The organism is Shewanella abyssi (assembly GCF_023284025.1).
Classification (GTDB): domain Bacteria; phylum Pseudomonadota; class Gammaproteobacteria; order Enterobacterales; family Shewanellaceae; genus Shewanella; species Shewanella abyssi.
On record NZ_JAKIKR010000037.1, the window covers coordinates 1 to 51,727 of the forward strand.

At 44.6% G+C, this 51,727-nt stretch carries 42 protein-coding genes and 2 pseudogenes; 32 read left to right on the forward strand and 12 right to left on the reverse strand.

All coding sequences use genetic code 11. The features are described 5' to 3' along the window. Window positions 1–109: 109 nt before the first annotated feature. A pseudogene (locus tag L2755_RS15185) lies at window positions 110–1,111 on the reverse strand (ISL3 family transposase); the annotation flags it as partial. 631 nt (window positions 1,112–1,742) lie between these two features. On the opposite strand from L2755_RS15185, the gene L2755_RS15190 reads away from it, so the two are divergent. Further along, the gene (locus L2755_RS15190; RefSeq protein ID WP_248981530.1) at window positions 1,743–2,618 is read left to right on the forward strand and encodes a DMT family transporter; all 876 of its coding nucleotides are present in this window, start codon (window positions 1,743–1,745) and stop codon (window positions 2,616–2,618) included. A 67-nt stretch (window positions 2,619–2,685) separates the two neighbouring features. Here the strand turns inward: L2755_RS15190 and L2755_RS15195 are convergent, their stop codons facing one another. The 5 genes from L2755_RS15195 to L2755_RS15215 form a co-directional block, all read right to left on the reverse strand. After that, window positions 2,686–3,393, reverse strand: coding sequence for a phosphatase PAP2 family protein (locus tag L2755_RS15195; RefSeq protein ID WP_248981531.1), 708 nt, complete (start codon window positions 3,391–3,393; stop codon window positions 2,686–2,688). 78 nt (window positions 3,394–3,471) lie between these two features. Next, window positions 3,472–3,576, reverse strand: a complete 105-nt coding sequence (locus tag L2755_RS15200) for a methionine/alanine import family NSS transporter small subunit (protein ID WP_248981532.1) — start codon at window positions 3,574–3,576, stop codon at window positions 3,472–3,474. After that, the gene (locus L2755_RS15205; RefSeq protein WP_248981533.1) at window positions 3,573–5,072 is read right to left on the reverse strand and encodes a sodium-dependent transporter; all 1,500 of its coding nucleotides are present in this window, start codon (window positions 5,070–5,072) and stop codon (window positions 3,573–3,575) included. Before L2755_RS15205 ends, L2755_RS15200 begins: the two co-directional genes overlap by 4 nt. Before the next feature lie 125 nt (window positions 5,073–5,197). Then, entirely contained in the window at window positions 5,198–6,256 is a 1,059-nt protein-coding gene (locus L2755_RS15210) for a ketopantoate reductase family protein (protein WP_248981534.1), read from the reverse strand. Window positions 6,257–6,302: 46 nt separating this feature from the next. Continuing rightward, window positions 6,303–6,677, reverse strand: a complete 375-nt coding sequence (locus tag L2755_RS15215; RefSeq protein WP_248981566.1) for a VanZ family protein — start codon at window positions 6,675–6,677, stop codon at window positions 6,303–6,305. A 157-nt stretch (window positions 6,678–6,834) separates the two neighbouring features. Between L2755_RS15215 and L2755_RS15220 the strand changes: the two genes are divergently transcribed. Further along, entirely contained in the window at window positions 6,835–7,320 is a 486-nt protein-coding gene (locus tag L2755_RS15220; protein WP_248981535.1) for a YajQ family cyclic di-GMP-binding protein, read from the forward strand. Window positions 7,321–7,394: 74 nt separating this feature from the next. On the opposite strand, the gene L2755_RS15225 is transcribed toward L2755_RS15220, so the two are convergent. From L2755_RS15225 to L2755_RS15240, 4 genes are all read right to left on the reverse strand, one after another. Continuing rightward, the gene (locus L2755_RS15225) at window positions 7,395–8,816 is read right to left on the reverse strand and encodes an AmpG family muropeptide MFS transporter (protein ID WP_248981536.1); all 1,422 of its coding nucleotides are present in this window, start codon (window positions 8,814–8,816) and stop codon (window positions 7,395–7,397) included. Between the two features lie 163 nt (window positions 8,817–8,979). Further along, entirely contained in the window at window positions 8,980–9,300 is a 321-nt protein-coding gene (locus tag L2755_RS15230; RefSeq protein ID WP_248981537.1) for a hypothetical protein, read from the reverse strand. A gap of 107 nt (window positions 9,301–9,407) precedes the next feature. Continuing rightward, window positions 9,408–10,004, reverse strand: coding sequence for a peptidylprolyl isomerase (locus L2755_RS15235; RefSeq protein WP_248981538.1), 597 nt, complete (start codon window positions 10,002–10,004; stop codon window positions 9,408–9,410). Window positions 10,005–10,022: 18 nt separating this feature from the next. Continuing rightward, window positions 10,023–10,589: a YajG family lipoprotein gene (locus L2755_RS15240; protein ID WP_248981539.1), complete on the reverse strand. Its 567-nt coding sequence runs from the start codon at window positions 10,587–10,589 to the stop codon at window positions 10,023–10,025. Between the two features lie 225 nt (window positions 10,590–10,814). On the opposite strand from L2755_RS15240, the gene L2755_RS15245 reads away from it, so the two are divergent. From L2755_RS15245 to L2755_RS15255, 3 genes are all read left to right on the forward strand, one after another. Continuing rightward, window positions 10,815–11,375, forward strand: coding sequence for an outer membrane beta-barrel protein (locus L2755_RS15245; RefSeq protein ID WP_248981540.1), 561 nt, complete (start codon window positions 10,815–10,817; stop codon window positions 11,373–11,375). A 235-nt stretch (window positions 11,376–11,610) separates the two neighbouring features. Beyond that, window positions 11,611–12,675: a DUF2804 domain-containing protein gene (locus tag L2755_RS15250; protein WP_248981541.1), complete on the forward strand. Its 1,065-nt coding sequence runs from the start codon at window positions 11,611–11,613 to the stop codon at window positions 12,673–12,675. A gap of 69 nt (window positions 12,676–12,744) precedes the next feature. Continuing rightward, window positions 12,745–13,677, forward strand: coding sequence for a sterol desaturase family protein (locus L2755_RS15255; protein WP_248981542.1), 933 nt, complete (start codon window positions 12,745–12,747; stop codon window positions 13,675–13,677). Window positions 13,678–13,789: 112 nt separating this feature from the next. On the opposite strand, the gene L2755_RS15260 is transcribed toward L2755_RS15255, so the two are convergent. Beyond that, window positions 13,790–15,043: a methyltransferase gene (locus L2755_RS15260; RefSeq protein WP_248981543.1), complete on the reverse strand. Its 1,254-nt coding sequence runs from the start codon at window positions 15,041–15,043 to the stop codon at window positions 13,790–13,792. 128 nt (window positions 15,044–15,171) lie between these two features. Between L2755_RS15260 and L2755_RS15265 the strand changes: the two genes are divergently transcribed. The 20 genes from L2755_RS15265 (at window position 15,172) to dinB (ending at window position 33,726) form a co-directional block, all read left to right on the forward strand. Further along, on the forward strand, window positions 15,172–15,825 hold the full coding sequence (locus tag L2755_RS15265; protein ID WP_248981544.1) for an alpha-ketoglutarate-dependent dioxygenase AlkB family protein: 654 nt from the start codon (window positions 15,172–15,174) through the stop codon (window positions 15,823–15,825). 174 nt (window positions 15,826–15,999) lie between these two features. Next, entirely contained in the window at window positions 16,000–16,503 is a 504-nt protein-coding gene (locus tag L2755_RS15270) for an ACT domain-containing protein (RefSeq protein ID WP_248981545.1), read from the forward strand. Between the two features lie 99 nt (window positions 16,504–16,602). Further along, window positions 16,603–16,902 (forward strand): BolA family protein, encoded by a 300-nt coding sequence (locus L2755_RS15275; protein WP_202286146.1) that lies wholly within the window; start codon window positions 16,603–16,605, stop codon window positions 16,900–16,902. Between the two features lie 160 nt (window positions 16,903–17,062). After that, window positions 17,063–17,566 carry a TRAP transporter small permease subunit gene (locus L2755_RS15280; RefSeq protein ID WP_248981546.1) on the forward strand — a complete coding sequence of 168 codons (504 nt, stop codon included), beginning with the start codon at window positions 17,063–17,065 and terminating at the stop codon, window positions 17,564–17,566. Beyond that, window positions 17,566–18,930, forward strand: coding sequence for a TRAP transporter large permease (locus tag L2755_RS15285; RefSeq protein ID WP_248981547.1), 1,365 nt, complete (start codon window positions 17,566–17,568; stop codon window positions 18,928–18,930). Before L2755_RS15280 ends, L2755_RS15285 begins: the two co-directional genes overlap by 1 nt. A gap of 129 nt (window positions 18,931–19,059) precedes the next feature. After that, window positions 19,060–20,106, forward strand: coding sequence for a TRAP transporter substrate-binding protein (locus L2755_RS15290; protein ID WP_428847803.1), 1,047 nt, complete (start codon window positions 19,060–19,062; stop codon window positions 20,104–20,106). 48 nt (window positions 20,107–20,154) lie between these two features. After that, a complete protein-coding gene (gene luxS / locus L2755_RS15295; RefSeq protein ID WP_248981549.1) occupies window positions 20,155–20,664 on the forward strand; it encodes an S-ribosylhomocysteine lyase in 510 nt (169 codons plus the stop codon). 651 nt (window positions 20,665–21,315) lie between these two features. Continuing rightward, the gene (locus tag L2755_RS15300) at window positions 21,316–22,650 is read left to right on the forward strand and encodes a Na(+)-translocating NADH-quinone reductase subunit A (RefSeq protein WP_248981567.1); all 1,335 of its coding nucleotides are present in this window, start codon (window positions 21,316–21,318) and stop codon (window positions 22,648–22,650) included. Then, the gene (locus tag L2755_RS15305; protein ID WP_248981550.1) at window positions 22,650–23,849 is read left to right on the forward strand and encodes an NADH:ubiquinone reductase (Na(+)-transporting) subunit B; all 1,200 of its coding nucleotides are present in this window, start codon (window positions 22,650–22,652) and stop codon (window positions 23,847–23,849) included. The genes L2755_RS15300 and L2755_RS15305 overlap by 1 nt, the downstream gene beginning before the upstream one ends. Next, complete coding sequence (locus tag L2755_RS15310) at window positions 23,842–24,648, forward strand: Na(+)-translocating NADH-quinone reductase subunit C (protein ID WP_248981551.1); 807 nt, start codon at window positions 23,842–23,844, stop codon at window positions 24,646–24,648. Before L2755_RS15305 ends, L2755_RS15310 begins: the two co-directional genes overlap by 8 nt. Continuing rightward, window positions 24,648–25,280: an NADH:ubiquinone reductase (Na(+)-transporting) subunit D gene (locus tag L2755_RS15315; protein ID WP_248981552.1), complete on the forward strand. Its 633-nt coding sequence runs from the start codon at window positions 24,648–24,650 to the stop codon at window positions 25,278–25,280. Before L2755_RS15310 ends, L2755_RS15315 begins: the two co-directional genes overlap by 1 nt. 5 nt (window positions 25,281–25,285) lie before the next feature. Then, complete coding sequence (gene nqrE / locus L2755_RS15320) at window positions 25,286–25,894, forward strand: NADH:ubiquinone reductase (Na(+)-transporting) subunit E (RefSeq protein ID WP_101089960.1); 609 nt, start codon at window positions 25,286–25,288, stop codon at window positions 25,892–25,894. Window positions 25,895–25,940: 46 nt separating this feature from the next. Beyond that, entirely contained in the window at window positions 25,941–27,188 is a 1,248-nt protein-coding gene (gene nqrF / locus L2755_RS15325) for an NADH:ubiquinone reductase (Na(+)-transporting) subunit F (RefSeq protein WP_248981553.1), read from the forward strand. Window positions 27,189–27,216: 28 nt separating this feature from the next. Then, on the forward strand, window positions 27,217–28,233 hold the full coding sequence (locus L2755_RS15330) for an FAD:protein FMN transferase (protein WP_248981554.1): 1,017 nt from the start codon (window positions 27,217–27,219) through the stop codon (window positions 28,231–28,233). 12 nt (window positions 28,234–28,245) lie between these two features. Next, window positions 28,246–28,467 carry a (Na+)-NQR maturation NqrM gene (nqrM, locus tag L2755_RS15335; RefSeq protein WP_248981555.1) on the forward strand — a complete coding sequence of 74 codons (222 nt, stop codon included), beginning with the start codon at window positions 28,246–28,248 and terminating at the stop codon, window positions 28,465–28,467. Window positions 28,468–28,801: 334 nt separating this feature from the next. Then, a complete protein-coding gene (gene bfr, locus L2755_RS15340; protein ID WP_202286135.1) occupies window positions 28,802–29,269 on the forward strand; it encodes a bacterioferritin in 468 nt (155 codons plus the stop codon). A 12-nt stretch (window positions 29,270–29,281) separates the two neighbouring features. After that, the gene (gene bfr / locus L2755_RS15345; RefSeq protein ID WP_202286134.1) at window positions 29,282–29,749 is read left to right on the forward strand and encodes a bacterioferritin; all 468 of its coding nucleotides are present in this window, start codon (window positions 29,282–29,284) and stop codon (window positions 29,747–29,749) included. A 271-nt stretch (window positions 29,750–30,020) separates the two neighbouring features. Next, the gene (locus L2755_RS15350) at window positions 30,021–30,224 is read left to right on the forward strand and encodes a hypothetical protein (RefSeq protein ID WP_248981556.1); all 204 of its coding nucleotides are present in this window, start codon (window positions 30,021–30,023) and stop codon (window positions 30,222–30,224) included. A gap of 248 nt (window positions 30,225–30,472) precedes the next feature. After that, the gene (locus L2755_RS15355) at window positions 30,473–32,473 is read left to right on the forward strand and encodes a methyl-accepting chemotaxis protein (RefSeq protein WP_248981557.1); all 2,001 of its coding nucleotides are present in this window, start codon (window positions 30,473–30,475) and stop codon (window positions 32,471–32,473) included. A gap of 173 nt (window positions 32,474–32,646) precedes the next feature. Continuing rightward, window positions 32,647–33,726: a DNA polymerase IV gene (gene dinB / locus L2755_RS15360; protein ID WP_248981558.1), complete on the forward strand. Its 1,080-nt coding sequence runs from the start codon at window positions 32,647–32,649 to the stop codon at window positions 33,724–33,726. A 167-nt stretch (window positions 33,727–33,893) separates the two neighbouring features. On the opposite strand, the gene L2755_RS15365 is transcribed toward dinB, so the two are convergent. Then, a complete protein-coding gene (locus L2755_RS15365) occupies window positions 33,894–35,354 on the reverse strand; it encodes an aminoacyl-histidine dipeptidase (protein ID WP_248981559.1) in 1,461 nt (486 codons plus the stop codon). Between the two features lie 227 nt (window positions 35,355–35,581). On the opposite strand from L2755_RS15365, the gene L2755_RS15370 reads away from it, so the two are divergent. From L2755_RS15370 to L2755_RS15400, 7 genes and pseudogenes are all read left to right on the forward strand, one after another. Continuing rightward, complete coding sequence (locus L2755_RS15370; RefSeq protein WP_248981560.1) at window positions 35,582–37,123, forward strand: M17 family metallopeptidase; 1,542 nt, start codon at window positions 35,582–35,584, stop codon at window positions 37,121–37,123. A gap of 2,524 nt (window positions 37,124–39,647) precedes the next feature. After that, complete coding sequence (locus tag L2755_RS15375; RefSeq protein ID WP_248981561.1) at window positions 39,648–41,618, forward strand: FAD-dependent L-amino acid oxidase; 1,971 nt, start codon at window positions 39,648–39,650, stop codon at window positions 41,616–41,618. A 63-nt stretch (window positions 41,619–41,681) separates the two neighbouring features. Further along, window positions 41,682–43,484, forward strand: coding sequence for an alpha-keto acid decarboxylase family protein (locus L2755_RS15380; protein WP_248981562.1), 1,803 nt, complete (start codon window positions 41,682–41,684; stop codon window positions 43,482–43,484). Between the two features lie 264 nt (window positions 43,485–43,748). Then, window positions 43,749–44,384, forward strand: coding sequence for a thiol:disulfide interchange protein DsbA/DsbL (locus L2755_RS15385; RefSeq protein WP_248981563.1), 636 nt, complete (start codon window positions 43,749–43,751; stop codon window positions 44,382–44,384). Between the two features lie 354 nt (window positions 44,385–44,738). Beyond that, window positions 44,739–48,149 (forward strand): hypothetical protein, encoded by a 3,411-nt coding sequence (locus L2755_RS15390; protein WP_248981564.1) that lies wholly within the window; start codon window positions 44,739–44,741, stop codon window positions 48,147–48,149. Window positions 48,150–48,539: 390 nt separating this feature from the next. Further along, window positions 48,540–50,855 carry a hypothetical protein gene (locus tag L2755_RS15395; protein ID WP_248981565.1) on the forward strand — a complete coding sequence of 772 codons (2,316 nt, stop codon included), beginning with the start codon at window positions 48,540–48,542 and terminating at the stop codon, window positions 50,853–50,855. A gap of 532 nt (window positions 50,856–51,387) precedes the next feature. Continuing rightward, window positions 51,388–51,727: pseudogene (locus L2755_RS15400) on the forward strand (transposase); the annotation flags it as partial.

The window sequence follows — 51,727 nt, forward strand, 5'->3', positions numbered from 1 at the left end:
CGATTACATCGAACACTGCTTAGAGCAGCTATCTTCACCTCACTGCGATCTCAGCAGGCTCTTACCCTGGCACGTCAATCTAAGCAAGGCGTAGTTCGTCGGACGCTCACGTTGATTTAGCAAGACTGCACCAACCTTCAAGTGCCTTAACCATCGACATGTAACACGGTTCATCCCAGATCGCTTGTAACTGCTCTTTCAGCATATAAACAATGCAGAGAGTCTTGTTACTCTCGAGCAAGTCATCAAGCCTATCAGACTGCCTGTCATCCAGTTTGTGAGCGTTTTTTAGTAAGAGAAATAACGTTCCTTTGAGCATTTTTTTCTCTTCATTAGAACCATTTCGAAAGGCTTTGGATCGTTCTTTCTTGATTAACAGGCAGTAGTTTTGCATCACATGAAATCGGTCGAAAACGATATCGGCGTTAGGCAACATTTTCCTTACTGCGGACTGATAAGGCTGACCCATATCCATTGAAACCGCTTTAATACCGTCTCTCGTAGTTGTTGATAGTTGCTCGAAGAACGAAATAAGGATCGCTGCTTTTCTACCGTGTTCGACCCAAATTAAATGACCAGAAACCAAATCGTATACAACGGTCATGTAGTCATGTCTTTTAGCTCTAGCTACCTCATCAACGCCAATATGGATTAAGTTGGTAAGCTTCTCGGGCTCTAGGCCTGGCAGGGTTGAATGGAGATATTCCTTATCAATGTTTTTTACCGTCTCCCAACGAATACCCAGATGTTGAGAGACTGCGTGAATGCTCATGTGCCGGCACAACCCACTGATGAACTGACAGAAACGAACTGTATATCGCGCTCCTTTTGCAACGTACTCAGTAGCCTCAATTAACCTTCTGCCGTTTTTGTCTCTGGTCTGAGCAAGTTCAACTTCGATGCTACAAGGACGCCCACTAACAGGTAGATCGTGTACCCGTCTTCTTATGTAGTGATCGACTGTACATAGCCTTTCAGTTCTTGGTTCTTTAACCTTAAACCGCCGGTCTCGGCGGCATTGCACAAGAACAGACTGAGACCCTTTCTCTATAGAAAAAGACTGTACACATTGACCTTTAAAGCTAAATAGGGCGGATGATAATGACGACAAGGTGTATTCACTTATTCATAAATAAAAAAGTGTTATAAATAATAGTGTTATTTGAATTTTTTGATATTAGTCGACTCACCTAAGCGGAGAAGAGCCCTTTTTCTCATCTGAGTCACTCGCGCTAGAGTAAATACTCTAGCGCATTTCTGTCCAAAAACGTGTCAGGCGCTACATTGAACTTGCTGGCAGAGCATGTGCTGTGGGGCGTGCAAGCTTCTAAATCACGGATGATTTAGCAGAGCCTACATGGACGTACTTGTGGCGGCTTGCTAAGACACAGGGCGCATGGTCTGCAATTTCAATATGGCCTGATAATTTCAGACTTAAAGGCACTGGATCCCGGCCCAGAAGCTTCACTCGGCAATTGCGCCCTGCATTGCTCTGCCTCCTGAATCTGACCTACACGGACGTAGGAAATGCCATTGTTGTTGGAACTATCAACGGCCATTCAGTCGCTCGTTTCTGTCCAAAGGCGAGCTACAAAATGCTCAAGCATTATGATCCTCCCACTGCTATATCATCACTACAAATATTCACTATTTGTGGTTAGCAGAGATAATTCTGCCATCTGAAGGCATAATATGCAGCTACTTAGCTTTGCTGTTCGACGACTTTAGGTGTGCAATACCCAATGGCATGGATTCTATTTACTTTTCTAGCGGCTGCCATGCAGGCATGGCGCAACGCATTTCAAAGCCAACTCAGTAAAGAGGTTAATACCGCAGCGGTGACCTTGGCGCGCTTTTTATGGGCGACGCCCATCGCACTCATCTATTTAGGCGGCTTATATTATTGGCAGCCAGTGGGGTTGCCTTTCATTACTCCGACATTTAGCCTCTATGTGCTCGCGGCAGCGGCAATGCAGATCCTTGCAACCGTGCTGATGGTTAAGCTGTTCAAACAGCGAAATTTCGCCGTTGGTGCGGGTCTGGCTAAGAGTGAAGCCTTGATGGCTGCTATTTTTGGGGTGGTATTTTTTGGCACTTATCTGTCATGGCTCGGTTGGTTGGGAGTCTTACTCGGTGGCGTCGCTGTTTTTATTATGAGCAGTGGTAAAAAGTTAACACAGATATCAGTTCCTACCGTCATGCTCGGGCTTGCTTGTGGTGGTGGATTTGCGCTGACTTCACTTTGGGTGCGCGCAGCCAGTCTTAGTTTAGACTTGCCCTTTCCACATCGAGCGGCGTGGGTTTTGTTGTTTGTTATTGCCATTCAGACATCGGTGTTAGTGATATATGCCTATGTGGCTGATAGAAGCACGATTGATAGCTTATTCAAACGGCCGAAGTTGACGCTATTAACCAGTACCAGCAGTTGCTTAGGCTCTATTGGTTGGTTTAGCGCTATGTCTTTGCAAACGGTGCCTTACGTTAAAACACTTGGGCAAATTGAGGTGTTCTTTACGCTACTCATTGCGGCATTTTGGCTAAAAGAAAAGGTTAAAATAAAGGATATGGCCGCACTAGTGATGATTGCCATCGCGGCCATTTTGGTGATGTGGGGCTAATGGTTCACCTCAAAGCGACAGATTCTCAAAGTCTTGCTTGAATTAGCGCTTGCTCCGTCTCATGCACTTATCCCTCTTTTAGCTGCTTGATTCGCGACAAAATATAGCGGCTTATGTAAACCGACACATGAGCCGTTAGCACTCCGAAAGTGCCCCCAGCCAGCAGATCGCCTAGAAAATGGTAGTTCTGTCCAATCTGGCCTGCAATCGCACCGAACATCGCTATTATCCAAATCACTTTGAATTGTGGAAAGCGCCACCAAAACACACTCACCAAGGCGAAAGTAAACAGCGCGTGCCCTGAGGGAAAGGAGTTGTAAGCGAGTCCTTGGGCAAATGGATGGAAGCCCTCTACGCTGTCGGTTATCCAAGAAGGGTTGCTACCCGTTGCTGTTTGGATCCAAGTTTCTGGCCAAGTACGACCAAAGATAAACTTAGCACTAACACGCACTAGGCTAGCCACTATTAAGGTGATCCCTAGGGTAAGTGTTAACGAGGCAAACCTTTGGCGGCCTTTTTGGGTGATGCAGCAAATTAATACCAGCGCGGATAATATTTCAAACAGTAGTGGCATTTGACTCAAGGGCTTAAAGATATAACTGGCGTGACTATGCTCATGCATCCAACTGGCAATACCTCTGTCGAGAAATAGCACGCTGAAAAGTGTCAGTGATATGGCGGCAAGGTACAGCCATATACTGGTGCGGATATTAATTGATGGCGCAAACTCTGGCGGGAGTAAACACGTGTTTATCGAAGTGGTAGGCTTACTCATCAATGGCTTAGCGACAGTTTTAATTGCTACAGAGTTTAAGGATTGAGGCTGCTAAGCACAAGTGATTTAGCGCTGCACTTATTGCTTCCGTGATGCTTTCATTGCAATAGCAATGCAGATCGCTGCGCCGCCCCAAGTGATGGTTAACGACAGTACCATCATTATAATAGCTCCAGTACTCATGGTTTACGCTCCTGTGGTAGATGTTGGTTTGAGACTAGGCCGATAAATATGGCACAGAAAAGCATTAGTGCAATAAGTCCCCAGCCGAGCAATAATTGATCTGCTACCGGATAGTCGCCATAGCCATTTTGAATGGTATTGATGAGGTTTTTGACCAAAATACCCGCCAACATAATCGGGCTCACGAAGCGTAAGCAGACGATGAGCCATTTGCCGACACTAAACTCGCTACAGCGGTTAACGTACTCTCTTACATCGGCCAGTTTAAATAGCCAGCCCATGATCAGTAGTTCAATCAAACAACTGCTCAGCAGTGCGACGTTATTGATGAAGTAGTCCACCAGATCCAGTAGCAGTAAGCCGCCATTAGTCGAGAAGGCGAGTGAGGTAATATAGCCTAGCCCGCACACCAGTAACGCCGCTTTTTTCCTTGAAATAGTGACTTTATCAATCACTGCAGATACTACCGCTTCAATAATCGATATGTGGGAGCTAATCCCTGCGACAACTAAAGCAAGAAAGAACAATGGCCCAAGAATATAGGGGATGGGTAACAAGTTGATTGCAGCTGGGATGGTGACAAAAGCCAACCCCACGCCCGATGAGACAACTTCGGTGATCGGTTTCGATTGTTCGGCCGCCATATAGCCCAATACTGCAAAAATCATGATCCCACCGAGAATGGAGAAGCCACAATTAATCAATACAGTCATAAAGGCATTGTTGTTGATATCTGATTTTTCGGGCAAATAACTGGAGTAGGCCAGCATGATGGCAAAGCCAACACTGAGGGTGAAAAATATCTGTCCGTAGGCCGCCGACCATACTTTAGCGTCGAAAATTTTACTAAAGTCGGGCCTAAACAGGTAGTTGAGCCCTTCTAAAGCGCCGGGTAGCATAATGATCCTGCCGATAAGCAGTAACACCATAATAAAGAGTAAAGGCATCATGATTTTACTGGCTCGCTCAATTCCAGCTTTAACACCAGAATAAACCGCAAGGGTGGTGATTGACCAAGCAATAGTCATTGGTATTGCAATGTGAAACTGCAGGTCGCCAAGTTTAGTGGGGGAGTTGTCGCCCAAGCCTAGGTATTCATCGAAGAAGAAACTATTGGTATCCGTGCCCCAGCTTTGAGTGACAGAAAAAACCAAATAGGACATCGCCCAACCAATAATCGCGACATAATAAACGGCAATTACCGCGGCGATAAAGACCTGAAACCATCCTAACCATTCGAGTCTAAAGCCGATACTTTGCCCTAGTTTGGTAAACACCTTGGGTGCTGCGCCGCGGTATTTATGCCCAAGGCCAAATTCCATAATCATAAAGGGAATGCCAGCCGAGAGCATGGCAAATAGATAAGGGATAAAAAACGCGCCACCGCCATTTTCGTAAGCCATATAGGGGAAACGCCAGATATTACCCAATCCGATAGCTGAGCCTACCGCCGCAAGAATGAAGCCAGTTCTAGAATTCCATTGTTCTCTTTGCATCGAACGCGCCTCTTCCATCCAATCACTTGATTGTAAATTGGCTGTGGTGGCTTAATTTTAGTCTGAATTCAGGATCTTGCTTGAAATAAACTTGCAGTGCGTAAGCCTGCTGTTAGCGGTAGAGACTAACGCTGATATTGCAGCTCTAAATGCTTAATGTGGTCGACAAGTTGCTGGTTGTGAGGAGTCGCAATTCCATGCCGTTTTGCCATTTGTACTACAAAACCATTAATAGCGTCTATTTCGGTGGTTCGTTGATGTTGCACATCTTGATGCATAGATGAATAGTTTGCGGCGGTGAGCGCGATGACTTGGTAGACCTTGTCTAATATTGCGGGTAACGCTAATGAAATATGTTCCGCTTTGGCAACGTTGACCAGTTCAATGACCACCGCGGTAATGATGTCACGGTATTGTTCATCTGCAAGTTGGCCATTGTGACAATGGTGGATTGCAGTCAGCGGATTAATCGCCACATTAATGGCCAGTTTTTGCCATAGCATGGTTAAGATATCCACACACCACTGGCTGTGCGGTATGGCTGATAACAGTATATTTTTAAGTGATTCTGGCAATACTCGCTGTTTAGAGGCCCGTTGCTGGCTAAAGGCCTTTTGCGGGTGAAATGCGTTTTTAGTATTAACAGTACTTTGGCTATTAAAAATGCTTTCGGTATTAAAAGTGCCTAGCTGAGTAATGCCTTTGCCAGTTTGTTTAGTATGCCATGCAGATTGCTTCAATGCGCCTTGAGAGGTAGTGCCAAGAGTCAGGCTTTGTCCTTTGAGCATGTTGGCAACGTCTAAGTGCGGCCCCATGCCATTGTGTAGCAGTAATATGTGGCAGTGACTGCTGAGCATTGGAATGAGTATTTTCAGCGCTGCAACAACTTGATAGGCTTTTACACAGACAATGAGCAGGTCGGTCTTTGGTAATTGCTGTCCATAGTCATCTTGGCCAACAAGCTCTGCTATATAAGTCGACTCGACATTGTTTAGATCGGTAAAGGTGAGCTTTTGCTGTTTAGAATGCTGAGCTCGGCTAATGATGTTCAGCGATACGCTACTGGCATTAACTGCTGAACTTAGCTGATGGTATATCAGCTGGCCTATAGCGCCAGCGCCAACAATAGATATCTGCTTTAATCTGGCGGAGCTTGTTGCAGTTGGATCCTTAGCTAAAGTCATAATCAGTAACTTCTGTTGTTTAATTATCAGCCGTGGGCAGCATTGCTTAACCAGCGCTGTTGTCGATGATCTTAGCGACCTTAAAGTATTTGCTATAGAGCCACTGAGTGATATAAAACAGTAAAATACCTATCATATCAGCAATAAAATCAGCGAAGGAGGCACTGCGATAAGAAAGCTGAGATTGGACTATTTCGATAAAAACGGCATAGAAGGCTAATACGCACGCAAGCAGATACCATCTTGGTTTGAACGCAAAGTACGTCAGATAGGACAGGACAAAAAAGCTGCCGATATGACCTATTTTATCAAAATGAGCAATGGTGTTGATGTTATAGTTAGGTTTAGAAAAAACCAAATAACTAACGACTATCAAGGTCATTGCTAACGCGAGCTTGAAAATATTTTGTCTGTTGATCACATCATGCACACTGAAGTTATTTGTCTTCATCATAAAAAAATAGGCCGACAAAGTCACCTATAACTATGCTTGGTATCAATTTAATCTTTATTACCTCTTCAAGTCAGCGCTTTTCGTGGGTAAAATACCGTCAAATCAAATTTTAAGGATCAAGCGCATGCCTTCAATGGATATCGTGTCTGAAGTAAATGAAGTCGAATTACGTAACGCCGTGGACAATTCTGTACGCGAACTAAAAACGCGCTTCGATTTTCGCGGTAAGGAAGCCAGCATAGAATATAAAGATCATGTGGTGACGTTATCGGCTGAAGATGATTTTCAATGCAACCAACTGGTGGATATTCTGCGGATGCAGATGAGCAAGCGTAATGTCGACCCTAAGTCGATGGATGTTGACGATAAAGCGGTACATAGTGGTAAAACCTTCTCCTTACGAGTGAAGTTTAAAGAGGGTATTGAAACACTTATCGCGAAGAAGCTGGTTAAACTGATAAAAGACAGCAAGCTTAAAGTGCAATCTTCTATTCAGGGCGACTCAGTGCGCATCACAGGTAAAAAACGTGATGATCTGCAAGCGGTAATGGCGCTAGCGCGCGAAGCTGATCTTGGGCAGCCTTTCCAGTTTAATAACTTCCGAGATTAATCGTTTCCGCGACTAACCATTTTAATGGCTAATCGCTAGCGTCGACAACCGATGATGTTAAAGAGAGCTCACAGTCAACTGTTGAGCTCTTTTTGTTGGGGACTGGTGTCAGCGGGGACGGTTCGACTATCGGGGACATACTTTTGCACCAAGACAATAAGCCCCAATACCGGAAAGCCAATCAAGCTGGCACCAACAAAGAAACTGACGTAGTCATATGCATCGATGTACGCGCCGGAGAAACCAGCGACAAACTTAGGGAATAGCAACATGATGGATGATAACAATGCGTATTGAGTCGCACTATAACCGGTGCTGGTTAGGCTCGATAGATAAGCGATAAAGGCCGCTGTTGCCACGCCACCACTGAAGTTATCGACTGAAATCGCCAGTGTTAAAAAAGGCACGTTGTAACCAAGAACGGCTTGATAGGCAAAAAGTAGGTTGGTCGTTGCAACTAAAAATGCACCAAGGAAAAGGGTTCTCATTGTGCCGTACTTAGCCACTAATAGCCCGCCAGCCCCAGCGCCCACAAGCGTCATGATTAAACCATAGACTTTACTTAATGTGGCTATTTCCGCTTTAGAAAACCCCATGTCGACGTAAAATACATTGGCCATCACGCCCATCACTATATCTGAAATTCGATAAGTCGATATCAACAATAGAATTAGCATGGCACTTTTACCATAGCGCTTAAAAAAGTCGAGAAAGGGTAAAACACTGGCGGTGTATAACCAAGACAGAGTGGCTGCTATGAGCTTTGGATAGCGCCTAGAAAACTGCTGCTTAAGCTCAGCTTCTTTCTCGTCGGCCTCTTTAGACTCAACTTTGGGCTCTGTGCTAAACAGCGTAGTGATGATGCCTACCGACATCAAGCCTGCCATGGCTAAATAGGCTGTTTGCCAAGACACTAGGCTGTAGGTGTCATTGTTGGGCTCTATCCAGGCGGCAATGGTTAACGCCCCTGCCGTCGCGATAATCATCGCGCTACGGTAACCGACTTGATAGGCGGCTGCCAATGCTGCTTGCATCTTCTCTGACGCTGATTCAATTCTAAATGCATCAATAACAATGTCTTGAGTTGCCGATGCAAAGGCGACCATTAAGGCGAAAAGTGCTAACTTTTGAATATCAACCAGAGGGTCACTCTGGCTCATGCCTACTATGGCAGCGACTAAAATAAGTTGGGCGAATATCATCCAGCCTCTGCGTCGACCAAGTAGCTTGGTCAATATCGGCAATGACATTCGATCGACTAGTGGTGACCATGCCCATTTGAAACCATAGACCAATGCTATCCAACTGAAGTAACCGATAGCCGTTCTATCAACACCAGCTTCTCTTAACCAAAAAGACAGCGTTGAGAACACCAGCATCAGGGGTAAACCCGCTGAAAAACCCAAAAATAATAGGCTCAGCACCCGTTTATGGCAGTAGATTGAGAGTGAGTCTTTGATGCGCTGAGAATAAGAGCTCTTGGAAACTGAAGGCATATGCTTGCTTAACAAGTAAAGATAGAAACAGCTTACGGGCGAGTGTGTTTTGGTTCAAGGGTTTAATGATGGGACAGTGAAGAAATGAATCAATCCACTAAAAAGCCCAAACCGAGAGGGTTTGGGCTTGGGTGGCACTTTTAGTTAAAGCATAAGATTGAAACTAAGGTCTGATACCTACACATCCTTGAGGGATCTGGCCACCAATACTGAGGTAGTCACAGCAGTCGTCGACTTGCTGCCTCAAGAACTGATTGCCTCTAATCGCCCAACAGGGCCACTTGTCGAAGGAATGCAGTAGGTGCCAAAACACACGTTCCATATCTGTTTGCGCATCACCCTGATGATCATACATCTGCCATTCTTCTAGGGTGTCCCATAGATATAGCTGGATCTCTTTGAAATCGAGTTGATTACTTAGAAACGCTTTTCCATAGAAAGCCAGCTGGGGCGCTTTATCATCAATGAACTCATTTGGGGTCATTGAACCGCCTCCTTTTACTTAAGCGATATAAGTATAGAACGACTTTTAGATTTTTCACTCTAAAATGCAAATTTATTTTATAAAATATTCAAAGCAACTAGGGAGTGCTATTTTCTAGGCAATAATCTGGCCTGTTTAAGGACGATGTCTTGGATTGGGAAATCGGGCCACTCAAGCTTGCGATTAAACTCAGTTGGGACCAAAGCCATTGCCGCTAATACTTCCATTCCCGAGGTGACCTCACCAAAAACGGCATAGCCCCAACGACGGGAGGAGGGATCGAGCTTGGCGTTATCGACCACGTTAAAGTAAAACTGGCTGGTGGCTGAGTGTGGCTCATTTTCACGTGCCATCGCAATAGTGCCTGTTAAGTTTGACAAGCCATTGCCAGATTCATTCACAATAGCTTGATCTGTAGGGCGTTCCTCTTTATCTAAATCAAGCCCGCCGCCTTGCACCACAAAATCGGCAATAACACGGTGAAAGAGCGTGTTGTCATAATGCCCTTTAACCACATAAGTTAGAAAATTATCAACTGTAAGCGGCGCGCGGGTTCTGTCGAGCTCAATCACTATTTTTCCCATACTGGTGTCGAACTCAACCTCGGGATATAGCGTGTTTGGTTGAATATCGACGGCGTGGGTGAATAACGAGGTCAATAACAATGCGCTTAGGGCAAGGCTCTTTAATATCCAAGATTTCATCATCTTCCTTAATGTTAATTATTGTTGTATGAACTGGTTAAGCTCTGGGTCATTAATAATGTCACTCGTTAGCTCTCCGAGTAGCTTGTTCATTTCAAGCTCCAAGGTGGCGAAATCTGCACTAAAAGGGCCTTTTAACACGCCTTTGGCTCGATAACGTTTCGTCAGCGATTGCTTGGTACTTTGGGCGATAACATTGATGATGATCTGGCTGTTAGCTTCAAAGCCAAAAGTGCCCTCATCTACATCAGTTAATAACTGCTCTATCTGGATCTGCAAGTGCTTCACTGAACTTGGGTCGATGCGATAACCCGCTTGAGAAAACCCCTCTCTGAAGACCTGATCCATTTGTACCCGCGGCGCTTCACTCGGGCTCACTAACCGTGCTGCATTATCGCCATCATTAAAGCGCACGATAAAATTGGCAGAACGGGTGTCGATAGTGTCAATTGCTATCGGTAGTTCAGCACTTGTCTGCAGGGTAATGCTAGGCACTTCGGGATTCAATGCAATATGTGTAGGGGCTTGGCTGGCACAGCCAACCACTGAAAATACAACGGCGAGGGTTAAAAGTAGAGGTTTCATTATCACTATTATTGTCAAAATTGAGATGGCTCCAGCATACCAGATAGTATTCTGAATTTCAGAGCTAGGATGAATCTGGAGTGTTTTAGCATTAATGACTGTTTTATTGTGGATTACGCTATAAAAAATATTGTAATATGTCGCGGTAATATAAATTAACTGAATGTTTATCAATGGGTAAGTAGATTAGTCTGCTTATGCTTAAAGTGTATTAAGGGAATCAATATGCGTATTTTAACTCTCATTGTCGCGGGTTTATTGAGTTGCAACACTATGGCTACGCAAGGTGACCATATCGTGGGTGGCACCGTCGGCTACGGTTTTAATGATCTTGATGGAATAGAGAACTATTCATCTGAAGGTGATAATTTTGTTTATGATATCTACTATCGCCATATGTGGCACGACAATTTTGGTGTAGAAGCGGGCTACTTCTCTGGTGATGCTGGGCTTGGGACGGTTTTGACGAGTATTTTTACCGGCATTAAAAATGTCGAGTATTCAGGATATAGACTGACTCTTCATGGCGAGTATATCTTATCTGACAGAAACCGTTTATACGCTAAGTTAGGCGCAAGTGCGAATGAGCTTAGTTATGAACGTGGCAGCATTTTTGGCAGTGATGAAATTAGTTTGTCGAATGAAAACAATGTCGATTTATACACGGCTGTAGGTTGGGAGGTTCGTTTTCATTCGGGTTTTGGTATGAATATAGAGTACCAATATATTCCTATTGATGAGTTAACGGCTCAGAACGTTAACTTTGGTATCAGTTACCAATTTTAGAAGCTTAGTTTGAATGCTAATAGCGTCTATAATTTAAGGCGCTATTGATGAATATTCACTCGATGCAGTTATCTCTCCCCTTCATGCATCCCCAGCATCCCCCTTATGCCAACCAATACCCTCGACCTTGAACGAATTTACAGCCTGATAACAAAAAGTCACTGAACAGCTTTTAACCTGAGTCAGTTCCAGTTAGAGTAAAAGGTCAAATGTACTCTAAACGGATCTACGAGTTATGTCAGCGAATCGTGTGCCATGGACGCCTAACGTACTTACCAGCTCTACCGCTCCTCAAAGTCTTATTGATGATAAGGGGTGTGCAGTCTATGGGCATTTCGATGGTCCCGTTGCTAATTTAGCCACTGATAAATTCCGTTATTTTAATGAAATGGATAAACCTGCCTCGAAGTGGGCTAAACATTTCGACTTCAAGCAATTTCAATTTGTGAGCATTGTGACGCCTCATTACGTAATTGGTGTTGCGCTGGCCGATATTCGTTATGTGGGGAGTGCGTTTTGCTATTTATACGACATTAAACAAAACCAGTTGCTAGAAACGAGTTGGCTCAAGCCTTTGGGAATGGGTTATCAGATGTCTGCATCACCGATGCATGGCAGTGCAAAAATTAACGGCGCTAAAGGTGCCGTTGAGTTTGATATCGAGCAAGGTGCGTGGCGGGTAAAACTAGATACCCTAGGCATAGAGGCTGATCTGAATTTACAACCTGAACCACTGAGCTTGCCTATGGCGATGTGTAATCCGACAGGTTACAGCGGCTGGACGTATACCGAAAAACACAATGCATTGAATGTAAAGGGTAAGTTAATCATTAATCATGAGCCACAACCCCTAGAAAGAGTGACTGCAGGCTATGATTTCAGCGCCGGTTTCATGCGCCGTGAAACCAGTTGGCGTTGGGCCAGTATCAACAGCTTAACTGAAGAGGGCCGTTTAGGGGTAAATTTGGCGGCGGGTGTTAATGAAACGGGTTGCAATGAAAATGTGTTTTGGCTTAATGGGGAACGCCACCTGCTCGCTGCGGTGCATTTTGAGTTTACCCGGCAACGCTCACCTGAGGAGTCACCACTGCAGTGGCGGATCTATTCCGAAAATGGTCAAGTTGAGTTGACCTTTACCCCGCAAAACTGCCGCCAAGAGAAGCTTAACTTATGGTTGCTTAAAAGTAATTTCAGGCAGTATCTCGGCCACTTTAACGGAGTGATCACCGATAACGCCGGTAAAAAGCATCAGTTAACCAATGTGCTGGGCTTAACTGAAGATCATTTTGCACGTTGGTAAGTAAGTCGACAGATTCATCTCCTCTGTGGGATGAGCAATAAATACAGATAACAAAGGACTATTTATAAGATGGATTTTAATTCACTGATCTCCCACCCTGAACTGTTGCTACTGGTATTGGCACCGATTTTCTTCGTTTGTATTTTATTGGAATGGTATGTCGGGGATAGGCAAAATAGATTGCCACTCAATGCGCGTTACCATCTGCCGGAGGTATTGTGTAATTTTAGCTTGGCAGGGTTGCATCAATTAACCGATATCCTGACTGGACTGTTGATCGCTAAACTTTATTTGATGTTTTTTGGTTGGCGTTTATTTGATATTGAGATGAATGGCGCCACATTTATCGCGTTGATGGTAGCTCAAGATTTTTGCTATTACTGGTTCCATCGCGCCAGCCATCGAATTCGCTGGATGTGGGCGGCTCATGTTGCTCACCATAGCTCTGAGAACATGAACTTTAGTACGGCATTCCGTCAAAGTTTGATGTATCCGTTAGCAGGAATGTGGCTCTTTTGGCTGCCATTAGTGGTGGTTGGCTTTGACCCGAATTGGGTGGTGTTTGTGGTGCTACTCAATTTAGGTTTACAGTTTTTTGTTCACACCCAAGCGATAAAGTCACTGGGAATTCTGGAGTGGCTGATCAATACCCCCTCCCATCACCGCGTACATCATGGCCGTAATCCGCAATATATTGATAAAAACTATGCCGGTATTTTGATTATCTGGGATCGTATGTTCGGTACTTTCGTGAAAGAGGTCGAAACGGTTGAGTACGGCATCACCAAGCCTATCAATAGTTTTAACCCGCTAGTGGTCACATTTACCGAATGGCGCGATATGTTTAAAGAGACGTTTGCAGCAAACCTAAGTCCGGCACAACGTTTTAAGATACTGTTTGCGCCCCCCGCGACGGCGGAGTCGCAAGTTAATCAATCACACTTAGTTAATGAGCCGCCAAAGAGTGATGAGCAGAAAGATCAGGTCGTTGCAGCGAAATAGTGCAGATTGATGCTTCATTGGTATTACATGTAGAACGCGGCAGATAATAAAAAACGGTGCGCTAATTGCTCACCGTTTTTTTTGTTCTATGGATATACGATTGCTGTATTGGTTAAGCGTTAGGCTTACCATACAGGGCACTTTGTGGGTGAGGGGTATCAGATGTCTGATCAGTAGCTGAATCAGTATCAAGCTCAGGTTCTTGTGCTTTTTTACTGATTTTCTGCGCCTGTAAAATGACGAACTTGCCATTAGAGGCCACTGTGGTGCAGTTCTTAAAAATACGCTGTAATTTTACGTGATAAGCCAAATGACGATTACCCACCACATGTAAGATCCCGCCGTTCTTTAAGCGTCTAAACGAATCTAAAAACATCTGCCAGGCAATATGATCGGTGATGGCTTCACCTTGGTGGAAGGGCGGATTACATAAAATCAAATCTGGGCGGAAGCCCTCGTTCATATGTGTTAGACAATCATCCCAACAGAAGGTGGCTTGCTCGCCAACAAGAGTGGGGTTATCTAAATCATTCAATGCCCAGTTGTCTTTCGCCGAGGCGACCGCCATTTCAGAGTCATCAATAAAGTGGACATAGGCTTCTGGAAAACATTGCTTAGCGTGTAAGCCTAAAATACCATTGCCGCAGCCTAAATCGACTATCGACTTAAAATCGCCTTTAGGCATATTGTCGAGCATGATCCGCGCGCCAATATCGAGCTTGCTGGCGGCAAATACGTTACTTAAATTGCTTATCTGTAGTTTACACTCGGACACTGACCAGTTTGTGGTTGTTGGTAAGCTGCGTGCTTTGCCGTCTGCGATACAGGTAATGACGCGGGTCTTTTTCCAAGTGAGGCTCGCGCTAGCCTCGCCAAGGTTGCGACTTATCGTCTCTAGCAGTGACTTGTTAATCGACTTAGCTTTAGCCCCAATCAGCACCTGAGTGCCAGCAGGTAAAACTTGTGACAATCTTTTCAGCTGGTGGCTAAAGTAGTTTAAGTTCTTCGGCAACTTCATGAGCACGAGCTCAATACCTTGGGGTAACTCGTCACGGCTGTTAACCCATGTCAGGCTGTCTTCATTAAGCTGATTGCGAGCGAGATTCTCGGTTGTGCCCAATAAACTGGTCTTTGCATCCGTTTCGAGCGTGAGCGGCCAATCAGGAGTAATAGATAACAACCCCGCGGTTAATGCGCCAAAGCCATCATTGACAATGGCGGTGCTAACTGCAGTTTGTTCGGTGTCGATAAGGTGCTTTATTAAGTGCTCATCGGCAGCGTCCCATGCCTGCAGATTAGACTCTTGTCTGCTAGGGTAACGGAAGAGTTCGAGCTCGATGCCCGATACTGAAAGTTGTGTCGTCATATGCCAATAAGTACCAAATAAATGCGGGCGCGTATTATCGCAGATTTATGATCTTAGGTATATATTAGGCGTAATGATAGGTAGCTACACATTTGCTGGTTTTAGAAGCTGTATGAGAAGGAGTAAGGATGAAACAAGAAGGCTTTGGCTTTGATGAACAAGCGCAATTGAAACTAGATCACTCAAAGACTCTTGTTGCTCCTACCCAACAAACGCCTGCTCCTTATACATTAATAAGGAGCTACCTCAATGATGCGCAACAACAGGCTTTATTAACAGAAGCCGCTGATTATCCCATGACTCGGCCAGAATTGATGCTCTACGGTAAAAGTCATCCTATTCCTCGCAGCCAAGCTTGGTTTGCAGATAAAGGCTGTGATTACTTTTACTCAGGGCTATTTATTGAAGCGCTACCCTGGCCCAAGTATGCGGATAAATTGCGACAAAAGCTAAATCGAGATTTTTCATTAGAGAGCAATGGCGTGTTGGTTAACTGCTACAAAGATGGCACTGAATCGATGGGCTGGCATAGCGATGATGAGAAAGAGATTGCAGCGGGTAGCGATATCGCCTCGGTGACAATAGGTGCAAGCCGAGATTTTTTTTTACGCCATAAGCTCACCAAAGAAAAAATCCTACTGAGGTTAAATAGTGGTGATCTATTGATAATGCACTGGCCCATGCAGGCACATTGGGAGCATTCACTCCCGAAACGATTGCGAGTGACTCAAAGCAGGATCAATTTTACCTTTAGAAAGCTAATAGCGAACTTTCATCGGTGATCAGTGACTCGTCATCGAATTTATTCTGTTTTGTTAGCCAGTTGGCACTCTATGCTCAATAATCTGAGGCAAGAAACAGTCGTTAGGTATAAAGTTAATACTGCTATCTACAATTAAACAGTGAAATGGGCGGCTTACTGTTTTTCGCTCATGGCAACGGTTAAGGAGTTTTCAATGAAAAAGATGTTTATTGCAACAGTGTTAGGCTCTGTTACTCCTGATGTGATTAAAGCGCTGGCTCAAGAAACACGGCAAGCGGGTGGTGAGTGGATAACCAGCAAGGTGATTAAGGTAGACCATCATTTTGCGGCTTTGTTAAAGGTGGCTATTGAAGATGATATGTCACAGCAATTACAAGCTCAGTTCGAACGAGAGTTTCCCAAGCTCACTATTTCACTTGAAGAGTCGATTACCGCTCAGCAGGGTGATCTTCGAGTGATCCACCTTAATGTGGATTGTAAAGACCGCCCTGGTTTAACCCGAGAGATAGCCGATGTATTGGTTAACTTAGATCTTGGCATTGAGCATATGGAGTTTAACCGTGTGCACGTGTCGACTATCGGCCAGACCGTGTTTACCTCTAAGCTCACAGTCCTGCTGCCAAATGAAGTAAGCAACGAGAGTGTCGTAGAGTTGCTAGAGGGAATATCTGATGATTTAAGGGTGAGTGTTATCTAGGGTAATGTAAGCCTATCCGCAATACAGGCGATAGTTGACCTTTACTTCTCATGGCAGTAACCTGCCGCAATCGCATTTATGCCATTTGAGAACATCGTTATGTCAGTTGAACAGATCATTACCGAAAAGCTCACCGCAGCACTTTCACCGTCACATCTAGAAGTGATAAACGAAAGCCATAACCACCACGTGCCGCCAAACTCAGAGACTCACTTTAAAGTGATTATTAGCAGTAGTGAATTTGTCGGCAAACGTCTAATAGGGCGTCACCGAGCAGTAAACGAGGCATTAGCTGACGAGTTCGCTCAAGGCTTACATGCACTCTCTATGCATACATTTACTCCAGAGGAGTGGGCGCTAGAATCCGCGGTGCCAGCGTCACCTAAATGTAAAGGCTAGTCATCGTAAAACGTGTTCAGAAAAATCACAGCATGGTGCTGTGATTTTTGTATTTAAGGCCCAGTAATGTGAAACAAATTACTTCGGCCTTTAGTCAGGTATCATTGTTGTTGTGCATTTGTTATTAATAGGTACGTTTTAAATTTACTTATTGATAATAATGAAATTACTCGAGAAACTGGTCGAGAGCATCGGTCGCGGGGTAAGTTGGTTTACCCTATTAATGGTGCTAATGACATTGGCTGTGGTCATTTTAAGGTATATTTTTAGTACCGGGGCGACAGCAATTCAAGAGATGGCGCTATACCTTCACGGCGCTGTATTTACTCTAGCCGCAGGCTATACCTTAAAGCACGACGGTCATGTCCGGGTTGATATCTTCTATCGTCGCTTTTCTGCGCGAGGCCAGCATTGGGTCGACTTTCTTGGCACATTACTGTTCCTGTTCCCCGTCTCCCTCTATATCACCTATGCCAGCTTTGATTATGTATTGGCATCTTGGCGCTATGGCGAAACATCGGTAGAAGCCGGAGGCTTGGCCTTTGTTTATATTCAAAAATCCTTACTGCTAGCGCTTACCATGAGCTTGATGCTGCAAGGCATTGTTGAGCTATTTCGCTTAAGTCGATTATTATTTCTGTCTCCTGCAACTGGGGCTAAATAATGGCGATTTTATTGTTTATCGTTGTCTGCATTGTGTTGATGTTTGGTTATCCCGTCGCGTTAACATTGGCTGGCGTTGCCTTAATGTTTGCTGGTATTGGCGATCTAATGGGTGTTTTTGACTCGACACTACTCGGTGCGCTACCTAATAGACTTTTCGGTATTATTAACAATTCGATATTAATGGCCGTACCTCTCTTTGTATTTATGGGGGTGGTGCTAGAAAAATCTAAAGTTGCGGAGCAGTTGCTGACCAGTATGGCAGAGCTGTTTGGTCGTCTGCGAGGGGGGCTGATTTTTAGCGTTTTCTTTGTCGGTATGTTGCTCGCTGCGAGCACCGGCATTGTCGGTGCCACAGTGGTGACTATGGGACTGATGTCTCTGCCTACGCTGTTAAAACGCGGCTATGATCCCGCGTTTAGTGCCGGCGCTATCTGCGCCACTGGCACGCTAGGGCAAATTATTCCGCCCTCTATTGCGCTGGTGCTACTTGGAGATGTATTGTCCAATGCTTACCAGCAAGCACAGTTGCAGATGGGCATTTTTAGCCCAAAATCGGTCTCGGTTGGCGATCTGTTTGCGGGGGCTTTGATCCCTGGTATGTTACTACTCGGCATGTACTGCCTTTATACCTTGCTGCTGATCAAACTCAAACCAGAACGATTCCCAAAACCGACTGACGTCAGCAAGTTTAACCTGCATTTTGTGTTACGAATATTAAACGCTTTGCTGCCGCCATTAGTGCTTATCTTTATGGTACTTGGCTCGATTCTATTTGGCGTTGCCACGCCGACTGAAGCTGCTTCCGTGGGGGCATTTGGCGCGTTAGTTATTGCGGTATTGAAAAGACAGTTAAGTTTTACGGTGCTCAAAGAGGTGATGTTAAGCACAGTTAAGGTCACCTCAATGGTGTTCCTTATTTTAATCGGTGCGTCTATTTTCTCCTTGGTGTTTCGAGGCTTTGGTGGTGAAGAGTTAATTCAGCAGCTATTTACCAATATGCCCGGCGGGGTTATTGGTGCCACATTGCTGGTGATGTTGGTGATTTTTCTACTTGGCTTTATTCTCGACTTTATAGAGATCACTTTTGTTGTGGTGCCGTTAGTGGCGCCAATATTACTCGCCATGGGCTTAGACCCTATTTGGCTTGGCATCATGATAGCGGTGAATTTACAAACCTCATTTCTAACCCCTCCATTCGGTTTTGCACTGTTTTATCTGCGTGGAGTGACAAAAGATCTCATTAGCAGCGGTGATATCTACCGTGGCGTGTTGCCCTTTGTGGTGATTCAACTACTACTGTTGCTGATTTTAAGTCTCTGGCCGAGCTTAATCACCTGGTTACCCAGCGTGATTTACGGCTAACAAAATAGAGAGGTGCGGGTGCCTTAATCTGCAGAGCGATATTAACCGCGACAAAATATGGAAACGATGACAAAGGAGAGTGAGATGAAACGATTTATAGCGTTATCAATTGCGCTGAGTGTAATCGCGATGACGGGATGCGGCAAAGAGGAAACACCTTCAGTTGCGATCGCGACGACAGAAGTGAAACCGATTGAGTGGAAGTTGGTAACGTCTTGGCCGAAAAATTTTCCCGGGCTTGGAATGGCGCCAGAACGTTTTGCTGAGTTGGTAACCGAAATGTCAAATGGACGGCTCAATATCAAAGTCTATGGCGCTGGGGAGTTGATGCCTGCGTTTGAAGTGTTTGACGCTGTGAGCCAAGGAACGGTGCAGATGGGACATAGTGCCGCCTATTACTGGAAGGGAAAAGTCCCCGCTGCACAATTTTTTACTTCAATTCCTTTTGGCCTTAATGCGCAAGAGATGAATGGTTGGCTGCACTATGGTGGTGGCATGGAGTTGTGGCAAGAGGTGTATCAACCCTTCGGGATCATTCCACTAGCGGGTGGCAATACCGGCGTACAGATGGGGGGCTGGTTTAATAAAGAGATCAATTCTATTGATGATCTCAAAGGCTTAAAGATGCGTCTGCCTGGTTTAGGTGGTGAAGTGTTGAAAAAAGCGGGCGGAGTACCGGTGACACTGCCAGGTCGTGAGCTCTATACCGCGCTGCAAACCGGTGCTATCGATGCCACAGAGTGGGTCGGGCCTTATAATGATTTAGCGTTCGGTTTGCATAAAGCGGCTAAGTACTACTATTACCCTGGCTGGCATGAACCGGGCAGTACTTTAGAATTTTTGATTAATAAAGCTGCGTTTGAAACGCTACCTGCAGATCTTCAAAGTATTGTTAGGGTGGCTTCTAAGGCAATTAATCAAGATATGCTAGATGAGTACACCGTTAGACATGTTGTTGCTTTGGATTCATTGCTGAATGAGCATGGCGTTATTCTTAAGCAATACCCCGAAGAGGTAATGGCTAAGCTGGCGATTATTTCAAAAGAAGTGATTGCCGAGCAATCTAAGCAAGACCCTTTAATGAAAAAAGTTTATGACGCTTATATTGACTACGAAGCAGGGGTACGTAAGTATCACTTGATATCAGAAGATGCTTACAGTCGATTAAGGCAGTAACCCACACCATGCTTAATTGTAAACAAAGAGTGAATTTGGAGATTAATTATGCCGTTATTAGATAGCTTTACCGTTGACCATACTCGAATGAATGCCCCCGCTGTTCGTGTTGCCAAATCAATGTCTACCCCAATGGGCGATACAATAACGGTATTTGATCTGCGTTTTTGTGTGCCGAATAAACAGATATTAAGTGAAAGGGGGATCCATACACTTGAACATCTTTTTGCTGGGTTCATGCGTGATCATCTTAATGGTGGCAATGTCGAGATTATCGATATTTCGCCTATGGGCTGTCGTACCGGCTTTTACATGAGTCTTATCGGTACACCAACAGAGTCGATTGTGGCTGATGCTTGGTTAGCTGCAATGCAAGACGTTCTTGCGGTGGTTAAGCAATCTGAAATTCCCGAACTCAATGAATACCAATGCGGCACTTATGAGATGCACTCATTAGATCAGGCTAAAGAAATTGCGCGCGGCATCATATCTGCGGGGATTAATGTGAACCGCAACGATGAACTCACATTAAGCGATGAGATCTTAAACGGCTTGTAATGTCGCTTGTGTCGATGATGTTAAAAAGCGGCTTCGGCCGCTTTTTTGTTTTTATATCGTCACGAGATAACGCTGTGGCGATAGTTATTTTTGGCCATTACTCCGTTAAATGGTCACCTAAGCATAATAACTCGCTACTTGGAGATTAATTTACAAGCTATTTGAGTTGCTTAGGGTGATAAATCAATGACACCTTGTCTATATAGCCGCCTAACTCGAGCCGCAATTACCTGATTCTTTGGTCATATTGACTAACAATATAAAGGCGTGCTGATTAAATAATCGGCATTCGAACTCAAGGCTATTCTTAACAATAGAACGCTAATGTCTGTTCCACTTCTCTGCACTGAAATCGATTAACCCCTTTATACATATGGATAAAGGGTGAGCCGTGACGATTAATTGAAACGCAAACATTTCACCAATTCGGGATGTTTGTTATTAAAACGTCGGCAACCTTTTAAAACAGACATGTTTTTCATGGCGACCTAGTGATATTTGCGGTAAAATGCGCGCGACCAGCGTGATTGCGATCGCATTTCGGCGATAAATCTGCGCTAGCTCAACACGAAAAAAAGGTTTGTTTAAAACTTGTGTGTTTAGCAGGAACGCGGCGCATTGTCTTTCCTTCATAACGTAGTGCTTGTGGATATGATTACAATAAAGAAAGGATTGGACCTACCCTTAGCCGGTAGGCCAGAACAAGTTATTCATGATGGCCCTGCCATCAACCATGTAGCTATTTTGGGTGAAGAGTATATTGGCTTACGTCCTACCATGAAAATCAAGGTAGGCGATAAAGTTAAAAAAGGTCAGATTCTTTTTGAAGATAAAAAGAATCTGGGTGTGAAATATACCGCTTTAGCCAGTGGCACCATTTCCGAAGTTAACCGGGGCGCTCAACGTGTTCTGCAGTCTGTTGTTATTGATGTCGAAGGGGATGAAAGTATCTCTTTTGCTAAATTTGACGCCACTGCAATAGAATCAGTTGAGACTCAGCAAGTACGTGACAACCTGATCGAGTCAGGTTTGTGGACGGCTTTGCGAACGCGTCCTTTCAGTAGAATACCCGCAGTTGATTCAACTGCAGCCGGTATTTTCGTCACCGCGATTGATACTCAACCACTGGCTGCAGATCCTGTAGTGGTGATTGCTGAGCATAAAGCAGATTTTGAACATGGCTTAACGCTACTTTCAAAATTAACCGAAGGTAAAGTTTACCTTTGTAAAGCTCCAGGCGCTGATATTCCTAGCGCAAATGCTCAAGTTGAAGAGTTTGCTGGGGCGCACCCAGCAGGCCTAGCCGGTACCCATATACACTTTCTATTACCCGCTTCAGCTAATAGAACCGTATGGCAGATTAACTATCAAGATGTTATCGCGATAGGCCAGCTCTTTACTACCGGTGAGCTAAACACTCAGCGTGTGGTATCTGTAGCAGGTCCTAAAGCGGTTAAGCCTCGATTAGTTCGCACTGTTGCTGGCGCTTCTATGGCTGAGCTGATCCAAAATGAAGCCAGCGAAGGTAATGTTCGTATTGTCTCTGGTTCAGTTTTGAGTGGACGTATGGCTGTTGGTCCTCATGCTTATCTTGGTCGTTACCACAACCAAATTAGCTTGTTGGAAGAGGACACAGAGAAAGAGTTCATCGGTTGGGCGATGCCTGGCAGCGACAAGTTCTCCATCACTCGTGCATTCCTTGGCCACCTTTCACCTTCTCGGCTGTTTAATATGACAACGAGCACAGGTGGGTCGGACCGAGCCATGGTACCCATTGGTAGCTATGAGCGTGTCATGCCGCTGGATATTCTTCCGACTATGCTGCTACGTGATCTGGTCTCTGGTGACTACGATGGCGCCGCGACATTAGGTGCATTGGAGTTGGACGAAGAAGATTTGGCACTGTGTACTTTCGTATGTCCTGGTAAATATGACTATGCGTCATATCTACGTGACTGTTTAGATACGATCGTGAGGGAAGGCTAATGGGCTTAAAACAAATTTTCGAAAATATTGAACCGCAATTTGAAAAAGGCGGTAAATATGAGAAGTTTTATGCGCTTTTTGAAGCTGCATATACTGTCTTTTATACGCCAGGTCTGGTGAACAAGGGTCGTACCCATGTTCGTGATAACTTAGACCTAAAGCGTATGATGATTATGGTTTGGGCATGTGCATTCCCAGCTATGTTTGTCGGTATGTACAACGTAGGTTTACAAGCACAAGACGCGTTAGTGGCAGGCTTTGCCTCTCCTGATACGTGGCAAGTTGCTTTGTTCGGTATGTTTGGTACTGAATTGACTGCAAACTCAGGTGTGGCCGCATTGATGTGGTATGGCGCTTGTTGGTTCTTACCCATATATGCCGTGACGTTTGCTGTCGGTGGTATTTGGGAGGTGCTATTTGCATCAGTACGCGGGCATGAAATTAACGAAGGCTTCTTTGTTACCTCGATTCTTTTCGCACTAACACTGCCAGCAACAATTCCATTATGGATGGTTGCTTTAGGTATCACCTTTGGTGTGGTTGTGGCGAAAGAGATATTTGGTGGCACCGGTCGTAACTTCTTAAACCCTGCACTTGCTGGTCGTGCGTTCCTCTTTTTTGCTTATCCGTTAAGCATGTCAGGCGACACCTCTTGGGTCGTTGCAGACGGTTTCTCGGGTGCTACGGCACTGAGCCAAGCGGCGCAAGGCACATTGGAGTATGGACTGACTCAAAACTGGTGGGATGCGTTCTTCGGTTTCATTCCAGGTTCCGTTGGTGAAGTCTCGACGTTGGCTATCTTGATTGGTGGCGCTGTTATCATCTATACCCGTATTGCTTCATGGCGTATCGTGGGTGGTGTAATGGCCGGTATGATTGCCGTCTCATTCCTACTGAACTTTATTGGCAGCGACACTAACCCCATGTTTGCCATGCCTTGGTATTGGCATCTGGTGTTAGGTGGTTTTGCATTCGGTATGATGTTCATGGCGACAGACCCTGTTTCAGCGTCTTTCACTAATAGTGCGAAGTGGGGCTACGGTATCTTAATCGGTGCTATGGCGGTATTCATTCGTGTTATCAATCCTGCTTTCCCAGAAGGCATGATGTTGGCCATCTTGTTCGCTAACCTATTTGCTCCATTATTTGACCATTTTGTGGTTCAGTCGAATATTAAGCGGAGGATTGCTCGTGGCTAGTAATAAAGATTCGTTCGGAAGAACACTGTTTGTTGTTGTTGGCTTGTGTTTCATCTGCTCTGTATTCGTTTCGACGGCAGCAGTGTTATTGAAACCCATTCAGCAAGAGAACAAACTACTCGATAAGCAAAAGTACATTCTTGAAGCTGCTGGCCTTATCAACACTAAGGAAGGCAAAATAGAGAAGGTGCAAGTCTTAGAGATGTACAATAAGTATGTCGAAGCGAGACTGGTGAACCTTAAAAGCGGTGACTGGGTTGAAGATAGTGACAGCAAAAAAGCCGATACTTTCGATACTGAAAAAGCAGCGCGTACTAAGGCAACTTCTTTTGTTCCGCAAAATGACATAGCGTCAGTGAAGCGGGTCGCAAATGAAGCGGTTGTTTATCTTGTGCGTGACGACAATCAGCAGCTACAAACAGTGATTATTCCTGTTAAAGGCTATGGCTTGTGGTCAACGATGTTTGCTTTCTTAGCCGTTGAGCCTGATCTCAATACCATCCGTAGCTTGGTTTACTATAGCTTTACCGGTTCTGGTGAAACCCCGGGTCTTGGTGGTGAAGTTCAAAACCCACAATGGATTGCTAAATGGAACGGCAAGAAGTTATATAACGATAAGGGTGAACTAGCGATTAGCGTCACTAAAAATCCTGTCGTTGCAGCTTCTCCACACGGTGTTGATGCGTTATCTGGTGCCACATTAACAGGTAATGGCGTGCAGAATTCACTCAACTTTTGGTTAGGTGAAGAGGGCTTTGCTCGCTTTATCGAAAAAGCGCGTAACGGAGGGCTTGGCTAATGGCTGATGCTAAAGAACTTAAACAGGTTCTAATTGGACCTGTCCTCAGTAATAACCCAATTGCTTTGCAAATATTGGGTGTATGTAGTGCACTGGCTGTTACCGCTAAAATGGAAACTGCGATTGTAATGACCATTGCACTGACTGCGGTATGTGCACTGTCTAACTTGTTCATCTCAATGATCCGTAGTCACATTCCAAGTAGTGTGCGTATTATTGTGCAGATGACGATTATTGCTTCATTGGTAATCGTGGTTGACCAAGTACTACAAGCTTATGCTTATGATGTTGCTAAGCAGCTATCAGTATTCGTTGGTTTGATTATTACTAACTGTATCGTGATGGGCCGTGCAGAGGCTTACGCGATGAAGACACCGCCTTTGATGAGTTTCATGGACGGTATTGGTAATGGTCTTGGATACGGTGCAATCCTGTTGGCTGTTGGTTTCGTACGTGAATTGTTCGGTAATGGTTCATTGTTCGGTATTGAAATCCTAAGTAAGATTTCAGACGGTGGCTGGTATCAGCCTAACGGCTTATTGCTTCTGCCTCCTAGTGCGTTCTTCCTGATCGGTGCATTGATCTGGATTATCCGTACTATGAAGCCAGAGCAAGTAGAAGCAAAAGGATAAGCACAATGGAACATTATATTAGTCTACTAATTCGTTCTGTTTTCATTGAAAACATGGCGTTATCCTTTTTCCTCGGTATGTGTACCTTCTTAGCAGTGTCTAAGAAAGTAAAAACAGCTATGGGCTTAGGTGTTGCCGTTATCGTGGTACTGGCAATTTCAGTTCCCGTTAACCAAATTATCTATCAAGGCATTCTAGCTCCAGGCGCATTAGCTTGGGCGGGTGTTCCAGATGCGGATTTGAGCTTCTTGAAGTTCATCACCTTTATCGGTGTTATCGCAGCGTTGGTACAAATCCTTGAGATGGCATTGGATAAGTATTTCCCGCCGTTATATAACGCGTTGGGGATCTTCCTACCGCTAATCACTGTAAACTGCGCAATTTTCGGCGCCGTATCTTTCATGGTTGAGCGTGATTACAACCTGACTGAAAGTTTAGTGTTTGGTATTGGTTCCGGTATCGGTTGGGCATTAGCACTTGTCTTACTTGCCGGTATCCGCGAGAAGTTAAAATATGCTGATGTTCCTAATGGGCTTCGCGGACTGGGTATTACCTTTGTTACCGCAGGTTTAATGGCTCTAGGTTTCATGTCGTTCTCTGGTGTGTCTCTCTAAAGAGACACCTAACGACGTCTTAATTTGAACCTTTAAGGATAAGTTAATGGGTATTATTGAATCTACTCCAATCGATGTATATCTCGGTGTGAGTATGTTTACCGCAATTGTATTGGTTTTAGTTTTGGTTATTTTATTTGCCAAATCAAAGTTAGTACCAAGCGGAGATGTCACTATCGGCATCAACGATGATGCTGATAAAGCAATTACAACACCGGCAGGTGGAAAGCTACTAGGCGCACTAGCAGAGAGCGGTATTTTCGTATCGTCTGCGTGTGGTGGTGGTGGTACTTGTGGTCAGTGTAAAGTACACGTTAAATCAGGTGGTGGTGATATTCTGCCGACTGAGATGGATCATATCAGCAAGGGTGAGGCTCGTGAGGGCTGCCGTTTATCTTGTCAGGTAAACGTTAAAGCTGATATGGAGATCGAATTAGATGAAGAGATCTTTGGTGTTAAGAAGTGGGAATGCGAAGTTATCTCTAACGATAGCAAAGCGACCTTCATTAAAGAGCTTAAGCTACAAATCCCAGGTGGCGATTCAGTCCCTTTCCGTGCGGGTGGCTACATTCAGATTGAAGCACCTGCGCACCATGTAAAGTATGCAGATTATGATATTCCTGCGCAGTACCGTGGTGACTGGGAGCATTTTGGTTTCTTTAAGCTTGAGTCTCAAGTTGATGACGAAACAATCCGTGCATATTCAATGGCGAACTATCCTGAAGAGGAAGGTATCATCATGTTGAATGTACGTATTGCATCGCCACCGCCGCGTAATTTAACACTGCCTTGCGGTAAGATGTCATCGTACATCTTTAGCCTAAAAGCGGGTGATAAGGTCACTATTTCTGGTCCATTCGGTGAGTTTTTTGCCAAACAAACTGATGCAGAGATGGTCTTTATCGGTGGTGGTGCTGGTATGGCACCCATGCGCTCACACATCTTCGATCAGCTAAAGCGTCTTAACTCAAAGCGTAAGATTAGCTTTTGGTATGGTGCGCGTTCAAGCCGTGAAATGTTCTACGTTGAAGATTTTGATGGCCTAGCGGCTGATAATGACAACTTTAAGTGGCATGTTGCACTGTCTGATCCACAGCCTGAAGATAACTGGGATGGTTACACGGGTTTCATTCACAATGTGTTGTTTGAAAACTACCTGCGTGATCATGACGCACCAGAAGATTGCGAATTTTATATGTGTGGCCCACCAATGATGAACGCTGCTGTCATCAGTATGCTTAAAGATCTTGGTGTCGAAGATGAAAACATCTTACTCGATGATTTTGGTGGCTAACACTCTCTAATTGGAGATCTAGGTCATAATGTTTAAGACCTTAGTAAACTGGCTGGCCCTTATTGGGTTAGCCTTTTTTATTTCAGGATGTGGTAAACCTACTGAAGTAATTTCACTGTCTGGTAACACCATGGGCACAACTTACCATATTAAAGTTGTGCGCAGTGAATCGCTGCCGGATGTTCAACTCTTACAAGCTGAAATTGATCTGGCACTTGAAAAAGTTAACGATCAAATGTCAACTTACCGACCTAATTCTGAGTTGTCTAAATTCAATCAGATGAGTCGTAATGCTCAAATGGAAATCTCAGCAGATACCGCTCAAGTGATTGCGGAAGGCATCGAGTTATACAAAATTACCGATGGTGCTCTGGATATTACTCTGGGTCCATTAGTTAACTTGTGGGGCTTTGGTCCTGATAAACGTCCAACGTCGATCCCGACGAAAGAGGTTATTGCTGAAGCCAAAAGTCGCACGGGTATCGAGTATTTATCGTTATCTGGAAATAAAGTCAGCAAGCAAAACCCTGATTTGTATGTCGATCTTTCATCGATTGCAAAAGGTTTTGCTGTTGATAAAATAGCCGCTCTTTTAGATAAGTATCATCCAATGGGTTACTTGGTTGAGATCGGTGGTGAAATTAGCCTTCGAGGTACTAAGGAAGATGGCTCGCTGTGGCGTATTGCCATAGAGCAACCAGGTGAGATGGGCGGCGCTATTCAACAGGTGATTTCACTTGAGAATATGGCCATGGCAACCTCTGGTGACTATCGTAATTATTTTGAGGAGGAGGGCGAACGTTTCTCTCACCTGATTGATCCAAGAACGGGCTACCCAATCAACCATAGATTAGCGTCTGTCACTGTACTGCATGAAGAGTCTATGATCGCCGATGGTTATGCCACTGCTATGATGGTTTTAGGGACTCAGGCGTCACTAGAACTTGCTAATCGCCAGCATCTTGCGATAATGCTAATAGAAAAGCAGGAAGATGGCTTTAACGTTTTTTATAGTGAAGCTTTTAAACCTTTCGTTACTCAGTAGTAAGGGTCGAATATGAGCACGTTTATAGCGGCATTTGTTGCGTTACTAGTATTCTTTTTCTTAATGTCGATAGGTTATCTTGTTAAGAGACAAGTGGTGGCTGGAAGCTGCGGTGGTCTAGGCGCGCTAGGAATTGAGAAAGCATGTGATTGTGATGATCCGTGCGACAAACGTAAGGCCAGAATGGCTGAACAAGAACGCCGTGAAAAGTTAGAACAGAACAGAATCATCTAAGTTCTAATCTACTGCGGTTATTAAGGCTCCTTTTTAGGGGCCTTTTTTATATCTTTTATCGCTATATTTAGTGGTGTTGACCATTTTATTGACTATTGAGCATCCGTAGCTGCGCTTTCAATATTAGCAACATCTGCAAAGCGCTTCTCTCAATTCCCTAGTTTTACTCAATAAAATTGTCAATTAATAGAGCACACGCTAATTAGTAATTGTAGCGCTAATGATAATGATTACCCTTTATAAATAATTGAAATATAAGGTTAATTTGTGTTTGGTGCTTTTTTGTTCTAGGCTGTATTTATTGATATAGATCAATTTTACTAAGGATGAGCAGATGAAAGGACAACCCAAGGTCATTAGCCAGCTAAACAAGGTGTTGACCAGTGAGCTAACCGCAATCAACCAATATTTTCTCCATGCCCGAATGTTTAAAAACTGGGGCTTGGGCGAGCTCAATGAAAAAGCTTATAAAAAATCAATCCAAGACATGAAGCATGCCGACAAGGTGATTGAGCGGATATTGTTCCTTGAAGGGCTGCCAAACTTGCAGCAACTGGATAAAATCCGCATCGGCGAGCACAGCCAGGAGATGTTGGAGTGCGACAAAGTGATGCTCGAAGAGCAACTTGTTTCATTGCGCGAAGCCATTGCTTTGTGTGAGCTTTCCGCAGACTACGTTAGCCGAGATATGTTAGAAGATCTGTTAGAAGATGAAGAGGAGCATTTAGATTGGCTCGAAGCTCAGTTAGAGCTTATTTCACTGATGGGTATTCAAAACTACTTACAATCGAAAATGGACTAACCGGAGACGATTATGAAAGGCAATAAAGATGTCATCGACACATTAAACAAACTCCTCACCGGTGAGTTGTCGGCAATGGATCAATATTTTGTACACGGACTAATGTACGAAGATTGGGGCTTGAATGAGTTACATGAGCGGATCTCCCATGAATCAGATGATGAACGCGAACATGCCAAAAAACTGGTGCAGCGTATCCTGTTTCTAGAAGGCACCCCCGACGTTGCCAGTCGTGAGCCACTTAATATCGGCAAGAATACCGAGCAGATGCTTAAGAACGACTTAGCATACGAGTATCAAGTTGCTGATAATCTACGTAGCGCAATTGCACTGTGTGAACAGAAAAGTGATTACGAGAGTCGTGAAATTTTAGAGGTCTTGCTCGAAGAGACTGAATCGGACCATATGTACTGGCTTGAGAAACAGCTAGGGCTGATTGATATGGTTGGTTTACCCAATTATCTGCAAAGTAAAATGTAGTCCGCTATTTCTGCCAGGGCAGATGTTCTATAGGCACCAGAGCGACGATGGTGATGGTGCCTTACTCTTTTTCCTGCCTTTTTTTGACTTCTATATCGCCTACTTTTGTCGCTTTTACCGCTGTTGTACAGCAAGTATTCAGCTTCTAGACATTACAATCACAACTCGAATGAACAATGAACACTGATTCGAAAACAAACTTTCGATAATAAACTTTCGATAATGAACTTGAACACGCATTTGATAAGAGTTTGATAAGAGGGGAGAAGATATGATTATTGCTGTAAAAAGCAACGCATATGACAGCGAAAATCAGCTTAAAATCGCACGTCTTCTTTGTAAGATTGAACGTCTAGAGCAACAGCTTGAGATGGTTCAGTCTGGACATTGTCACTCATTGGCATTACATAAAGCCTACACGACTAAGTCCACACTTTCTGTGGATGAACTGTCAATGCTGACAAAACTATTTTGAACGTTACAGTCTTAAGATTGAGAGTGTTAAAAAGTCTTATCCAGTAACATCGACTATCAAACAATATCGTATTCCCCCATTCTCTATCGTAGACTCAAGGTTGCTAAACAACGCGACCAATTCCTTTCGTTCTCCGTAAACTGCTATTTAGCCAGTTAGCAGCTAATGTTGCATTTTGTGCTTTAATCTTGTCAATTTTCTGTTAAATTCATTATTCCTAAAAAAATATAATAATAAAGGGATATAGGATGCATTGGTTTAAACGCTCGCTAAGTATGCAGCTGGTTGTGACTATTGTTGGCGCTTTGGCGGTACTTTTCACCATCGTTGCATTGTTCTTAGTTAAGAATGAGAGTGCCAGTACTCGCCAGCAAATTGATAACGACCTCAGCGGTCTAGTACAGCTTAAATCTAACGAAGTTCGCAGTTATTTTGTCGCCAAAGGTCAATTAATTCACGCGGTATTTGCAGATCCGACAGTGTTGCAGTGGTTCGGCAAATATGATCGCCGCTTAAGCGATCTGTCTTCAGATAAACAATACAGCGCTATTATTGACTACTTTAAGTTCTTCTCCGATAAAGACAGTGACATTAAGTCAGTGTTTTTTGGTTCTGCTAATACCTTTGAATACTTCGATTTAAATGGTCGCTACAACGACAGTGAGTACTACACTAACAAACGCCCATGGTGGCAAGAAGCCATTGATCAAAATGGCATGTTTGTCGGCGATCCTGCCGTTGACGCCAACGACGGCTCAATATCGGCAACCGTGAAAACGGTGGTAAAAGATCAGTCCGGTCGGTTCATCGGCATCGGTGGTATGGATATTCTGATCGACACCATTGGTAGCGAGCTGCTAGCGCCGATTAAATATCAGGGAGCAGGCCAGGCTTTCTTGATCACCAATGCCGGTAAACTGGTTTATTTTCCCGGCTTTAGTGATAAATTCCCACCAGGCTCTGACGCTGCTGAAATCGATAACCAATTTAGAGACAGTGAAGGTTTTAGTGATCTAAGCAGGCAAATGCAATCACAAAGTGCTGGTTTTGCCGAAGTGACCTTTAAAGGCGAATCACAAAGAGTCAGTTTTGTTGAAGTGGGTGGCGATTTCCCAGAACAGAGATGGCACCTAGCGTTCATGTTGCCAACGGAGGTGATTGAGGCGCCAGTGACAGATGCCATCATCAACTCAATTTTACTCTCTTGTTTGATAATGCTTTTTGTCGGTGTCACGGTATGGGGCATGTTAATGCCGTTTAGAAAACAGATTAATAGCTTATTGTTGGCGATGGAAGATATTGCCGAAGGCGATAGCGATCTGGCAAAACGTATCGAAATGGACAGAGAGGATGAGCTTGGACAACTCGGTGATGCATTCAATCGGTTTGCGGCAAAAGTACAGGGAATGCTGCAAGATACTCGTGATTTAACCTTAGAAGTTGAAAACGGTGTTACCGCTGCTGCAGAAGTCAGCGAGCGAGCACTTAATTCTGTTGCACAGCAGAAAGCGGAGATAGCCTCTGTTGCGACCGCGGCGACAGAAATGGCGCATACCAGCCAAGAGATGGCGGCAAGTGCACAACGCGCCAGCGACTTTGCCGATAAGGCACAGACTGAATCAATTGAAGGTGGCGCGATTGTCGCGCAAGCGACTCAAGGGATGCAGTCTTTATCGGTGCAGGTGATTGAAGCGGCTAAAGTCGTTAAAAAGCTGCGCACTCGCTCAGAGCAAATTGGTGAAGTGCTTAATGTCATCAGAGGCATTGCAGAGCAAACAAACTTGTTAGCGCTTAACGCCGCTATTGAAGCCGCTAGAGCGGGTGAGCAAGGGCGCGGCTTTGCCGTTGTAGCCGATGAAGTGCGTACATTGGCCTCGCGCACGCAAGATTCAACCGCCAATATTCAAGAGATCATCCAAACCTTGCAGCAAAATGCCAATGAAGCTGAGCAGGTGATGGAAGCGGGAGTTGAGCAAGCTAATATTGGTCAGGATCTCACCGCTAAAGTAGAAATCGCGCTAGGCAGTATTACCGGGGCGATTGAAGCTATTCAGCAGCAAACCATCGAGATCTCCGCCGCGGTGGGTCAGCAAGCCGTCGTCGCTGAAGAGGTGGCATGCAATGTTGAGAATGTTCGCGCGTTATCTGATGACTCTTTGGCGGCAAGTGAGGAGTTATCGCGTAACTTTGCTAGCTTTGCCCAAGTGACCGAGTCATTATCGAGTAACATTAAGCAGTTCAAGATCTAGACCGCTAATGCAGTGAGCATCAGGTTAGGCAAAAACGGAGCCAATGGGCTCCGTTTTCGATCCTATAATAAGCAAGTGATACACATTAACTTCCCGCCAAAAGCACTATTTAGTCACCTCCCTCTTGAGTACTGTTTTTATATACAGTAATATCCATTGTGGAGGACTTGAGATTGCAAAAAATAATTCATGTCGATATGGACTGCTTTTACGCTGCAGTAGAGATGCGTGATTTTCCTGAGCTTAGAGGTAAGCCCATTGCTGTTGGTGGCAGAAGTGATCGTCGCGGCGTGATAAGCACTTGTAGCTATGAAGCAAGAAAATTTGGCGTACGCTCGGCAATGGCATCAGCTTATGCGCTTAAGCTTTGCCCTGACCTCATCTTAGTGCCTGGCAGAATGCAGGTATATAAAGACGTTTCGACTAAAATTCGGGCGGTGTTTGCTAAATATACAGACCTTATTGAGCCACTATCGTTAGATGAAGCCTATCTGGATGTCACTGACAGTCCTCACTGCCAAGGCTCTGCCACCCGTATTGCAGAAGCCATTAGGCGAGATATTCTGTTGGAAACGGGACTGACAGCATCAGCTGGAATTGCATCGGTTAAATTTTTGGCAAAAATCGCCTCCGATCTTAATAAACCTAATGGCCAATATGTTATCCGTCCTGAAATGATTGAAGAGTTTGTAAAAACATTACCGCTGATTAAAATCCCAGGGGTGGGTAAAGTCACCGCTAAGAAGTTAGCGGATATTGGTCTGCATACGTGTAGCGACGTGCAGGCCTATTCTGATCGCGCTCTAGTTGAGCGTTTTGGTAAGTTTGGAGGGGTATTGATAGAGCGCGCTAAAGGCATCGACACACGGGGAATTTCTGCCAATAGGGAGCGTAAGTCTGTTGGTGTTGAAACTACCTTAGCTAAAGATATTTACACGCTGGAACAGTGCAAATCCGTAATGCCGCAATTGATCCAAGAGCTGGGGGCCAGAGTCAGTCGTAGTGCCAAAGATCGCACCATTCATAAACAAGTGGTAAAGCTTAAGTTTGATGATTTTAAACAAACCACCATAGAGCACCGTAGCGATGAAGTGTCTGTTAATCTGTTTTACCAGTTATTGGAACAAGCGCTAGAAAGACAACAAGGCCGAGGAATACGCTTATTGGGGGTTGCAGTGGGGCTGGCCTCTAAACAAGTCATTAATGATGAGGCGAGTGCAGCAAGTGCATCGCAACTAGACTTAGGCTTTTAGACAGAGTTTTTAGAACGAGATTTCTAAGTTAGCTTTTTAGAAAGAGTTTTTTAGTTGAGGATCTGAAAGTCGGTCAAGATTAAAAAAGCCGCTGACTTAACATCAGCGGCTTTTTAGTGTTCGACGGTATTATTGATATCGCGATGTCATAGCGATATCAACAAGCTTTAATCTTTAACTGGCGTGCGTTCAAGAACCGCTAATAATAGTTTCCAGTATTGGCCAACCGTAGTGATGTTAACTTTCTCATCTGGACTATGTGGATAGCGAATAGTCGGGCCAATCGATACCATATCCATCTCTGGGTAAGGCTTCTTAAACAGACCACACTCAAGACCGGCATGGATCACCATGATTGTCGGCTCTTTGTTATAGATGTCTTGGTAAGTAGCACGGACACTTTCCATTACCGCTGAGCTGTTATCAGGCTTCCAACCAGGATAAGCACCGCTGAACTCAACGTTGGCACCCGCTAAGTTACTCAAAGAGGTCAACACACCCTCTATCTCTTCACGGCCAGAGTCGATTAATGAACGGATAAGGCAAAGCACCTGCACTGAATCTGTTTCAGTGCTGATGACGCCGACGTTAAGTGAGGTTTCAGTCACGCCTGCAACTTCATCGCTCATACGCACAACGCCGTTAGGGCAGGCATTGAGGATATCAATTAAGATCTGTTGTGAGTCTTCACTCATGACCTTTGTTTCGGCTGGGATCTCAGTCAATGTCAGCGTTGTGTCAGGGTCGGCAATGGCCAACTCTTGTCGAACCAATGCTTGGAACTCAGCAATACGTTGCTGCAGTAGTGTCACGTTTTCAGCGGGCGTCATAAAGCTAATTTGCGCTTCACGGGGAATAGCGTTACGCAGTGAGCCGCCAGTGAAGTTAGTAAGCTCAAGCGCAAGTTCATCGCTATAGTCGAACAGGAATCTAGCGAGTAATTTATTGGCATTACCGCGGCCTAAATGAATATTGACCCCTGAATGACCGCCTTTAAGCCCCGCTATCGATAACGTGAAGCTTGAGTTTGTCGGCTCAGGAGACTGCCACACCATAGGTACACTGATTTGGCCATCGACACCGCCAGCGCAACCCATGTAGATCTCGCCCTCTTGCTCTGAATCGGTGTTAATAAGGATATCAGCTTCAAGCATGCCAGCTTCTAGGCCAAATGCACCGGTCATTCCGGCCTCTTCATCGATAGTCAATAACACTTCAAGTGGACCGTGGGCAATGTCGTCAGCACCGAGAATCGCTAAAGCTGAAGCCATACCTATGCCGTTATCAGCACCCAGCGTAGTGCCTCTCGCTTTAACCCAGTCACCATCAACATAAGCATCAATCGGATCTTTTTCAAAATCATGCACTTTATCGGCATTCTTTTGTGGGACCATATCGATATGGGCTTGTAGCACCACGATTTTACGATCTTCCATGCCCGCAGTTGCGGCTTTCTTGATAATAAGGTTACCGACTTTATCTTCAATAACTGAAAGCTGTTTGTCTTTCGCCCAAGCTTGAATGTGCTCACTCAACGCTTGCTCATGCTTCGATGGGTGTGGAATGGCACAGATTTGTTCGAACCATTGCCATAGTGCTTGTGGTTGTAGCTGGTTTAGTGCAGTCACAGAAAATTCCCCTATTACTCAAATTATCACTAGAGCGCTGGTGCGCTTGAGGCTGAAAACCGCAATATTCTACCATAATCTTTGTTTACGCAAGCGTGGTTTACTGTGCTTTAGCGAGGGACTGTCAGCAGAAGTTTCCAGATGAGTTTTCAAGCACAATTAAGTGGTTGGTAATCTGTGCTCAATAGGACAATAATGCCAGCAATTAAAAATAAAAAGGAAGGGTTATGGCTTCGGTAAAATTTGTTGATGTTGTCGATAAAGAGGCAATTTTTGAAGGTAATGGTTGGGATGCCTTAGTGGTGGTTTCTGCTGATCTTAAATCTATAAAAGTGGATGAAGTGGCACTGCTGGCAGATCACGGGCAAAAGATCGATCAACGCGTTGGTAAGTCGGTCACATTGCTGTTTGCGCCAGGCATGGCGGGTGGACGCTTGATCATTGCGCCAGTGAAAAAAGCCGCTGATGAATATGAAGATGTGCGCGTGTTTGCTGATGCCGCCCGCACTGGTATTCGAGTCGCCAAAGAAGCAGGGGCAAAACGGCCATTATTACTGGTTAATGGCATTGCTGAGGCGCGCTATCAAAAATCGGCCGAAGTTGCTGCCTTGGCATGTGGGCAAGAGCTATGGCAAGCGTTAGAGCTGCGAGAAGCGGGTGGGGCAGATGCGGAGTTAGAGTGTATTGGCTTGCTGAGTGATAGGCATAATGCCGCGACGCTAACCGCGATTGAAGCGGGGCGTAACCTCGCCAGAGACTTATGCGGCACCGAACCTGAACGTATGTCGGCGCCCGCTTTTGCTGATTATTGTTTGGCAGCGTTGACTGATAGTAACTTAACCATGTCAGTTGTTGAAGATAGAGATGTTCTTGAACGTGATTACCCGCTGTTATGCGCAGTCGGACGTTCATCTTTTGCAGTACTCAGACATCAACCGCGAGTGGTTAAGCTTGAATATGTCGGCGCAGGCGACATTGAGCGTACTTTCCTCTTTGCCGGCAAAGGTGTTGTTTACGACACTGGCGGTGCGGATATAAAGATTGCTGGTGGAATGGCGGGCATGAGCCGTGATAAAGGCGGCGCAGCGGCAGTAGCGGGGTTAATGAAAACCGTCAGTATGCTTAAGCCCAAAGGCATTCGTATTGTTGCTGAGCTGGGATTAGTGCGAAATAGCATTGGTAGCGAAGCGTTTGTCACCGATGAGATCATTGCCAGTCATGCAGGTCTTCGGGTGCGCATCGGTAATACCGATGCCGAAGGTCGACTTGTTTTAGCCGACTTGCTGTCCCACCTGCGTATTAAAGCGCAATCTGCGGTTAATCCTGAAATGTTTTCAGTCGCGACTTTAACCGGCCATGTTGTTCGTTGTTTTGGTGGTTATACTGCGGCAGTAGAAAATAGTGTGGCTAAGCAGGCCAATGTGGCAAGTAACATCCAGCAAAAAGCGGCTATCTGGGGCGAGCCTATTGAAGTTAGCCAATTACGTCGAGAAGACTTTAGTAAAATTGTGGATCCATCGGGTGCTGCTGATATGTTGTCATCTAACAATGCACCATCGTCGGTGACTGCGCGTGGGCATCAATATCCAGCTGCATTTTTGATTGAAGCCTCAGGCTTAAGCTTGCATGGACTCAATAGTGACAAGCCTATTGCTTACACTCATTTGGATATCGCCGGTAGTGCCACCGAAGGTCACCCTCAATGGGGAGACCCTACTGCAACACCTATCGTGGGGATGTTCAACTATATCGTCGACAGCCTGAAATAATGCGCTGTTAAATACTGCAGCCGAGAGCATATCTCGGCTTTTTAATAACTATTCATGTAATAAAATTACCAAAAGTAAGCTATTTCATGCTTTTTATAGAAAAAGGTTGTAATAAAACTACATTTAGCTATAATTGCTCTCGTTGGTTAGGCAGGTGCCTAATCGAGCTAGTCTATCCAGGATGGATAATTCTCCAAGGAATCGAGCGACAAGTTGACTTTGCTTAACCCAAGATGGGTTGTAACAACAAGCACAGTATTTGGAATTCAACTTAGTTAGGAGTAATGATTATGTCTTTTACAATGAGCACCACAATTTATTCGCAGAGCTTTTGGTTAAACACAGATGTTTTGCGTGGCGGTATATATACCATGGCATACAAGGGGTAACCTACTTGTAGCCCACCCGTTTCCATCATCCTTTATTGCACCTTTATAAGGTGTTTATAGACCAAGTTGTAAATTGAGCATCAATTTGCAATTGATTACCGCTAGCGCGTTAACCAATTTCCATCTGGAACACTTGAATATGTCTTGCCCGCTCATTGAGCGGGCTTTTTTTTGCCTGTCCGTTTATTATTGGGTCACTCACAAGTTCAAGTGTCTGCCGATTATCGTTATTTAACCGTAATTTTCTCGACCGAAAACCGCGATATCTAGACGTGGCTCGCAAAGATGGCTGTTTTTGCGATCTCCATGTGCGCGTGGTGTGGTTAAATTACGTTTAAAGCCAGTTTTTGGGATTATTCTTAATTAGTAGTTGTAATTAAATTACGAAACCCTATAATGGCAACTCTTGATTAGGGTTAAGCCTATCAAGGTTAGTCTATCCAGGAAGGATAATTCTCCAAGGAATCGAGCGACAAGTTGACTCATCAGTTTAATTGGTTTCAACCCCGTAATTAAATTGATTAGAGTATTTTTTTACAACTTTGTTTGGAGTAATGATTATGTCACTTGCAACTAGTTCTACCATTTATTCGCAAAGCTCTTGGTTAAATACAGATGTTTTGCGTGGCGGTTTATTCGCCATGACTTTTTAGGGCTAACCCTCCTTTAAAGTAGTTCCATATCCATCAACCTTATAGCACCCTTTGGGTGTGTTTAGACGCAAGTCGTATGTTGACGATTGTCAACGTGCCATTGATTAACGCTAGCGCGCTAACCGATTTCCTCTAGGAACACTTGAATATGTCTGCCTGCTCTTTGAGCAGGCATTTTTTTGCCTAAAATTTGGCAGCTCTGCCAGCTATTGTTTTCCAAATCCAAATCCAAATCCAAATCAAAGTCGTGGTGCTTCGCCCATTCTTGTAATCAAGAGCAGAGCCAAGGGGCAAAGCGCTTGCGCCCGCTCTTTATTTCATCAGAGTCGAACCCTCAGCGCCCCGGCGAAATTTAAAAAGCGAAATTTCCAACGGGGGAGATTAGATTCTGCGAATTCATTTAAATATGTTTAACTCATGACGTTTACTGAAAGGCTACAACTTCCTGTATTGAAAAATTAAAACTCAAATGCTGAGTATTTGCGCTTTTCTAACCTTGTGTAGATGCGGCTGAGGCCGTCGAAAACAGGGACGTTTTCGTTGAGCCCACAAGGATGTGCTTGCAGCGTGCCTCAGCAGTATTTGCACATACGCCGACCGCAGGTCATTGGAACCACTTTCGTCTGCAGCTAAGCTTCTGCCTCAAACCTTGTTAGGTTCATGAAGCTTCGCATTCACTTTTGTAAAAAGAAAAGTCGTGGTGCTGCGCCCATTCTTGTAATCAAGAGCAGAGCCAAGGGGTAAAGCGCTTGTACCCGCTCTTGATTTCATAAGAGTCAATCCCTCAGCGCCCCGGCGAAATTTAAAAAGCAAAATTTCCAACGGGGGAGATTGCGGTCTACAAATTTGGCTACTTAAATGCAGATTCTGATCTTCACTGATGTGGAGGTTTATCTAATTTAAAAGCTTTTATTGGTAAGCCTAATGCTAAGAGTTTGCGCTTTTTGCGGCTGAGGCCATTGAAAACAGGGCCTATTCTGTTCCATACAGAATTTGCAACATGGTGACTTCGACTTGCTGATTAAAGGCCGATTGCACTAAAAACTGAATAGAAGCTGAGTGGCGGTGCACATCGCAATGAGTCAAAAAATATTGAAATTTAGCGGTGAAAACCGCCACTAATGCTTATGTCTAATCATTGCTTTCTAGATGAACGACTTTAGTATGAAATTTATATTATTACTGCAAATACATATTCCTTAGCATATGGCTTGCCAGCGCCCTAGCCACAAGTAATACAGAAAAAACAAACCTATAAACCTGAAAGAGTGAAGTTAATTCAATATATTACCTCAATATTATTCCCATCCATGAACTACACTTTTATCGCTTAGAACACGTCTAGCAAATGGCGGACTTAATGTTATTGGGTCCAGGAGTGAATCTATATTTTTACTCTGTCAAAACGAAACACACTCTATCTGCTGAAAATAAATGGATAGGTCTGACTGACAATCGACAAATAAAGATTAGGGATTAATCATGACACACTATAAGTTTGGCAAAGAGATCAAAAGTAACACTATTCCAGCCTCTGTAAAGGTGGCAATTGTAGGGGCTGGCATGTCTGGTTTGTACAGTGCATGGCGATTGCAGCAGGAGGAGGGGATCAACGATTTGGCGATATTTGAGCGCTCAAATCGAACCGGTGGACGTTTAGATTCAGATTTAGTCGAATTTAAAAATCTGAAGTCTGGCCCAGGCCAGCCCGACACGATTGAAGTAAAAGAAGAACAAGGGGGAATGCGCTTCTTATTTGAAGGTATGGATGATCTGATGACGCTGTTTTTGAAGCTAGATCTACAAGATCAAATAGTTCCTTTTCCAATGAATAGCGGCGGCAACAATCGACTCTACTTTCGCGGTGAAAGCTTCTCAGTCAATGAGGCTAAGCAAGATGACTTTGCCATTTGGTCTGAGTTATACAATCTAGCGCCTTCAGAGCGTGGCGTGAACCCTAAAGATATTGTCAATATTGTGTTTAATCGGATCCTACAAGCCAACCCTAGCTTTGATGCTCGACCAGTCGTGCGCGGCCCTGAATTTTGGCAGTCGTTTAGGTTAGATTGTCAGTGGCAAGGGAAAACCTTGAATGAGTGGACATTGTGGGATCTGTATTCCGATATGGGCTACAGCCAAGAATGCATCACCATGCTATATCGGGTGCTGGGTTTTAATGGCACATTTTTATCAAAAATGAATGCTGGCGTTGCCTATCAACTGTTAGAGGACTTTCCTGCGGACGTTGAGTTTAAAACCTTTAAAGAGGGCTTTAGCACTCTGCCTAATGCATTAGTCGATAAGGTTGGTACAGAAAACATCAACCTACAAACGACAATCGAGTCGATAGATTATGATGACAACAGCGGTCATTATATTCTGAATTACGTGCATACCGATGAAAATGAGGTAGAGCATCCCGGCACAGTTACGGCGGAAAAAGTTATCTTGGGCTTGCCTCGGCTCGCATTGGAACGGTTATTCGTGAAATCCAACGCTTTCAATCGCCTGCCTAAGGCAGAGTCGAATCAACTTTGGAACGCCCTGCAGTCGGCGAGTAATCAGCCGCTACTAAAAATCAATTTGTATTACGACAGCGCATGGTGGGGGCAAAAAAGCACTGGCCGAGCCGCTGTGGAATTTGGACCTAACTTTGCCGACCTGCCGACAGGCTCGGTATACCCATTCTACGCCGTCAATGAAGAATTAGCAGCGGCGCTGATGTATCAAGAAAGTGGCGCTGAGCCGAGAGATAAAGTCGCTGAAAGGCTGAGTAAGATTGATAGCGAAAAGTATCAACGCCCAGCAGCATTAACGATTTATTGCGATTATTTGAACATTAACTTTTGGAGTGCACTGCAAGGGAAGGGCGAAAAGTACCTCCACCCTGATTTGTCGCACTACGTTAACGAGGGCAGTATCCCTGCGGACATCAATCCAGCCACTGATGCTGTGGTGGCGCAGGCGACTGAATTCTTTAAGCAGATCTTTAATACCCATTATGTGCCGCAGCCTATCATTACTAGCGCGCGGATCTGGGAGGGGAGCGTTAAAACCGATCAGCATCCAAATGAACAGTTTGGCTTTGGTGTACACCAGTGGGCAGTAGGGGCAAACGACAGGGAGGTGATTAAGGCGTTGGTTGAACCGTTACCGAATTTGTTTACCTGTGGCGAAGCATTCTCTGACTACCAAGGCTGGGTTGAAGGAGCACTTCGCTCTACCGATTTGGCGTTAAAGCAAGGGTTTGGGCTAAACCCTTTGTTTGAGGTTTATCAGCAAGAACATGGTGTTGCGGCAGCCGTGGAGATCCAGGCCATTTACAAAGAAAACGCAGCCTCGCTGATCCAGCAGTATATCGATCGTGATTACTCGGCAGCTGAAGTGGTGCTGACACGCAAGTCGGATCAATACAGCTGTATCGGCATTGATCTTAACTACTTCGATCAATAGCAAGTTTACTTAGATAGAGGCACTGGTTGCCTCTTTTTATTGCCGTTTTTTTAGGGAGTTAAAATGAATAAGGTCATAAACGAATATTGCGTGGCAGATTATTTAAAAGCACGTTTGGAAGAGGTGGGTGTCGAACAGATGTTTGGCGTCGCGGGTAATTACACCGCTGCTTTGCTGGATACGATCTTGGCAGACAAGTCATCGCCCATAGTGATATCTGGTAACGCCAATGAGATGTGCGCTGGCTATGCCGCAGATGCTTACGCCAGACTTAAAGGGGTGAGTGCACTGTATGTTACCTATAGTGTAGGTGCATTTAGTTTACTCAATACCATTGCCGGTTCGTATGTCGAACAAGTCCCGTTAGTGCTGATTAACGGTGCGCCGACCAACAAAGAAGATCAAATATCCAAACAAACGGGCCTGTTATATTCCCATACTACGGGTTATCAGTTTGTCGATATCCATATGTTCAAACCGATCACCGTCGCCGCCGAGCGGATCATTAATGCTAAGCAAGCGCCATATCAAATTGATTCGGCCATCACAGCCATGCTCACTCAAAAACGACCAATCTATTTTGAAGTGGCTGAAGATGTGTGGCGCACTCCTTGTGAAAGGCCTGTAGGTGAACTGAGTTCAGGGCTAAACGACACCATCACGATAAGTGAAGCGGCCAATGCTGCTCGGGCCACCATTGAGCTTATGTTGAGCAAGCCCAAAAGCATTTTCTGGGCGGGTATAGAGCTACAACGCTTTGGATTGCAAGACAAGTTTATCGAGCTGCTACAGGTCATAAACACCGGGCATAGCCTGCCTGGCCACGATATTCATTTTGTCACTTCGGCTTTAAGTAAGTCAGTGATAGCTGAAACACACGCTTGGTTTGAAGGCTGTGTCACCCTGAAGAATGAAGAGGTTGAAAAGCTGGTGGGTGATGATGGGGTACTTGTTGGCGTTGGCGCATGGACCACAGGTAAAGATACTGGCAACCAAGATATTCGAAGTAGCAATACCGTGCTCGCCGCCCATGGTGGCGTCTTTGTCGGGGCGAACTTTTATCCTTCAGTGCGGTTGGGATCCTACTTAGATCATCTTATTCGTGAGTTTAGCGCGTTAGCTGCTGTACAAGCGCCGAGTTTGGCGGGGATCAGAGTGGCTAAGCCTGAGAAGGCGGCGTCATTACAAGGCATCAATGCTGATTCAACTCTGGGTTACGATAACTTTTTTAATACCATGAGCCAATGGATCACAGCAGATGATGTGATGGTGGTGGATGCTGGTTTTCCGTTAATCGGCGCGCAAAGTGTGCATATTCCGGCTAGAAATGGTTTTGTAGCCCAAGCGGCTTGGTTATCTATTGGTTATTCCGTTGCTGCAGGCACTGGGGTTAAATGCGCTTATCCAGATAAACGTTCAATTGTCGTTGTCGGGGATGGCGCCTTCCATGAAACTTGCCAGGCAGTCGCCGATCAACATGCCTACGGCCAAAATACCGTGGTGTTTGTGATTGCAAACGGCATATATGGCATAGAGCAATATTTGGTTAACCCTAACCCCTTTAGAACGCCACCGATAGACTATCAAGATCCGTTGTTGGATGAGGTCTACCCCTATAACGATTTACCCCCGTGGAATATATCTAAAATCACCGATACCTTTGGCGGCGAAGGTCGAAAAGTGTCGAACTTAGGCGAGTTACTGGCGGTGATGGAGGAGATCCGTAGCAACGAGGAGAGCAACTTCGTGGTGGAGGTGTGTATCCCAAAAGATAACGTGCCACACTCAATCGCACTGGAAGCGGCAAGCACGGTAGGTGAAGACGAGATCGATAACCCTAACTGGCCGCCAGCAGGTAAGTTCTAGTCAGCTAAAATTTAAGCCAAGTCATGGCCTTTACGGCAGGCGATGACTTGGTTTGAAGCCTATCTACTTGTTGAAAACCAGTCTTAGTGTTTTCATAATCTTGCCATCCAATCTTATCCTCTTCCCCTAGAATCCTGCATCTTTAGGCTAGGCAGTCATGCAAATTATTCATCTTGCTTGTTTCTTCGAACTGCTTAGTTTAGCTTGCGTGATAATACTCTCTTAAGCCTTAAGAGCGGGTTTCGTCAATATAAAGGATTTTGGATGTTAAATAAGGGTTTATTTCTACTATTGGTTTTACTTACACTTTCTATCTGTAATATTAGTCACGCGATTGAGTTTACCGAGGGTGACTATTATGTGGAGGTCGAAGGCAAACCGACGGCGACAAAACAGGTGACAGAATATTTTTCCTTTTATTGCCCAGCTTGTTTTAACCAAGAATCGCTAATGAGTGAAATTAAGGCATTCTTACCTGCTGATGCACAGTTTAAAAAGAATCATGTAGACGGTATGCCGGGCCGAGATCTTGAAATCGAAAGGTCGCTCACTAAAGCGTTGATAACAGCGGGTTCGCTGCAGGTTAGCGATAAGGTTATAGCCGCAATATTTAATTATATACATGTTGATAAAGCCAGTTTTAGTGATAACACGGCAATCAAGGATCTATTCTTAGCTAACGGTGTCGATGGCGAGGCGTTTGATAAGGTCTTTTCTAGCTTTAGCGTGAACACTCAAGCTAGACAGATGCAGCGCAACACTGAACGATTGCGTCAACAAGGCTATACCGGCGTACCGACATTGATTATCAATGGTAAGTACAAGCCCATTGCAAAAAAAATCCGCAACATCGAAGAGTACCAAGCGCTTATCACTTACTTACTAAATAAACCTCTCTAGGGCGCAGTGAAGTAAATCACTACAGCGCAATATTAACGGTGCCACTTACAATGTATAGCAGTAGTTGAGTATGCACCTGCCGCAGGCAATTGGAACCACATTCGCCATAAGATAACTCTCTATTGCCGCAAAACGATTTGGCTGCTCTATCAGCTATTGTTTCAGTCAATATGTCCTCAGTGAACAGTTACGTTACAACCTGTATCGAAACTGTATTAATAACCCACTTCAAAGCCCTGCGTTAACACATAACAAGCTGATTTTATTGCTTGTTAATTCGTGGCGTGTTTCTTGCTTTTTTGATGTTACTCAGAATTAAAACCGAAAGCATGATGAGATAAAGGTGAGTTAGCTATGGATAATTATATTCAATTAGTAATCGGAAAATTAACCTGCTTTAGTTTAATTAAGCATAGACGTAGTCTACAGCGTAAGAGATTAACGCCTCTTATTATTGCTCTTTTTTTGTTCTTTCCGATAAATTCTGTACATGCAGTAGGCGGTGATTTCTCGCTCGACTTTACTGCTTCCGCCCCACTAAGCTACGACCATAACACTGGTGGCGGTGCCTATAATGACAGAACTGTAGGAAGGGATAAGGACATTGTGGAGTCATTGGAAGGCGGTGATTATGCCTGTGGTGATACTGTCAGTTTTCTTACTCTGGTAAGTGTTGATTCATCAGGTGATGATAATCAAACCATAGAACTGGATTTTGAATTTACCGCTCACTCTACCGGCCAACAAGGGGTCGCATTGAGTGACGTTACGGGTTATAAAATAAATTATTTCGCAGATTTATTATCATCACCCGCACCTATCCCAGATACCGCCATTAATACCCTAGTCGATAAAAGTACAATAACTGAAAAAGATAAAAGTGTAGGTACCTTATTTAAAAAGAAATCTACCTTGGAAGCGACGTACGCGGTGGATAATTTAGACGCTGGTGACGAGGTTGTGGTGCGTGTCGATGTGTTAATTTCCTGTGATTTTGGTTCATCACCTACGGGGAATATGCAGGCACGTTTAGCTGGCTCTCGAGTCACTCATATTGGTATTGATACTAATGGCGAACCAATTCCGGTTAATGGCCGAAGCAGCAGGATCGCTGGTGGTGATCAAACCGTGCCCTTTAAAAATGTCAATCAAATAGAACAACCTATGCTGATATTGGAGAAAACAGTTACCACAAGTAACGGCGATTGTTCAGCAGGAGTTGAAACCTTATATATTGACTTAAATGATGAGGTTAAATATTGCTATAAAATTACAAATACTGCGGTTAGTGCACCATTATTAAACCTAAAACTTGATGATGATAATGCGACACCATTATTGTCAGGTGATGATCTAATAAATATCTTGATTAACGGCTTAACTGATGAAGATGGAGACAGTGATTTGGACGATTTGGCTGCCGGCCAATTCGCTACAGCCGAAGTATTGAAAACCTTTACCGATCCCAATCAAATTGGTCAGATGATAATCAATACGGCTGTGGCAACGGCAGATAATGCCAGCGATGCTGATACTGCAGAAGTTCGAATTAACGCGTTCCCCGTTGTCTCTATCGATATCACTAAGTTAGTGAGCGTGGATGGCGGGACAAATTATTTCGATGCCAACGATAGTGCCAACGCAGTTTCTGCCGTCTTAGGTACAGACATATTTTACAAATTTATTATTAAAAATACTGGTGAAGCACGGTTAGTTGATCTATTTGCATTAGATCCTGATTTGGTCGTTAATTTTAATATCGAGCAGCTTACTTCAGGAGTTGGATTGGGCGTTGGCGAACAAGTGGTTATTGACAGCGGTATCTTACCTCTATTAAGGCTAGACAATGGCTGTAGTTCAATCGGTAATGTCACTAATATTGCTAAAATCATAGGTACTTTCGCTCTCACAAATGTGCAAATACAAGATACAGATCCGGCAGTAGTTAATTGTATTGCCGAATCTTTATTGATTAAAAAAGAAGTGAGTGTTGACGGTGGCAATATCTATAACGATGCTAATACTGGCGATGACGCTCCCGTGATTGCCTTGGGTGAAGGGGCGATATATCGCATCACTGTGACCAATAATGGTAGTGAGGACATTATTAATGCACTATTAAATGATACAACCCTAGGGATTGTTAACTACCCGCTAGGCACCATCAACGCAGGCCAGATAATTATTCTCACCGAAAGTAACATTGTACAGCTGGATCAGGCGGAGCTTTGCCAAGTGCCTGGTGATATCAATAACACGGCAACGGCGAATGGCGAATCACAACCAACAACAAATCCCTTATCTGCCAGTGACTCAGCCTTTGTGCGTTGTGTATCTGAACAAATTTCACTGCTCAAAGAAATTCGTGTTGAAGGAGGAGAATATTCAGATGCCAATGATAGTAACTCAGCCCCTGCAGCAGCAGTTGGAGATGGAGCCGAATATAGGATAACTTTGACCAATAAAGGGACAACAATTATAACTAATATTGTACTGAACGACCCTGCACTTAATATTGTCAATTATGATGTTACCCCACTTCTTAATAACCAAGAGTTTAATCCCGGTGATGTATTAGTGCTAACTTCTGGAAATATAGCGGCATTAAAACAAACTAACTTATGCCTAAACAGCACAGATTTCGTCAACATAGCAACAGTTAATGGCGTATCACAGGGAACATTAAATGCGGTCAGTGATAGCGACCCTGCCGTGTTGAGGTGCTTCACTGAAGGCATTAGACTCGTCAAAGAAGTGAGTGTCGATGGCGGTGATAGTTACCATGATGCCAACGATGATGCTAATGCGCCTAATCTAGATGTCGGCGCCGGCGCCCTCTATAAAATCACTTTAACCAATATTGGCAGTGCGATACTGGATAACATTGTGTTAAATGATCTAACCTTGGGCATCGTTGATTTTGCAGTTAGCGGTACTCTGGCACCCGGAGCAAGCAGAGTACTTGATCGTGGAACCGTTACCGAACTTTATCAAGCGCAACTTTGTGATGCCGCCGGTTTTTATACCAATATTGCCAGTATTTCGGCGCAATCGGTACCAACCAACAACCCACTAAACGACACCGACAATGCAGTGGTTAATTGCATTGGTGAGACTGCTGGTTTGTTGATTATCGATGAAGACGGTATCGATAATAACTTGATTTATTGGCTCGGTAATGTCAATCGTCGCCGTGCTAATAATGGTGAAGAGTTTACCGCCGATGAAGTCAACGATCAGATACCGGGTAAAAGCCAAAGAGCACCGCTGCCATTTTTTGTTGATAACATTGGCAACAAGTATCATTTATTTACCGGTCAGGTAGGCGATGAAGGCTGGTTCGCACCGCAAGCAGTGCCGGGCAGCTGGGGCAGCATACATAATTATATTAATGGTGTCATTGAACAGGGAAGCCTTGATAAAATAAGCGATGTCACCCCACTTCGAGCCACAGGATTAAAACTACTCGAAGGTGGCCGTTATTGTGCCATTGTCTATGATAGCGATATTAGTATTAACTACGATCCATTAAATGGGAACTTACAAGGCGAAACCTTAGGCATTGCAGCATTTTATGTTGAAATGGACGGCGTCAATAAACTCAGTCGATTCTCTTCATCTATACTACCTACTGTGTTGATAACGGTACTCGACCCTGACACTGTATGTCATGGTGAACTTCGCTTGCTAACGATGCCAAAACCACCTACGTCATCAGAGCCTTTCGATATTGACCCTGATAATCCAAGTGGTGGTTATCAATAACCAAACCTGCATCAAGGGAGTCATCAATATGACTCCCTCTTACTCAGCATTAATAGGGATAATCAATTTATAAAGGTTATTAATAATTCGAGCTTGAAATATAAATTAAAACAAGCTCTTAGTTAAGTGGATCGAGCCATGTATGGCTATATTTATCTTGGCCCAAGTCAGGCGTGTTAAATATCACACACTCTTTCTAGCTAGTTATTAAGCTGTTTCATATTCGAAACATAATAAGTAATTGATTTATAATAGGTTAATAGTAAGTGTCGTGTATTCGTTACAACTCTCAACTTGTTGTTTTTCAAGCCTTTGAAATTTAAGGCTAAAATCTTGGCATTAACTATGTAGTAGTTACATCACAATTGCGATTGTTGAGGTAACAAAATTATGAAACTCCCTCGTAAACCTAGATGTTCAATCTTGGCTATGTTCACAGCGCTAGCCGCTGGCATCCCGATGGTGGCTAGCGCCTTATCGGGCGCTATTTTTACCACCACAGATGATGGTGGCATAGTCAATGAAAATGTGAGGTATACCAGTAAGCTTGAGGTCTATCTCGACGGTGGACCTAAGATGAATGCCCCGGCTACTGCCGCGGCGCTGCCCGATGGTAACTATTATTTTCAGGTCACCGATCCTAGCGGTAAAGACTTACTGTCTCGCGATCACATCAGCTGCCGTGAAATTAAAATTGAAAACGGTGTCATTACCGAGTATCTGGGGGCTTCCGGCCTCAATTTCGTCAAGAAACAAGGTTCTTGGCAGGCCGTGTCATGTACTCAATATCCAACCAATGGCAACAAGACCATGGCTGTACACGAGTTCAATCCAGATATAGATCATGGCGGCGACCCTCTCTACGCCATGGTGATCCAGCTCTATCCCTATGACGATACACCCAATAAGGGCGGCGTCTACAAGGCCTGGATCACGCCTGTTGCTGCCTATGATCCAGTCAATGATTTCTCTGATTCAGGCGGTATGGGCGCGGCTAACCAACCCAATCAGGAAGGTTATCAGGCGGGAAACTTTCATGGATTTATTCCCCGTTATGCCAAAACCGATAACTTTAAGGTGAAGGAGAAAAAGCCCCAATTCGGTATCATAGCGGTGCGTAATTACCATGACGCTAACCTAAACTGTCGTCTGGATCTGGGTGAGAAGTTTATCTGGCAATGGGAATACGGCATCGAAGACGGCTTGGGGGTGCGTAATGCTGATAGCACCAACGATGAGTCCGGCGGTGACCCATCGACTATCCTGCTTAAGGAAGCGCTGGGACAGTTGAATGATACCTGGATTTTAGATCACTTCCGTTGGACTGAAGCTAAGGATAAGAACCTCAATAGTGACTACTTCACCACGTCCGGTTATGTTCATGCTTATCAGCCGTTCACCTCTCTCAATAGCGGCCCAGAGGATCCTAATCTATGGGATGGTGACGATGTTAATGATTATATCGCGCGTTTTACCATGATCATGCCCTGTCCCGATCTGTTCGATGATGGCTTAAGCCCACAAACGGCCAATGAGTTTTCCAGCTTTATCGCCGCCGACCTCGGTGTCGTAGCGAGTACCAATAGCGATCCGCAGATCACCCTCACCTTAGGTCAGGTGGGCTTCGCGGATATAGAGGTGACCAAGATCTTCGATACCAATGGTAACGGCATGCAAGATCAAGGCGAAGTAGGGATCGCCAACTGGCCGGTGAGATTAACATATGCACCTAGCCTGTTGGAATCCAATGGCGGCCCGATCCCAGATACCATCAGCTCGGTGGCTACCCCCGTTCTCTATCAAGAACTTGTCGACCGCTTCGGATTAACATCCGATCCTCTGCTTGTAGCAGGTATAGCCAATAGGGTGACAGATAGCGATGGTAAGGTCACGTTACAGGTATTGCTACCCAATGGTTACGGCGATGCACCGCTTACTCAGTATCCAACGGATAACTATCGAATCGAGGAGGCCACAGCCGCTGGCTGGATGGCCACCTCTACCGTCATGGTTGACTTCGATGTTCGCTCCGAAGCCTCGGGCAGCGATGGCCGACTGACACCCATCATGGGTAATGCCTATCTCGACGACAGCAATACTCCATTTAGCGGTGCCGACTTCACCAACATCTGTTTCAACGAGGTGAGCTTCGGTACTAAGGGTTATTGGCATAATAAAAACGGTCTAGGCGAGATGATGACCGACTTTATCACCAGTTATATTAATACCTTAGATCCCTATAACAGTGAGACCAGTTATTTTGGCAAGGGGGATGAGCCCTTCGATGGTATGTTCACCAATGGCGATCCCGTCGCGGCGGCCTATAAAAATGATAGCATTTCTGCCGGCGTCTCGGCCGGAGCTGGCACGCCTAAGGCAGAGGTATCTCACTTCCTGATAGACAGCAATGGCGGTGGTGATCCCAAAGAGCAATTAGCCCAACAGTTATTGGCATTTCTGTTCAATATTGAGTATCGCTTAGGTGGCGATGCCATGGTAATGCTACCGGGTGGGGGAACCATGTCGACGGCCGACATCGTTGCCGCAGCCATCACCGCATGGCAAGGCGCTAATGCCGCCGACCAAGAACACTATAAGACCCTGCTCGACACCTTTAACAATATGAAGGTTGCAGATGGCAATGGGGTTAAATTTGTTCCCAGTGATCCGGCAAATTGCCCACCGCTACCCAATGGTTTTGAGTAAGGTTTTAGTGTTGGAACTAAGGTAACCGATGGAATAGATGTTGAGGATTCTTGACGTTACAGATTAAGTTTATATAAATCTAGCAGAGGTCATAACCATATGACCTCTGCTTATTCACTTAATAGACTTTGGCTACAACTTTCTCGCTTCCCCAAAACTTGTTAGCCTACGAATGAAGACTGATTACATTTTGTGTTGTTGGGTCGAGGTTATATTGGTATTTGGTAGATGCTTGAAGGTCGTACCTTCATTGTCACTTATAGCCTGCGGCTCGCTAATGTGCACTCTTTATTGCGAGAGGGTTCTGCGAGTCGCTGCAAGTCCGTCCATGGAAGCTCTGCGATTTCATCCCTGAAATCGAAGCTGCAGCCGTATCTACACTGGTGGTTTAACAAGGAAATACACTAAGACGAAATACACTAAGACAGCCATCATTAAAATACACTAAAAATACACTAAGACAGCCATCATTAATGGCGCGTGTTAATACCTCCGGCTAAGCTTGATTGATGAGTATCAGTAGGAGCTCACTATGCCCCGTCCAAGAAGAACACTAATCAGCATCGAAGACACGCCATATTACCATTGCTGTAGCCGAGTAGTGCGGCGAGCGTTTTTGTGTGGTGATGATAAGTACACCGGGAAAAACTATGACCACCGTCGAGGTTGGGTTGAAACGCAAATATTGAAGCTTACTGAGGTGTTTGCTATTGATGTCGCAGCTTACGCAGTGATGAATAATCATCTTCATATTGTGCTGTATATCGATGTAGACAAGGTGAATCAATGGTCAGATAGGGATGTTGTTGAACAATGGCACAAGTGCTTTAACGGTACAGCACTTACCCAAAAGTTTGCTAAAGGTGAAGTGA

Bases quoted from the DNA above. Each gene is read 5' to 3' on its own strand.
- L2755_RS15190 (WP_248981530.1), top strand. From the start codon at position 1,743: ATGGCATGGATTCTATTTACTTTTCTAGCGGCTGCCATGCAGGCATGG.
- L2755_RS15195 (WP_248981531.1), bottom strand. From the start codon at position 3,393: ATGAGTAAGCCTACCACTTCGATAAACACGTGTTTACTCCCGCCAGAG.
- L2755_RS15200 (WP_248981532.1), bottom strand. From the start codon at position 3,576: ATGAGTACTGGAGCTATTATAATGATGGTACTGTCGTTAACCATCACT.
- L2755_RS15205 (WP_248981533.1), bottom strand. From the start codon at position 5,072: ATGCAAAGAGAACAATGGAATTCTAGAACTGGCTTCATTCTTGCGGCG.
- L2755_RS15210 (WP_248981534.1), bottom strand. From the start codon at position 6,256: ATGACTTTAGCTAAGGATCCAACTGCAACAAGCTCCGCCAGATTAAAG.
- L2755_RS15220 (WP_248981535.1), top strand. From the start codon at position 6,835: ATGCCTTCAATGGATATCGTGTCTGAAGTAAATGAAGTCGAATTACGT.
- L2755_RS15225 (WP_248981536.1), bottom strand. From the start codon at position 8,816: ATGCCTTCAGTTTCCAAGAGCTCTTATTCTCAGCGCATCAAAGACTCA.
- L2755_RS15230 (WP_248981537.1), bottom strand. From the start codon at position 9,300: ATGACCCCAAATGAGTTCATTGATGATAAAGCGCCCCAGCTGGCTTTC.
- L2755_RS15235 (WP_248981538.1), bottom strand. From the start codon at position 10,004: ATGAAATCTTGGATATTAAAGAGCCTTGCCCTAAGCGCATTGTTATTG.
- L2755_RS15240 (WP_248981539.1), bottom strand. From the start codon at position 10,589: ATGAAACCTCTACTTTTAACCCTCGCCGTTGTATTTTCAGTGGTTGGC.
- L2755_RS15245 (WP_248981540.1), top strand. From the start codon at position 10,815: ATGCGTATTTTAACTCTCATTGTCGCGGGTTTATTGAGTTGCAACACT.
- L2755_RS15250 (WP_248981541.1), top strand. From the start codon at position 11,611: ATGTCAGCGAATCGTGTGCCATGGACGCCTAACGTACTTACCAGCTCT.
- L2755_RS15255 (WP_248981542.1), top strand. From the start codon at position 12,745: ATGGATTTTAATTCACTGATCTCCCACCCTGAACTGTTGCTACTGGTA.
- L2755_RS15260 (WP_248981543.1), bottom strand. From the start codon at position 15,043: ATGACGACACAACTTTCAGTATCGGGCATCGAGCTCGAACTCTTCCGT.
- L2755_RS15265 (WP_248981544.1), top strand. From the start codon at position 15,172: ATGAAACAAGAAGGCTTTGGCTTTGATGAACAAGCGCAATTGAAACTA.
- L2755_RS15270 (WP_248981545.1), top strand. From the start codon at position 16,000: ATGAAAAAGATGTTTATTGCAACAGTGTTAGGCTCTGTTACTCCTGAT.
- L2755_RS15275 (WP_202286146.1), top strand. From the start codon at position 16,603: ATGTCAGTTGAACAGATCATTACCGAAAAGCTCACCGCAGCACTTTCA.
- L2755_RS15280 (WP_248981546.1), top strand. From the start codon at position 17,063: ATGAAATTACTCGAGAAACTGGTCGAGAGCATCGGTCGCGGGGTAAGT.
- L2755_RS15285 (WP_248981547.1), top strand. From the start codon at position 17,566: ATGGCGATTTTATTGTTTATCGTTGTCTGCATTGTGTTGATGTTTGGT.
- L2755_RS15290 (WP_428847803.1), top strand. From the start codon at position 19,060: ATGACGGGATGCGGCAAAGAGGAAACACCTTCAGTTGCGATCGCGACG.
- luxS (WP_248981549.1), top strand. From the start codon at position 20,155: ATGCCGTTATTAGATAGCTTTACCGTTGACCATACTCGAATGAATGCC.
- L2755_RS15300 (WP_248981567.1), top strand. From the start codon at position 21,316: ATGATTACAATAAAGAAAGGATTGGACCTACCCTTAGCCGGTAGGCCA.
- L2755_RS15305 (WP_248981550.1), top strand. From the start codon at position 22,650: ATGGGCTTAAAACAAATTTTCGAAAATATTGAACCGCAATTTGAAAAA.
- L2755_RS15315 (WP_248981552.1), top strand. From the start codon at position 24,648: ATGGCTGATGCTAAAGAACTTAAACAGGTTCTAATTGGACCTGTCCTC.
- nqrE (WP_101089960.1), top strand. From the start codon at position 25,286: ATGGAACATTATATTAGTCTACTAATTCGTTCTGTTTTCATTGAAAAC.
- nqrF (WP_248981553.1), top strand. From the start codon at position 25,941: ATGGGTATTATTGAATCTACTCCAATCGATGTATATCTCGGTGTGAGT.
- L2755_RS15330 (WP_248981554.1), top strand. From the start codon at position 27,217: ATGTTTAAGACCTTAGTAAACTGGCTGGCCCTTATTGGGTTAGCCTTT.
- nqrM (WP_248981555.1), top strand. From the start codon at position 28,246: ATGAGCACGTTTATAGCGGCATTTGTTGCGTTACTAGTATTCTTTTTC.
- bfr (WP_202286135.1), top strand. From the start codon at position 28,802: ATGAAAGGACAACCCAAGGTCATTAGCCAGCTAAACAAGGTGTTGACC.
- bfr (WP_202286134.1), top strand. From the start codon at position 29,282: ATGAAAGGCAATAAAGATGTCATCGACACATTAAACAAACTCCTCACC.
- L2755_RS15350 (WP_248981556.1), top strand. From the start codon at position 30,021: ATGATTATTGCTGTAAAAAGCAACGCATATGACAGCGAAAATCAGCTT.
- L2755_RS15355 (WP_248981557.1), top strand. From the start codon at position 30,473: ATGCATTGGTTTAAACGCTCGCTAAGTATGCAGCTGGTTGTGACTATT.
- L2755_RS15370 (WP_248981560.1), top strand. From the start codon at position 35,582: ATGGCTTCGGTAAAATTTGTTGATGTTGTCGATAAAGAGGCAATTTTT.
- L2755_RS15375 (WP_248981561.1), top strand. From the start codon at position 39,648: ATGACACACTATAAGTTTGGCAAAGAGATCAAAAGTAACACTATTCCA.
- L2755_RS15380 (WP_248981562.1), top strand. From the start codon at position 41,682: ATGAATAAGGTCATAAACGAATATTGCGTGGCAGATTATTTAAAAGCA.
- L2755_RS15385 (WP_248981563.1), top strand. From the start codon at position 43,749: ATGTTAAATAAGGGTTTATTTCTACTATTGGTTTTACTTACACTTTCT.
- L2755_RS15390 (WP_248981564.1), top strand. From the start codon at position 44,739: ATGGATAATTATATTCAATTAGTAATCGGAAAATTAACCTGCTTTAGT.
- L2755_RS15395 (WP_248981565.1), top strand. From the start codon at position 48,540: ATGAAACTCCCTCGTAAACCTAGATGTTCAATCTTGGCTATGTTCACA.